Annotated in this window: 49 protein-coding genes, 2 tRNA genes and 2 pseudogenes; 28 read left to right on the plus strand and 25 right to left on the minus strand. The window is 67.1% G+C overall.

Annotated features, from left to right (window positions below; genetic code table 11):
- Positions 1-91: 91 nt before the first annotated feature.
- The 4 genes from ACFXN1_RS12765 to ACFXN1_RS12780 all read left to right on the plus strand — a co-directional run bounded on the left by ACFXN1_RS12765 (position 92) and on the right by ACFXN1_RS12780 (position 4,565).
- Entirely contained in the window at positions 92-1,585 is a 1,494-nt protein-coding gene (locus ACFXN1_RS12765; protein WP_379437560.1) for a DUF1214 domain-containing protein, read from the plus strand.
- Between the two features lie 39 nt (positions 1,586-1,624).
- Positions 1,625-3,136, plus strand: a complete 1,512-nt coding sequence (locus ACFXN1_RS12770; protein WP_379437562.1) for a DUF1254 domain-containing protein — start codon at positions 1,625-1,627, stop codon at positions 3,134-3,136.
- A gap of 303 nt (positions 3,137-3,439) precedes the next feature.
- Positions 3,440-4,135 carry a hypothetical protein gene (locus tag ACFXN1_RS12775; protein WP_379401788.1) on the plus strand — a complete coding sequence of 232 codons (696 nt, stop codon included), beginning with the start codon at positions 3,440-3,442 and terminating at the stop codon, positions 4,133-4,135.
- 175 nt (positions 4,136-4,310) lie between these two features.
- On the plus strand, positions 4,311-4,565 hold the full coding sequence (locus ACFXN1_RS12780) for a hypothetical protein (RefSeq protein ID WP_379437564.1): 255 nt from the start codon (positions 4,311-4,313) through the stop codon (positions 4,563-4,565).
- Positions 4,566-4,676: 111 nt separating this feature from the next.
- Here the strand turns inward: ACFXN1_RS12780 and ACFXN1_RS12785 are convergent, their stop codons facing one another.
- Entirely contained in the window at positions 4,677-5,693 is a 1,017-nt protein-coding gene (locus ACFXN1_RS12785) for a LacI family DNA-binding transcriptional regulator (protein ID WP_379437566.1), read from the minus strand.
- 157 nt (positions 5,694-5,850) lie between these two features.
- Here ACFXN1_RS12785 and ACFXN1_RS12790 point away from each other — a divergent pair, with 157 nt between their 5' ends.
- Together ACFXN1_RS12790 and ACFXN1_RS12795 are read left to right on the plus strand one after the other, a co-directional pair.
- Positions 5,851-7,836, plus strand: coding sequence for a sulfatase-like hydrolase/transferase (locus ACFXN1_RS12790; protein WP_379437568.1), 1,986 nt, complete (start codon positions 5,851-5,853; stop codon positions 7,834-7,836).
- Positions 7,772-8,071, plus strand: a pseudogene (locus ACFXN1_RS12795) (CoA transferase); the annotation flags it as partial. The gene ACFXN1_RS12790 and the pseudogene ACFXN1_RS12795, both read left to right, overlap by 65 nt.
- Before the next feature lie 535 nt (positions 8,072-8,606).
- On the opposite strand, the gene ACFXN1_RS12800 reads toward ACFXN1_RS12795, so the two are convergent.
- The 4 genes from ACFXN1_RS12800 to ACFXN1_RS12815 all read right to left on the minus strand — a co-directional run bounded on the left by ACFXN1_RS12800 (position 8,607) and on the right by ACFXN1_RS12815 (position 11,763).
- Entirely contained in the window at positions 8,607-9,854 is a 1,248-nt protein-coding gene (locus ACFXN1_RS12800) for an MFS transporter (RefSeq protein ID WP_379437570.1), read from the minus strand.
- A gap of 365 nt (positions 9,855-10,219) precedes the next feature.
- On the minus strand, positions 10,220-11,050 hold the full coding sequence (locus ACFXN1_RS12805; RefSeq protein ID WP_379437572.1) for an SDR family NAD(P)-dependent oxidoreductase: 831 nt from the start codon (positions 11,048-11,050) through the stop codon (positions 10,220-10,222).
- A gap of 55 nt (positions 11,051-11,105) precedes the next feature.
- Positions 11,106-11,246 carry a hypothetical protein gene (locus ACFXN1_RS12810; RefSeq protein WP_379437573.1) on the minus strand — a complete coding sequence of 47 codons (141 nt, stop codon included), beginning with the start codon at positions 11,244-11,246 and terminating at the stop codon, positions 11,106-11,108.
- A gap of 88 nt (positions 11,247-11,334) precedes the next feature.
- Entirely contained in the window at positions 11,335-11,763 is a 429-nt protein-coding gene (locus ACFXN1_RS12815) for a hypothetical protein (protein ID WP_379463571.1), read from the minus strand.
- 86 nt (positions 11,764-11,849) lie between these two features.
- Here ACFXN1_RS12815 and ACFXN1_RS12820 point away from each other — a divergent pair, with 86 nt between their 5' ends.
- Entirely contained in the window at positions 11,850-11,963 is a 114-nt protein-coding gene (locus tag ACFXN1_RS12820; protein ID WP_379463575.1) for a LuxR C-terminal-related transcriptional regulator, read from the plus strand.
- A gap of 75 nt (positions 11,964-12,038) precedes the next feature.
- The gene (locus tag ACFXN1_RS12825; protein ID WP_379463572.1) at positions 12,039-13,094 is read left to right on the plus strand and encodes an alpha/beta fold hydrolase; all 1,056 of its coding nucleotides are present in this window, start codon (positions 12,039-12,041) and stop codon (positions 13,092-13,094) included.
- 140 nt (positions 13,095-13,234) lie between these two features.
- Here ACFXN1_RS12825 and ACFXN1_RS12830 read toward each other — a convergent pair.
- Positions 13,235-13,813, minus strand: a pseudogene (locus ACFXN1_RS12830) (FAD-dependent oxidoreductase); the annotation flags it as partial.
- Positions 13,814-14,034: 221 nt separating this feature from the next.
- On the opposite strand from ACFXN1_RS12830, the gene ACFXN1_RS12835 reads away from it, so the two are divergent.
- The 5 genes from ACFXN1_RS12835 to ACFXN1_RS12855 all read left to right on the plus strand — a co-directional run bounded on the left by ACFXN1_RS12835 (position 14,035) and on the right by ACFXN1_RS12855 (position 16,728).
- Complete coding sequence (locus tag ACFXN1_RS12835) at positions 14,035-14,463, plus strand: hypothetical protein (protein ID WP_379463573.1); 429 nt, start codon at positions 14,035-14,037, stop codon at positions 14,461-14,463.
- Positions 14,464-14,669: 206 nt separating this feature from the next.
- Positions 14,670-15,263: a DUF308 domain-containing protein gene (locus ACFXN1_RS12840; protein WP_379444729.1), complete on the plus strand. Its 594-nt coding sequence runs from the start codon at positions 14,670-14,672 to the stop codon at positions 15,261-15,263.
- A gap of 71 nt (positions 15,264-15,334) precedes the next feature.
- On the plus strand, positions 15,335-15,562 hold the full coding sequence (locus ACFXN1_RS12845; protein WP_379444728.1) for a hypothetical protein: 228 nt from the start codon (positions 15,335-15,337) through the stop codon (positions 15,560-15,562).
- Positions 15,563-15,658: 96 nt separating this feature from the next.
- Complete coding sequence (locus tag ACFXN1_RS12850; protein WP_379444727.1) at positions 15,659-16,402, plus strand: MBL fold metallo-hydrolase; 744 nt, start codon at positions 15,659-15,661, stop codon at positions 16,400-16,402.
- 35 nt (positions 16,403-16,437) lie between these two features.
- Positions 16,438-16,728, plus strand: coding sequence for a hypothetical protein (locus ACFXN1_RS12855; protein WP_379444725.1), 291 nt, complete (start codon positions 16,438-16,440; stop codon positions 16,726-16,728).
- On the opposite strand, the gene ACFXN1_RS12860 is transcribed toward ACFXN1_RS12855, so the two are convergent.
- The 6 genes from ACFXN1_RS12860 to ACFXN1_RS12885 form a co-directional block, all read right to left on the minus strand.
- Positions 16,698-17,723, minus strand: coding sequence for a methyltransferase (locus ACFXN1_RS12860; protein ID WP_379444724.1), 1,026 nt, complete (start codon positions 17,721-17,723; stop codon positions 16,698-16,700). The two genes, ACFXN1_RS12855 and ACFXN1_RS12860, sit on opposite strands and share 31 nt — an antisense overlap.
- Positions 17,724-18,083: 360 nt before the next feature.
- The gene (locus ACFXN1_RS12865) at positions 18,084-18,599 is read right to left on the minus strand and encodes a DUF6130 family protein (protein ID WP_379444723.1); all 516 of its coding nucleotides are present in this window, start codon (positions 18,597-18,599) and stop codon (positions 18,084-18,086) included.
- 243 nt (positions 18,600-18,842) lie between these two features.
- Entirely contained in the window at positions 18,843-19,250 is a 408-nt protein-coding gene (locus ACFXN1_RS12870) for a cupin domain-containing protein (RefSeq protein ID WP_379444721.1), read from the minus strand.
- A gap of 436 nt (positions 19,251-19,686) precedes the next feature.
- A complete protein-coding gene (locus tag ACFXN1_RS12875) occupies positions 19,687-20,547 on the minus strand; it encodes an SDR family oxidoreductase (protein WP_379444720.1) in 861 nt (286 codons plus the stop codon).
- 221 nt (positions 20,548-20,768) lie between these two features.
- On the minus strand, positions 20,769-21,620 hold the full coding sequence (locus ACFXN1_RS12880) for an alpha/beta fold hydrolase (RefSeq protein WP_379444718.1): 852 nt from the start codon (positions 21,618-21,620) through the stop codon (positions 20,769-20,771).
- Positions 21,621-21,734: 114 nt separating this feature from the next.
- Complete coding sequence (locus ACFXN1_RS12885) at positions 21,735-22,619, minus strand: aldo/keto reductase (RefSeq protein WP_379444717.1); 885 nt, start codon at positions 22,617-22,619, stop codon at positions 21,735-21,737.
- Positions 22,620-22,835: 216 nt separating this feature from the next.
- On the opposite strand from ACFXN1_RS12885, the gene ACFXN1_RS12890 reads away from it, so the two are divergent.
- The 4 genes from ACFXN1_RS12890 (at position 22,836) to ACFXN1_RS12905 (ending at position 28,205) form a co-directional block, all read left to right on the plus strand.
- Entirely contained in the window at positions 22,836-23,690 is an 855-nt protein-coding gene (locus ACFXN1_RS12890) for an alpha/beta fold hydrolase (protein ID WP_379444716.1), read from the plus strand.
- Positions 23,691-23,915: 225 nt separating this feature from the next.
- Positions 23,916-24,458 (plus strand): FHA domain-containing protein, encoded by a 543-nt coding sequence (locus ACFXN1_RS12895; protein ID WP_379444715.1) that lies wholly within the window; start codon positions 23,916-23,918, stop codon positions 24,456-24,458.
- A gap of 205 nt (positions 24,459-24,663) precedes the next feature.
- Positions 24,664-25,392, plus strand: a complete 729-nt coding sequence (locus tag ACFXN1_RS12900) for an AAA family ATPase (RefSeq protein ID WP_379463574.1) — start codon at positions 24,664-24,666, stop codon at positions 25,390-25,392.
- A gap of 56 nt (positions 25,393-25,448) precedes the next feature.
- Positions 25,449-28,205 (plus strand): AAA family ATPase, encoded by a 2,757-nt coding sequence (locus ACFXN1_RS12905; RefSeq protein WP_379444712.1) that lies wholly within the window; start codon positions 25,449-25,451, stop codon positions 28,203-28,205.
- A 9-nt stretch (positions 28,206-28,214) separates the two neighbouring features.
- Here ACFXN1_RS12905 and ACFXN1_RS12910 read toward each other — a convergent pair whose 3' ends face one another.
- Entirely contained in the window at positions 28,215-28,964 is a 750-nt protein-coding gene (locus ACFXN1_RS12910) for an alpha/beta hydrolase (protein WP_379444711.1), read from the minus strand.
- Positions 28,965-29,271: 307 nt separating this feature from the next.
- Here ACFXN1_RS12910 and ACFXN1_RS12915 point away from each other — a divergent pair, with 307 nt between their 5' ends.
- Positions 29,272-31,983, plus strand: a complete 2,712-nt coding sequence (locus ACFXN1_RS12915; protein ID WP_379444710.1) for an AAA family ATPase — start codon at positions 29,272-29,274, stop codon at positions 31,981-31,983.
- A gap of 30 nt (positions 31,984-32,013) precedes the next feature.
- On the opposite strand, the gene ACFXN1_RS12920 is transcribed toward ACFXN1_RS12915, so the two are convergent.
- Positions 32,014-34,743 carry an AAA family ATPase gene (locus tag ACFXN1_RS12920; RefSeq protein WP_379444708.1) on the minus strand — a complete coding sequence of 910 codons (2,730 nt, stop codon included), beginning with the start codon at positions 34,741-34,743 and terminating at the stop codon, positions 32,014-32,016.
- Between the two features lie 106 nt (positions 34,744-34,849).
- Between ACFXN1_RS12920 and ACFXN1_RS12925 the strand changes: the two genes are divergently transcribed.
- Positions 34,850-35,014 carry a hypothetical protein gene (locus ACFXN1_RS12925; RefSeq protein ID WP_379444707.1) on the plus strand — a complete coding sequence of 55 codons (165 nt, stop codon included), beginning with the start codon at positions 34,850-34,852 and terminating at the stop codon, positions 35,012-35,014.
- A 57-nt stretch (positions 35,015-35,071) separates the two neighbouring features.
- Here the strand turns inward: ACFXN1_RS12925 and ACFXN1_RS12930 are convergent.
- The 3 genes from ACFXN1_RS12930 to ACFXN1_RS12940 form a co-directional block, all read right to left on the minus strand.
- A tRNA-Met gene (locus ACFXN1_RS12930) sits at positions 35,072-35,145 on the minus strand.
- Positions 35,146-35,209: 64 nt separating this feature from the next.
- On the minus strand, positions 35,210-37,207 hold the full coding sequence (locus ACFXN1_RS12935; protein ID WP_379444706.1) for a YhgE/Pip family protein: 1,998 nt from the start codon (positions 37,205-37,207) through the stop codon (positions 35,210-35,212).
- A 93-nt stretch (positions 37,208-37,300) separates the two neighbouring features.
- Positions 37,301-38,059 carry a PP2C family protein-serine/threonine phosphatase gene (locus tag ACFXN1_RS12940; RefSeq protein ID WP_379444705.1) on the minus strand — a complete coding sequence of 253 codons (759 nt, stop codon included), beginning with the start codon at positions 38,057-38,059 and terminating at the stop codon, positions 37,301-37,303.
- A gap of 147 nt (positions 38,060-38,206) precedes the next feature.
- Between ACFXN1_RS12940 and ACFXN1_RS12945 the strand changes: the two genes are divergently transcribed.
- Together ACFXN1_RS12945 and ACFXN1_RS12950 are read left to right on the plus strand one after the other, a co-directional pair.
- Positions 38,207-38,341 (plus strand): alpha/beta fold hydrolase, encoded by a 135-nt coding sequence (locus ACFXN1_RS12945; protein ID WP_379444703.1) that lies wholly within the window; start codon positions 38,207-38,209, stop codon positions 38,339-38,341.
- A complete protein-coding gene (locus ACFXN1_RS12950) occupies positions 38,341-38,778 on the plus strand; it encodes an alpha/beta fold hydrolase (protein WP_379444702.1) in 438 nt (145 codons plus the stop codon). Before ACFXN1_RS12945 ends, ACFXN1_RS12950 begins: the two co-directional genes overlap by 1 nt.
- A 164-nt stretch (positions 38,779-38,942) precedes the next feature.
- On the opposite strand, the gene ACFXN1_RS12955 is transcribed toward ACFXN1_RS12950, so the two are convergent.
- Positions 38,943-39,016, minus strand: a tRNA-Met gene (locus ACFXN1_RS12955).
- A gap of 533 nt (positions 39,017-39,549) precedes the next feature.
- Between ACFXN1_RS12955 and ACFXN1_RS12960 the strand changes: the two genes are divergently transcribed.
- Positions 39,550-40,089 (plus strand): transglycosylase family protein, encoded by a 540-nt coding sequence (locus tag ACFXN1_RS12960; RefSeq protein ID WP_379445614.1) that lies wholly within the window; start codon positions 39,550-39,552, stop codon positions 40,087-40,089.
- 88 nt (positions 40,090-40,177) lie between these two features.
- On the opposite strand, the gene ACFXN1_RS12965 is transcribed toward ACFXN1_RS12960, so the two are convergent.
- Positions 40,178-41,038 carry an NAD(P)H-binding protein gene (locus ACFXN1_RS12965; protein ID WP_379445613.1) on the minus strand — a complete coding sequence of 287 codons (861 nt, stop codon included), beginning with the start codon at positions 41,036-41,038 and terminating at the stop codon, positions 40,178-40,180.
- A 134-nt stretch (positions 41,039-41,172) separates the two neighbouring features.
- Between ACFXN1_RS12965 and ACFXN1_RS12970 the strand changes: the two genes are divergently transcribed.
- Positions 41,173-42,297, plus strand: a complete 1,125-nt coding sequence (locus ACFXN1_RS12970) for an Lrp/AsnC family transcriptional regulator (RefSeq protein WP_379445612.1) — start codon at positions 41,173-41,175, stop codon at positions 42,295-42,297.
- Positions 42,298-42,496: 199 nt separating this feature from the next.
- Here ACFXN1_RS12970 and ACFXN1_RS12975 read toward each other — a convergent pair whose 3' ends face one another.
- Positions 42,497-45,481 (minus strand): UPF0182 family protein, encoded by a 2,985-nt coding sequence (locus tag ACFXN1_RS12975; protein ID WP_379445611.1) that lies wholly within the window; start codon positions 45,479-45,481, stop codon positions 42,497-42,499.
- A gap of 179 nt (positions 45,482-45,660) precedes the next feature.
- On the opposite strand from ACFXN1_RS12975, the gene ACFXN1_RS12980 reads away from it, so the two are divergent.
- Positions 45,661-46,269 carry a PPA1309 family protein gene (locus tag ACFXN1_RS12980; protein WP_379401801.1) on the plus strand — a complete coding sequence of 203 codons (609 nt, stop codon included), beginning with the start codon at positions 45,661-45,663 and terminating at the stop codon, positions 46,267-46,269.
- Between the two features lie 6 nt (positions 46,270-46,275).
- Here the strand turns inward: ACFXN1_RS12980 and ACFXN1_RS12985 are convergent, their stop codons facing one another.
- A complete protein-coding gene (locus tag ACFXN1_RS12985) occupies positions 46,276-47,301 on the minus strand; it encodes a PDZ domain-containing protein (RefSeq protein ID WP_379445610.1) in 1,026 nt (341 codons plus the stop codon).
- A gap of 85 nt (positions 47,302-47,386) precedes the next feature.
- Between ACFXN1_RS12985 and ACFXN1_RS12990 the strand changes: the two genes are divergently transcribed.
- From ACFXN1_RS12990 to ACFXN1_RS13000, 3 genes are all read left to right on the plus strand, one after another.
- Complete coding sequence (locus tag ACFXN1_RS12990; protein WP_379445609.1) at positions 47,387-48,799, plus strand: zinc-dependent metalloprotease; 1,413 nt, start codon at positions 47,387-47,389, stop codon at positions 48,797-48,799.
- Between the two features lie 111 nt (positions 48,800-48,910).
- Positions 48,911-49,771, plus strand: a complete 861-nt coding sequence (locus ACFXN1_RS12995; RefSeq protein ID WP_379445608.1) for a TOMM precursor leader peptide-binding protein — start codon at positions 48,911-48,913, stop codon at positions 49,769-49,771.
- 44 nt (positions 49,772-49,815) lie between these two features.
- Entirely contained in the window at positions 49,816-51,204 is a 1,389-nt protein-coding gene (locus ACFXN1_RS13000) for an ABC1 kinase family protein (RefSeq protein ID WP_379445619.1), read from the plus strand.
- Positions 51,205-51,285: 81 nt separating this feature from the next.
- On the opposite strand, the gene ACFXN1_RS13005 is transcribed toward ACFXN1_RS13000, so the two are convergent.
- From ACFXN1_RS13005 to ACFXN1_RS13015, 3 genes are all read right to left on the minus strand, one after another.
- A complete protein-coding gene (locus tag ACFXN1_RS13005; protein ID WP_379379392.1) occupies positions 51,286-51,627 on the minus strand; it encodes a WhiB family transcriptional regulator in 342 nt (113 codons plus the stop codon).
- A gap of 112 nt (positions 51,628-51,739) precedes the next feature.
- Positions 51,740-52,102 carry a hypothetical protein gene (locus tag ACFXN1_RS13010; protein ID WP_379445607.1) on the minus strand — a complete coding sequence of 121 codons (363 nt, stop codon included), beginning with the start codon at positions 52,100-52,102 and terminating at the stop codon, positions 51,740-51,742.
- A 154-nt stretch (positions 52,103-52,256) separates the two neighbouring features.
- Complete coding sequence (locus tag ACFXN1_RS13015; RefSeq protein ID WP_379445618.1) at positions 52,257-54,413, minus strand: ATP-dependent DNA helicase UvrD2; 2,157 nt, start codon at positions 54,411-54,413, stop codon at positions 52,257-52,259.
- Positions 54,414-54,503: 90 nt separating this feature from the next.
- Between ACFXN1_RS13015 and ACFXN1_RS13020 the strand changes: the two genes are divergently transcribed.
- Positions 54,504-55,721: a low temperature requirement protein A gene (locus tag ACFXN1_RS13020; protein ID WP_379445606.1), complete on the plus strand. Its 1,218-nt coding sequence runs from the start codon at positions 54,504-54,506 to the stop codon at positions 55,719-55,721.
- Here the strand turns inward: ACFXN1_RS13020 and ACFXN1_RS13025 are convergent.
- A complete protein-coding gene (locus tag ACFXN1_RS13025; protein WP_379445617.1) occupies positions 55,684-56,145 on the minus strand; it encodes a MarR family winged helix-turn-helix transcriptional regulator in 462 nt (153 codons plus the stop codon). The two genes, ACFXN1_RS13020 and ACFXN1_RS13025, sit on opposite strands and share 38 nt — an antisense overlap.
- Between the last annotated feature and the right edge of the window lie 245 nt (positions 56,146-56,390).

The following is a 56,390-nucleotide window of genomic DNA, read 5'->3' on the forward strand; positions in this document are numbered from 1 at the left end:
AATACTAGACACACGATGATGAATATTTGTCATCCTGCCACACGGTCCACACCGAGGTGCGCGCGGCGGGTGACGACAAGGGAGTCGAACCATGAATCGCAGGGCACTATTGGCCTCGGCACTGGCCACGGGCGGACTCGCCACCGCCGTCGCGTGCACGAGAACCGAAGCACCGCAACGCCGGTCGAACGATCCCGGCGATCCGGTCTTCGAGCTCGAATCCACCGGCTACCCCAGCGCGGACACCGCGGCGGCGCTCTACGACGAAATGGACTATCAGCGTGCCGTACAGGGCTACATCTGGGCGCAGCCGCTGGTCGGCCTGGCCGCCATGGCCGAGGGTGCGCGACGACTGGGCATCGCGCCGCTGGAGCTGTTCATCTTCAACCAGCTCGAGCAGGTCAACCAGAAACTGCAGACCGGCAATGACGATGTCGTCTACTCCTTCGCCTACTTCGACCTCACCGCGACCGGCCCGCTGGTGATCGACATTCCGGGCGGCGGCCAGTACGGCGTACTGCTGGACGCCTGGCAGCGGCCGATCGAAGACGTGGGCGGCACCGGCCCAGATGCCGGGCGCGGCGGCCGCTACCTGGTGGTGCCGCCCGGGTACACCGGACCATTGCCCGAGACGGGATTCTTTGTCCGCCAATCGAAGACGAACACCGGCATGCTCTTCCTGCGCGCGGTCCGCAACCGCGGCGACAGTGTCGCCGACGCCGCGGCCCGGCTACAGCGGGCGAACCTCTTCGCCTACTCCGCCGTGACGAACCCGCCCGCCCCGCGGTTCCGGCTGATGAATTTCGACGACTACGACGGACTGACCCCACGCGGACTGGACTACTTCACCCTCATGGGGAAAGCCCTCGCGGTCGAGTATCCCGAAGAGCGCGACCGGATCATGCTCGGCATGCTCGCCCCGCTGGGTCTCGGCATCGGGCACACATTCCAGCCCGACGATCGCGTGAAGTCGATCCTGACCCGGGCCTCGGATACGGGTCGGAAAATGGTCGCCACGCTGGAAGCCGATCCACGGGTGGCGCGCCCGAGCATCTATCCGAAAACACATTGGTGCAGTCCGACCGGTCTGGTGTCCCATACCCAGGAGCGCGGTTCGATCACCGAGGTGGACGAGCGTGCGGCGCTGTTCCGGTTCGGCTTCGCCATGCAGAAATTCCTCGACCCGGACGCCAAACCTCCCATCGGCTCCGGCGCGGCCTACCTGACCAGCTTCCGCGACTCATCGGGCAATTTCCTCGACGGCTCGAAACACTATGTGCTCCGGGTGCCGCCGAAGGCCCCGATGCTGGCGTACTGGTCGGCCTCCGCCTATGACGCCGACGACTTCCATTTCGTCGTCACCGACACCCGCCGACCGTCGATTTCGTCGCTGAAGAACCCGACGGTCAACCCCGATGGCACGATCGATGCCCATTTCGGCCCGAGTCTGCCTGCCGGAACCAGCGAATCGAACTGGATCAAGACCGTTCCCGGGCGCGGTTTCCTCGTACTTTTCCGGCTTTACGCACCTACCGCGGACTACTACACCGGGAGCTGGCCGCTGCCCGATATCGCCGCCGCCTGACTCCCCGAATCCGCGAACAATACGAAGGACTGGTGGCTCTTGAAGACGACCCGACGACAATTACTGCGGGCCCGCACCGCGGCCGCCGCCGCGGTGACACTCATTCCGATGATCGCCGCGTGCGGCTCCCCCACCGCCGGCACCGGACAGATCGATAGTTCCCTGTCCGGCACCGAGATCTCGAATTTGACCGAGCAGGCTTTCGACTGGGGTCTCAATATCGCGGGATTCTACGAACTGCGCCACCTGTACACCCAGCAGGACAGTCCAGCCTTCCACGGACTCAACCACTTGCAACCGCAGCTGGAACTGTTCAATGCCAAGACCAGTCGCGTCGCTACCACGGTCAACGCCTCGACGCTGTACTCGGGCGGCATGTTCGACCTGTCGAATGATCCGGTCGTCATCGAAACACCGGCGGTGACCGACGGCCGGTACTGGAGTGTGCAGGCCGGTGACCAATACGCCGACTGGTTCTTCAAAGCCGGTTCCCAATTCACCGGCAATGCGCCACAACGGTATCTGATCATCGGCCCGAACTGGCACGACAAACTACCGGCCGGTTTCACCGGAACCCAGATCGTGCGTGCGCCCTCCGACTCCTTCGTGCTGTCGGCTCGCATCGCGGTCACCTCCCGCACCGACGCCGATATGGCCGCCGCACGAGCGGTCGTCCTCGGCATCGGCGCGGTTCCGCTCAGCCAGTGGACCACTGCGGGCGGCCATGTTCCCCCGCTCGATCAGCAGCCGAAGATCAAGGGCGACTATCGCGACTTTCCGCGTATGGATCAGATCACCGACATCGCCGAGTCGATGACCGCGCTCGACTATCTGCAGTTGCTGAGCTTGTCGCTCAACGACCCCACCCTGACCCGAAAGACCGACTCGGTCAAGGAAACTCGGACCCTGACCGATCTGGCCCGGCTGGGCCTGAAGCCGGGCACGATCTTCGACCCGACCAAGGTCGACTCGGCTCAGCGGGCCAAGATCGAAGAAGGCTTCACCCACGCCCGTACGAACGCGCGAAATGCCTTCACCGCCACACAGATCGACATGAACGGCTGGCGACTGCAATCGGATCTGTTCTCCGACCCCCTCGACTACCCGGCCAAAGCCGGTGCCGACGACGTCGCCTGGGGCACGCCTGTGCCGTACCAATCCCACACCATCGCCTACTTGTTCAAGGACAGTGAGGGGCGCGACCTCGACGGCAGCCACCGGTACACGCTCACCTTCGATATCGGCAATCTGCCGCCCACCACGGAATTCTGGGAGCTGCCGATGTACGACTCGGCGGGCTATTTCATCGACAACCCGATCAACCGGTACAGCGTGACCAGCGGCCAATTCGCCGCCGGTGCATACGCGGTCGCCGACGGCAAACTGACTTTCTACCTGCAACCCGACCCGCCCGCCGACCCGGACCAACGGCGCAACTGGCTACCGACGCCACCCAAGGACCGCTTCCAACTCGCCGCGCGCTTCTACGGCCCCACCTCGGGACTCTTGGACGGCACCTACCCCATGGCCAAAGCCACTCGAACAGATTGACAACGATCCTCCGCTAGCGCGGCGCCAACCACCGGCGATTGCCTTAAGGCAATCGACTTAAGGCGTTTGCCTTAAGAATCCGGAGGCATTCTCGCCACAAGCTGCACCGACCTTGATATAGACAGCGAAACACCAGTCGGCCGAGGCCGAATTCGTCCTACTCACCGGGACTCTAGTGACCGAGAACACGGGCGATTGTGACATGTTCCACATATCAATTTCTGGTGCATCACCGGTGATCGATCGCCGAGCAAATCCGGCTTCCCGCAACACCCGTGACGCTGAATTCGAGGAGAAATACCGATGAGGATCACCACCCTGGTCACCGCCGCCGCCCTGGCGACCGCGACGCTCACCGCCGCCACGGCGACCGCCTCCGCCGAACCGCAGGCCCCGTCGGCGACCGCTGCGGCGACACCCGAGACCGGCGTGAACTACGACGTCACCGCCACCGACACCGCCGCGACGATCTCCACGGACGCGGGCAGTCTGGTCACCGAGAACGGCAGGTTCGAGATCAAGGCCGCCAATGGCCAAGTGCTGGCGGGCATTCCGCTCAGCTTCAGCATCGATGGTGTCGACTACCCGATCGAGGCGGCCATCGACGGCCACACCGCCACCCTCACCCCCGTCGCCATGCCCTACCAGGACGAGGCGCCCTGGCGCACCCGCTACGAGCGCGAGCAGGCCGCCTTCCAGCGCGCCTCCCTGCAGATCACCACGTCCGCCGCGGGCGGCGCGGCGGTGGGCACCGCCATCGGCGGGGTGATCGGATGTGTCGGCGGGGCGGTGGTCGGCGGTGTCGTCACCGGCATCCTCGCCGCGCTCTTCGGCGCGGGCCCGCTGGCCGGATGCCTGGCGGGCATCGCCATCGGCGCGGGCATCGGCGCTTTCGCCGGAGCGCTACTGGTCACCGCGCCGGTCGCGGTCGCCTCCCTGATCCAGTACTTCACCACCGTCAACGAGCCCTTCACCCCGGCGACGCCCGCCGCCAAGTAGCCGACGCGACCCCGGCCGCGCCCATCCGGCGCGGCCACCATGTTCGCCGAGCGCGGCATCGACCCGATTCGTATTGTCCACGCCGGCAACACGACTCGATCGAACTTCCGATGCATACATCGCTGCCGCTGTTCGGGCTGGCCTATGCGATCGCCGGTGCGGTGCCGGCCTCGCGTTGGCAGCCTTGTCGACGGTCATCGTCGAGTCCAGTGCCGCGGACCGATCCGCCGGCACCGTCGCTGTCTACAACAACGTGTACACAATCGGCGGCAGCGTCGCCAGCGCCGGATTCGCTGCGCTACTCGGAGCCCTGATCCTTCCGCACACCGCGTTGCCCAGCGTGACGGCCTACCTCACGGTCTGGGGACTGTGCGCCGCCGGTGCCGTCATCGCCGCGGGACTCACCCTGACAGCACCCACCGACGCCTGAGTTCGATCACTCTCCGGAACCCTCCGCTGACACCGAACTCCACCCCATCGACAGAACGAGGACCACACAGGTGCACAGCAACGACCGCGACCCGGTCGATGCCGTTGCGGGTCAAGCGGATTCGCGCACGATGAGTTCGGGCTGCAGCAGCTGCCGGGGAGGTGCCTGGCCGTCCGAGTCCAGCGCCGCGTGGATGGTGGCCGCGAGGAGCGCGGGAAGGCGGTTGGCGGGAACGACAGTGGTGGTCAGACGGGGTCGCAGGACCGCGCCCATGGGGAAATTGCCCGAGCCGACGACCGCGACGTCTCGCGGTACGGCCAATCCGGCCTCGCGCAGGACTTCGATGAGCAGCAAGGCATGCTCGTCGTTGTAGGCGTAGATGCCATCGGGGCGGGTGCCCGGTTCGACGAGCCACCGCTCCACCACCGGCGTGAGACTCTGCTCGGTCAGCTCGCAGTCCACCCGCTCGACGGGTATGCCACCCTGCCCGGCCAGCTCGGACACGGCCTCGAACCGGGGCACGCTCAACACGGCCAGCGGACCGGTGGGCACCAGGCACGCCAGTCGCGTGCAACCCCGCCGGATCAGATATTCGGCGGCCGTGTGGGCGACCGCCGCGGGATTCAACGGAATCTGGATCGCAGTGGTCGCGCCGGGTTGGGTACCCAACAGCACCACCACGTCCACCCCGGCGCGGCGCAGGAATTCGACGCTCTCGGTGGGGCATTGCAACGGGTGGGCGATCACCGCAGCGGGACGGAGTTCGGCCCAGGCCCGCGCCGCCTCCAACCCCGGCCGCTGTCGGCCGCCGTGGACGAGCAGGCACAGATCTCGTTCGGCCAGTTCGCGGGCGAGGTGTTCGAGGAACGCGTCACTGGCGGGGCTGGCCGGGAGTTCGAGCATCGGGATCAGCACAGTGTTGCCGCGTCCGGCCCGCAGGGTGCGGGCGGTGGCATTGGGCGCGTAGCCCAGCTCGCTCGCCGCCGCGAGCACGCGATCGCGGGTCTGCTCACTGATCCGCGCGTCGGCGCGGCCGTTGAGCACATAGGACACCGTGGCTCGCGATACCCCCGCCCGTCGCGCGACATCGGCGCTGTTCGGCTTGTCGATCGGTGTCTCCGAGGTCACGGTCCTCCCTTTCCCCCCGAGTAGGGGGTGGACGCTCCAGCGCCCATGACAATAGCAGCTTACTCGTGTAACCTCTGCGGCTGATTACACGTGTAACTAAGTAGCTGACCGGCCGACAGTATTGCTCGCCGACAGATCGAGAGGGGCCGTTGCGGCCATGACTGCACCCATTCGACACACCGACGCCGTGCTCACACGCCGCACACTCCTGGGTAGCGCGGCAGCAATCGCGGCCGCCGCGCTCGTGCCCGCGCTCGCCCGAGCCGAGGATGGACCGCGGCCGAACATCCTATGCCTGGTGAGCGAGGACTGCGGCGCGCAGCACCTCGGGTGCTACGGCGGCGTCGCCCACACCCCGACGCTGGATCAGCTTGCCGCGGAAGGAATTCGGTGGCGCAACTGCTTCTCCGCGGCCCCTGTCTGCGCGCCGTCCCGGTTCGCGATGATCTCCGGAGTCGCACCGGAGAGCTGCGCCCCCGCCAACCACATGCGTGCCGCCGGAGCCCTGCCGCCGTTTCTCGATCACGCCGGATGGCCGCGACTGTTGCGGCAGGCGGGCTACTACTGCACCAATAACGCCAAGGAGGACTACAACACCGCCGACCTCGATGTCGGCTCGACTTGGAACGAGTCCTCGGCACGGGCGCACTGGCGCAATCGCCCGGCGGACGCGCCCTTCTTCGCGATCTTCAACCCGATGACCACGCATGAGATTTCGGTGTTCCTCAACGCGCCAGGGCTCGACCAACTGGACAGCAAGGTGTCCACGCCGTATCTACAGGAACTTCAATCCGTCCACTCCGCCCTCCCGACGCCGATCGTCGGCGGGCCCACCACGCCCGACCAGGTGCGCATCCCGCCGTACTATCCCGACACCCCGACCACCCGTTCGGACGCCGCACTGTACATGAACCAGATCAACCAGATGGACCAGGAAATGGCTTCTCGGTTGCGGGAATTGGACGAGGCAGGACTCGCCGACGACACCATCGTGCTCTATTACAGCGATCACGCCGGTGTACTGCCTCGCTCGAAACGCTTCTGCTACGACAGCGGCCTGCATATCCCGCTGATCGCCCGTTTCGGCCGCAATCTCGCCCATCTCGCCCCCGCCCCGCCGGGCACCGTGCTCGACGAGCCCGTCTGCAGCGGAACCGCGTTGCCGCCAACGATTCTCGACCTGGCCGGAGTCGGCGCACCCGCGTGGATGGGTGGTACCCCCTTCGCCGGTTCGCGCAGGTCCACGGCGGCCTACGCGTTCGGCATGCGCAATCGCATGGATGAGCGCTACGACATGGTCCGCACCGTGCGGGACGAACGTTTCCGCTATATCCGCAACTATCTACCCCATCTGCCCAACGGCCTGCACGTCCAGTTCATGTGGTTCCAGGCCGGATATCGCGAATGGGATCAACTCCACCATGACGGCCGCCTCGACGAGGTCACCGACCGGTTCTGGCAGCCACGCCCCGCCGAGGAGCTCTACGACACCCTCGCCGACCCCGACGAAATCCACAATCTCGCAACAGATCCCGCCTACGCGACCGATCTGCGACGGATGAGCGCGGCCCTGGACGAGCACATGCTGGCGGTGGTCGACGACGGTTTCATCCCCGAAAGCGAAGCCGCCGAAGGCTACACCACGAGCCGGGAACCTAGCGTCTACCCGCTGCGCGAAGTCATGGCGCTGGCAGCCACCGCCATCCGCCGCGACCCCGCCGCCATCCCCGAACTGGTGCGAAATCTGGCTTCGGGCAACGAGATCGTGCGCTACTGGGCGGCGACCGGCTGCTGCATGCTCGACACCGACGGGGCACCGGCCACCGACGACCTGCGCCGGACATTCGACACCGAACCGTCACCGCATGTGAAAGTCGCACTCGCGGAAGCCCTCGCTCGGACAGTCGGCGACCCGCGGGCCGTGGCCTACCTCGGCGACACTCTGGTCGGTCACCCCGACGGCTGGATCCGGCTGCAGGCCGCCAACGCACTCGACCACCTGGGCGAGGGCGCCCGCGCGGCACGCCCCCAACTCGTCACCGCGTCCAACGCGCCCGGCAAGTCCGACGCGGACGGCCATGTCCGTACCGCCGCCGCCCACACCGTGCGCGCATTGGACAACACCGCCGTCGGCATTCCCTGACAGTCGGCATCGGCGGCAGCCTTCGGACCGGATCCAGAACCAGCGGCAACTCTATGCGCTCGTGGCCGAGTGGGCCGCCGGCCGGTCGGCGGACGAAGCAGCGAAACTGTTGAGCGACAACGACATCCCCGCCGCACCACTCATGTCGATCGCCGACATAGCCGCCGACCCGCACTACCGCGACCGCGGCACCATCATCGATGTCGACGATCCCGATCACGGCCGCATCAGCATGGCCGCGCCCCTGCCACGCATGAGCGGCACCCCTGGCAGCATCCGCAGCCTCGGCCCCGCATGGGATCCAGCACCGACGACATCCTGGCAGAGCTGCTGGGCCTGGACACCGACACCCGGTCCGCGCTGCGCGCCGAAGGGATCATCTGAACATCCGACGCGTCCCGCAGACCAATGGACCCAAAGCGACGGTCTTGCGCGCCACGAACCCCGATATAGATTGAGGGCGGTCCCGAAACCTTCTGGTCAGGACCGCCCTCGTTTGTAGCGGGGACAGGATTTGAACTGCGACCTCTGGGTTATGAGCCAACGGAAAACAGTCCAGGACGTGGCATCGCGTATCGGTGCGTCCGGTCCGTGCAGGTCAGCGGAATATCAATCGTCCACGGTGTCCGCCCGATCCCACCCTGACCGATGGGTCCCGCCCTGTCGTGATGCCACATTTGATGCCAATCCCCGGCGATAACCAACGATAGGGAACTGGTCGCATCCCGCACTCCAATTGAATACACCTCCATATAGGGGCAAATAGGTTCTCAGAGGGCGCTCGCACCCACCTGGCGCGTACCTCGCATCGCGAGGACACCGATGACGCTGATCAAGCCGCCCGTCGTCAGGTACAGCGCGACGGGCCAGGAGTCTCCGCCGGACCAGTGCACGAGTGCGGTTCCGACCAACGGAACCAGGCCACCGCCGAGAACCGCCCCGATTTGGTAGCCCAGCGACAGGCCGCTATACCGCACGCGAACATCGAACGCCTCGGCGAACGCCGCCGCCAGCGGGCCCAGCATGGCCCCGGTACCCATCTGCGCGACGCAGATCGCAAGGGTGAGGAGCAGGGGTTGCCCGGTATCCAGCAGCCAGAACAGCGGGAACGCCACCAGAGTGTTGAAAACCGCGCCACCCAGCATGATTCGCAATGCACCGTAGCGGTCGCTCCAATGCCCGAACAGCAGCGCGGAGGGCAGCAGGAGGATCTGCGCGAGCAACGTCGCGTGCTGCAGTACCGGCTGCGCGATGTGCAGGGTGTTCAGCCCGTAGGACAGCACGAAGGTGATGAGAGTGAACGTCATCATCGTCAGCCCGGTATTCACGGCAGCCACGATCGCGATCCTCGGCCACGCCGATTGCCACACCTGCAGCCACGGTCGGCGCACCAGATCATATTTGTCCCTGTGGATTTCAAATTCCGGTGTCTCCGGCAGTCTCGTGCGCACCAGCAGCGTCACCACGGTCGGCACCGCGCTGAGCAGGAACGGCAAACGCCAGCCCCAGGTGATGAAGTCGGTGCCCGCCACCGTATGCGCCAGCAGGGAGACGAGGCTGGCCAGGACCGAACCAGCGACCAGCGCGGTGATGGTCCAGCTGCCGTACCAGCCACGACGACCGGGGGGCGCATGCTCGACGGCAAGCAGGATCCCGCCACCGACCTCGCCGCCGACGAAAAAGCCCTGCACAACCCGCAACAGCACCAGCATCAACGGTGCCAGCGCACCAACCGCGGCATACGTCGGAAGCACACCGATCGCGACCGTGGCAAGCCCACCGATACCCACCGACAGCAACAGTACGGGCTTGCGGCCCAACCGATCACCGAGGTTTCCCAATGCTGCCGCCCCGAACACCCGCGCGACGAAACCCGCACCGAAGGTCGCGAACGACAGCAGCACGCCGACCCACGGCGCGGCCGCCGGGAAGAACAGCTTCCCGAACACACTGGCCGCCGCGAGCCCGTAGCTCAGAAAGTCGTACAGCTCGATCACACCGCCGAGCGCACCGGCCAACGCGGCCCTCCGTCCGTCCGGCGAAATCGCAACCCGCCCTGTGTCCGTGTAAGTCCGATACATTTCGATCTCCTGTTGCACTATTTCGTCGAACTCGGCACGACTCCACCGAGCTCCCTATGGGTGAGACCCGCGTCTTCCCGTCGTCGGTCAGATTGCTTCCACGCCAAGGCCCGGTTTCCTCCTCGGCATCGACATCGGTTCTGTAGCAGCGGAACCGGACCCGCGTGGTATCGCAGGTTTGCTGGTTGAAGTCTGGATCGACCAAAGTGCCCGCGGCATAGGTCAACTGACGCTGACCGCGACTCGATCAATGCGACCAGCGATTCGATCTACCCCTTCGACCAGCCCGTTACGGCTGCCCTTCAGCCGGTGAAGCCGCCGCCGCAGATGAGGGTCTGCCCGCTGACATAGTTGGATTCGGGGGTGCAGAGCAAGTAGACGGCGCCGGCCGCTTCGCTCGGGGTGCCCCCGCGACCGAGCGGGATCACCTGCTCCATGGCGGACCACCACTTCGGGTCCGCGCCGACTTCGATCTTGCGGCCCTCGATGTCGATGGTGCCGTCACCGTCGGCCGCGGCTTCAGTGAGGCGGGTTTTGATGAGGCCGAATGCCACGGTGTTGACGGTGACGTTGTAGCGGCCCCACTCCCTGGCGATGGTCTTGGTCAGGCCGGTGATGCCCGCCTTGGCCGCGGAGTAATTGACCTGTCCCACATTGCCTGCAGTGCCGACCACCGAGGAGATGTTCACGACCTTGCGGCACGGGATCGGCTCCCCCACTTCCCTGGCCTGCTTCGCCTGCGCGGCGATCACCGGCTGAGCGGCGCGCAGAATCCGGAACGGCGCCTTGAGGTGCACCTCGAGGATGGCGTCCCACTGCTCGTCGGTCATCCGCTGGATCACCGAATCCCAGGTGTAGCCGGCGTTGTTGACGATGATGTCGAGCCCGCCGAAGGAGTCGAGGGCGGTGTGGACGAAGCGTTCGGCGAAGCCCTCCTCGGTGACGCTGCCCGCACATTCGACGGCCTTACCGCCCGCGGCCTCGATCGCGGCGACGGTGTCCTCGGCAGGTCCGGCGTCGAGATCATTGACCACGACGGATGCGCCTTCGGAAGCGAGTTTCAGGGCGATCTCACGGCCGATGCCGCGGCCGGATCCGGAAACGATGGCGACCTTGCCGTCAAGTGTTCCCATGGTGCGCAATACCTTTCAGAGTGCTCGGTATGAATGAACGAGAGCAGTGGGCTCGCTAGCCGATGAAATCCCGTACGGTGGGTCCCCGCCCGTGCAGCACCGCGAGCTCGGCCCAGATCCACAGCGCCACCGGGCCCGTGAAAACCTTTGCCGCACTGTCCTGCTCACTCCATCGGAACGCGCGAAACGGGGACATATCGATTACTCCTTGGGCGAGAAACCGAATTCCCGGACCGCGTGGTCGAAGCGCTCGGGTTCCGCCTGAATCGGGTTCGGTGCGGACATCACGCCGCTCGCAGCGGGCCGGCGAACGACTTGCGCAGCGAGGACGGGCCGACCAGGGGCAGGAGCGCCGCCAGCAGCTTGCCCTTGACCGCCTGCGGAGTCCTGGTCAGCTCGACATCGACTCGGCTGCAGTCGGATTCGGGTGTGATTCGGAAGGTCCAGCCGCCGCCTGCGCCGAAGAGTTTGGAGTCCAGGGTGGTGACGGTGACGGTGTCACCGCCGGGGGTCCATTCGTAGCGGGCGCGTTCCCAGGCGGCGGCGGTGCCTTCGGTGACCTCCGCCCAGTTCTCGCCGCGGTCGTGGACGACGAAATGCTCGGCGTCGATGCTCGGCCATACCTCGGGCCGGGTGGGCCCGAAGTCGGTGAGCACCCGCAAGACCTCGGCGGGACGGAGGGTGGACGAGAGATGAAAACGTACCGTAGTCATGGAAATAACTTCGCCGCGGCGGGCATGCCGCCGAATCAGTCAGTTGACGCTGGGGTGACGTAATCCTGTTTCGGTAGCGCTCGTACCTGTCGCACCGGACCGTCAGCACCCACCTGCACCGCATCTTCCCGAAGCTCGGCATCAGTTCGCGCGGTGACCTCGCGGCGCTGCTGCCACCGGAGGATGAGATGCCGCGATAGGCCGCACTTATCCGGCACGGATTACGTCATTCGACGCTCGCGACGGTATCCGGCCGATCCATAGCGTCTGGTGACATGAACATCAGCAGACGATTTTTCGGTGGTGCGCTCGCAGCGGGCGCGGCGAGCCTGGCCGCGGCCTCGCTGAGCGCCTGCGGCACGGATCCCGCTCCCGCCACCGCACCGACGACCACGACTCCGGTCGGCGCGGACCTGCGGAAGGGTTCTGGCGCGAATACGACGCTGGGACCGATCAAACAGATCGACGCCGGCGTCCTCAGCGTCGGCTACGCCGAATTCGGGCCCAGCACCGGGCAGCCCGTGATCCTGCTGCACGGCTGGCCCTACGACGCCTACAGCTACGCCGATGTCGGGCCGCTGCTGGCGGCGGCCGGATACCGGGTCCTCGTCCCGTTCCTGCGCGGCTACGGGCCGACCACCTTCCTGTCCGCGCAGACCGTCCGCAACGGTCAGCAGTCGGCGATCGCGCGCGACATCGTCGATTTCATGGACGCGCTGCACATCGACAAGGCTGTGCTCGGTGGATTCGATTGGGGCGCACGCACGGTCGACATCATCGCCGCGCTGTGGCCGCAACGGGTCAAGGCGATGGTCGCGGTGAGCGGGTACATCGTGACGCAGCAGGCGGCCCAGCAGCAGCCGCTGGCGCCCGAGGCCGAACTGGGGTGGTGGTACCAGTACTACTTCGCCACCGAGCGCGGCCGACTCGGTTACAGCCGAAATCGGCACGACTTCAACAAATTGATCTGGAAGCGTGCGTCTCCGGCGTGGAATTTCGACGACGCCACCTTCGACCGTTCCGCCACGGCCTTCGACAACCCCGACCACGTGGACATCGTCATTACCAATTACCGCTGGCGGCTGAGCCTGTCTCCCGGTGAACCCCAATACGACGCCTACGAACAGCAACTCGCCACCGGACCGGCCATCACCGTTCCCGCCATCACGATCGGCAGCGACTTCGACGGCGCGGCGAAAGATGGAAAGGCGTACGCCGCCAAGTACACCGGCAAGCACGAGCACCGCGTTCTCGACGGCATCGGGCACAACGTCCCGCAGGAAGCCCCGCACCCGTTCTCCCAGGCCATCATCGACGCCGACCACCTCTGACCTGCTCGACACCGCTGGTCCACGCTGGCGACCGCTGTGAGAATGCCCGCGGCCGCCTTCCCGTCCAGGAAGGCGGCCCCGGCGGCGACGACCGCCGCGACCACGCCGACGGCGCCGGGAATCGGCATGCGCTTGTCGGCGACCTCGTGAATGCGTCCGGTGGCGGCCGTCACCTCCCGGGCACTCGTGGCTTCGCGACTTGTCCACGGCCGCACGGCATCCAGGCCCGGTAGCGGGGGTAGCACCGCGGACGTACCGGTACACACCGCCACCGCGTGTGTGGCGGCCAGCCGCACGGTGTCGCCATCCGGCGTGTGGACCGTCACCCGACGGGGGCCGTCGAGCCGACCGTAACCGCGGACGAGTTCGACATCGACCGAGTCGAGCCAGGCGACCTGGTCCCGGTCATCCCAGTCGGCCACCATCCGGCCGCGGTGCTTCAGCACCACGGCCGCGTCGAGAGGTCCGGTGACCGCTTCCCCGACTCCGGGGAAGTGCGTGGCCTCACGATAGAGCAGGGCGGGGCGCAGCAGTGCCTTGCTGGGTTCACAAGCCCAGTAGGAACATTCGCCGCCGACCAGTTCGGATTCGATGATCACAGTGCTCAACCCGGCGGCGCGGGTGCGGTCGGCGACATTCTCACCGACCGGCCCAGCACCGATGACCACGACGTCGCAGGTGCAAATTTCGTTGTCGGACACGATGTTCCCTCCGATCACCAATCAGCGGCCGGGTGCGCGCTGAGTGACTTCCTGCAGGAACCAGTCGTTGCCGTCGGGATCGGTGAAGGCGGCGAACGATCCGGGCCAGCTCGGCGACAGCCTTGCGGCATCTTCTGGGCGCTGCCGCGACTCCGACTGCCGACGCGATACGGAAATACGTCACACCGAGCGTCACCTGACCGATTCGCCGCAGTGGCCGAGACGGCGATCGTAATTCCATGGCTACTATACGTTTTCGCCTGATCTCCACCCTCCGTCCCGCCGAGGTCTTGCGGGTGCTCACCGACTTCGGGCCCACCCGGCCCGAGGTATGGCCGAGCATCGACGCCGAGCATTTCGTCGTCCACGACCGCGGCGAGAACTGGGCGGAGGTCACCGAAGGCACCGCCGCCGCCTGGGAACGCGCCCGCTACGAATGGACCCCCGGCGGTGACACCGTCACCGTCACCACCCTGGACTCCAAACTCTTCGGCGCAGGCGGCGGCTGGACCTTCCGAATCACACCCGACCTACCCGGGTGCCTCGTCGACGTCGAGCTCACCCGAACCCCTCAGGCGCTCAAGGGCAAGATCCTGGCGGCATTGCTGCCGTTGGTCGGCCCGTCCTCGCTACGCAGGTCCCTCTCGGTTCCGCTGCAGGCGGCGTGATGAACCCGCACGAACCCGAACGACCACCGATCGCAGAGCTTTTCGTATGCGGGCCGATTGCGATGTTGATCTGGTCGGAGACCTCCGCGCTGCACAGTCGCCGGGCGCACAACCTACGTCGATCTCAGCGTCAGACGACGGATGCCCGAGGTGTGCGCACCGGGTGAGAGTGAAGTTCAGTCACCCCAATCGAATGGAAAGTTCACATGAATAACACTGCTACACAGTCTATTTCGAGAACCGAGCGTTCGTCACTCACCCGTCTGTATCTGGGTCGCGGTGTCCTCGCGATCGCCTGGGCCCTCGCCTTCGCCAAAGCCCACGACAACCTCGATGCCGTCGCGGTCGTACTGCTGGTCTGCTACCCGCTGATCGACGCCGTCTCGTCGCTGCTCGACTATCTCGCGGTTCCGGAAGGTCCCGAACGCCGCGTGACAGCCCTCAATGGCGCATTGAGCACGATGATCGCCGTCGCTCTGGGTATCGCCGCAACCGCCGGCGGCGCGGCCGCGGTATTGGGCGCATTCGGTGTCTGGGCAGCGCTTTCGGGCGCGGCACAGCTCGTGGTCGGCCTGCGGCGGCGTGGCCCCGTGCTGGGCAGGCAATGGCCGACGCTGATCTCCGGCGGCCTGTCCTTCCTGGTCGGCGCGACCTACATCTTCCAGGCCACCGGCGAGTCCCCCGCCTTGAATGTCCTGTCCGTCTACGCCACCGGCGGCGGCATCTTCTTCATCGCACAGGCCGCGCTCCTGGCTTGGAAGGCGCGCAGTACACATCACGCCGAGATCAGCGTCAGTTGACTGATGCCGGCCGCACCTTCACGGATTCAGACTTCACCCGATATCCACTTCGTCACAGAACAGGAATCAGAATGGCCAAGCTGACCATGGGTCGCGAGAACAGCGACATCATCGAGATCGACTACGAAGACCACGGCATCGGCCGATCGGTCGTACTCGTTCACGCGCACCCGCTCAACGGCGCCTGGTGGGAGAAGCAGCAGCGAGTCCTCCTCGAAGCCGGTTGGACCCACCTCGAGATCGTCAACCCCGCACTGCTCGACTGCCTCGCGAACGACGGCGACACGAGCGCACGCTGATCTGCTCCCGCAGCGGTATCCCGATGCCGTTGCGGCGTCGGGATTCACGCAAACCCAAACCGCTACAACACAACCGAGCACAAGCAAGGACGCGATATGAAGATCGAGCAGGTTTCCGACTCGGTACACGTGGTGTCGGGAACCAACGTCAACTGGGCGTTGGTCAGCGACGGTTCCGGCGTCACGGTCATCGACGCCGGCTACCCGGCCGACACGGCCGCGGTACTCGATTCCGTGCGTCAAATCGGTCATGAGGTCGGCGATATCGCCGCGGTCCTACTCACCCACGCCCACCTCGACCACATCGGCGCCATACCCGCGCTCGTCGAGCGAGCCGGAGCGGCAGTCTACACCGGCGAACAGGAAGTCCCGCACGCCAAACGCGAACACCTGCAACAGATCACCGCAACCGAGATGCTGCGGCAACTGACGACGCGACGCGGGGCCCGGTGGGTGATGCAGACAGCACGCGCGGTCGCCGGTCAGATCGGAATGCGGGTACCCACCGCCCAGGCGGCGGACCCGGCTGTCCTGGCGGCGCTGCCGGGCGGGTTCGTCGCAATTCCCACACCAGGGCACACCGACGGTCATACCGCCTACCTCATGCCCTCCGAAGGCGTGTTGTTCTCCGGAGACGCACTCGTCACCGGACACCCTCTACTACCAGGGACCGGCCCGCAACTACTGCCAAAAGTGTTCAACCACAATCAGACTCGAACACAGGCCAGCGTGCACGCGCTTGCCGTCGAACAAGCACACGTCCTGGTCCCAGGACACGGACCCGCGATACACCAGCACCTGCCGACCCTCATCGCCGAACTGCCCTACCGCCAAGCTTGATCGGCTGCATCGGTGAATCGTGGCGTCATTGATCGATGAGTCCTGACGGCATCGCGGATGACCGCAATGCCGCATCAGTGAAATCCGATGTCCTAGTTCTGCTCTGCATCCGACAGCTGGTGGCCGCGTTGTGCGCGGCCACCAGCATGATCAGTGCGGTCGGCGCCCTGGTGATCGGTACCGCATCAGCAGCCGATCAGGTGCGCGCCCTCGCGACCGGCGGGATCGACGCCGAATTCGACTGTGCGGGATACGAATTCCTCGAGGACGCGATCGACGGGTCGTTCGGAATGTCTCAACGCAGCGTGGCTTCCAGAATCGAGTAAGGGCTCGGCGTGGCCACGACCTGGTCGAGCGTGAATCCAGCACCGTCGAGCAGTTCACGGTATTCCTGCTCGCTGCGTTCCTTTCCGGTGAGCATTCCCAGCATTGTCAGGTCGATCGCCTTGGTCAGGTGAGGCGCGTCACCGGCCGGCACCATTCCCTCGATGACGAGAACCCGCGCTCCCGGTGCTGCCGCAGCGGCGATGGAGGCCAGGATGCGCCGACTCGATACGTCGTCCCAGTCATGCAGGATATAGCCGAGGACGTAGATGTCGGCGGTCGGTACTGCAGCGAAAAAGTCTCCCGCGACGACGTCTACACGCTCGGCCAGGCCCGCGGCTGCGATGGTCTTCTCGGCTTCGGGCGTGATGTTGGGCTGATCGAACACGATCCCCTGGCGGTTGGGTTCGCTGCGGGTCAGCAGTTCGACGAGCACGCTGCCGTCACCGCCGCCGATATCGGCCACTGTCCTGCCCGCCGGAAGCCGATAGCCGTCGAACATGCCGGTGCGCAAGCTCGACGTCACCTCAGCCATGGCCCGGGCGAATTGTGCCGCCCGCTCCGGGTCGGCGGCCAACCAGGTCAAAATCGGTTGTCCGTAGTATTTCTCGGCCGCGGGCCGGCCGGTGCGCACACCGTACAGCAGCTCACTGAATGGCAGGTAGTGGGTCTCCATCCACATACACGCCATGTCGTAGAGCGACTGTGCGTGCGTCTCCGACAGGGTTGCCCCCAACGGCGTGATGCTGACGCGGTCGTCGTCGGTGGCGAACAACCCCAGCGGCGCGAGCGTCCGGATCAGGCGGCGCAGCGCATCGGGCTGCGCTCCCGTACGCTCGGCGAGTTCAGCGACCGGCTTCGAGCCTTCCTGCTCGAGGATCGTGGCAATTCCCAGCTTCGCCACCACATAGGCTGCCTGGGACGTCTGGAATCCGCCCAGGATCTGCATCATCACCGCGGTAGGCGGCAGCTCTGGAACGGTCGTAGTTTCGGGCATGACAGATCACTCCGTATCAAGCCGGGCAAGGCCCGGCGTCTCGACGATGGACCCGCGATTGGCACGTCGCGGCTCAGCGGGTCGTTTACTTTGCAGGACAGGTCTTTTCCCGCACCTCGGCGTATCCGTCCCAGGTCTGTCACCAACGTTGTTGGCATGGACGGTCATACGTGGCAGCCGGTCGGGTCACTTCTCGATTAGGTCCGATGTCGCACGGTATTCGGCATGTACGTGGGTTCGACCGACCTCGGATAGACACGGGCAGTTGATCTTCCGTCGCACCGCGCTCGCCGGATCGGTCAGCGTGCCGCCCCCACTGCCTCCTGGCGTACCCTCGCACACTGATAATGCCTGTGCGGTTCAGTGCGGATGGCTTGCTCCTTCTGGGATGACGAAGTTGACGGTCTTGCTATCCAGGATGTGGTGGGTGGGATCGGCGAGACCGATCCAAACCTTGTGCGGTCCGGCTGGCAGGCTTTGAATGATCAGTGGCTCGCCGCTACCGTCCGCCCAATGCCAGGGCGCGTCGTCGACGACGACGTGGATGTGGCCGATGCGTGGCGAAACGCTCAGTGCGCCAGGCCCGTACACGGGGACGATGCGCAGGTTTTCCGCACGGTAGCGGATGACTGCCAAGCCCATGGCCAGCTGGTCCGGCAATGGCTCGTCGACGTCGAGTGCGGGAGCGGGCTGCGAGGCGAGCGGAACGACCGGAGCCGGTGACCAACTCGGCTCTCCCGGTGCTAGCGCGGCGGTAGTCGGGGAGACCTGTTGGGGCGGAGGAGCACTCGCTGAACAGGCCGCGATCACGGCAGTCAGCAGGACGGTCACTGCGGTGGCGCCGAACGCGCGGATCGAGGGGCGATGGCTGAACATACGGGTAAGTTATGGCCGAGAAGCCGGTCGTCGCGTCCGTCAAATGACGCCATCGTTGTACTTAACCCTCATCGACGACTTGCGCCCTGCCTCGACAACTGCAGCCGCAATCGAGATTCGGCTGGTGGCTTGTTGATGACCTGCTGCAGCGGGGGGATTTCGACCTCTCGAATCGGATTGCCCAGGAGTCGTACGTGCTGAACCGCGAAGGTGCTGTAGTCCTCCCGGGCGCAGCGACTTACCTTATCGGTCGCATTCGGGGGCAGGTTCATCCTCCGACAGCGGGCTGTGAGACGGCAGGACGTAGAGCACGTCCAGCACCAGTGGCTCGGAACCCAGATTGCGGCCGATGTGAACGTAACTAGAGCTGGGGGTTTCGACCAAGGAGTCGCCCGCATGGTAGACGCCGTCGAGTGTGCAGTCGGAGTGGTAGTGGGACAGGACGCCGCTACGTACCGTGCCGTAGACGGGCCCGTCGTGGTAGTGCCAGCCCGTGGATCCACCAGGTGCGATGGTGATTTCGCGGAGAATGTAGTCGGTGCCGCCGATGCTGGTCTGGCCGAGAATCGTGCCGGTAACACCACCGGCGGGGGTTGCGGCGGCCGGATTCGCCATTGCGGTGGTCACGGCGATGGCCGCCAGTCCTGTCATCGCTGCACGTAGCCCATATCGGGGCGAGTTCCGCGTGGCCCGAGTCGATTTCATATGTTTCTCCTAGTTCTCAGTAGCGGTGCAAGACGACGGGGCGATCGGTGCGATCGCCTGAATGGAAAGTGATCGGCGGGAATGCCCGCAGCATCCGTCGACCGACGCTGTTGTTGCGCAACGCATCGCGGTGACCTGCGCCGGCTGCTTTCGTCGTCCGGACCCGAGTGCGGCTGCCGTGGGGCGCAGCAATGCGGAGATCGAGACCCTGAACTGGGCGGCGATAAGCCTTCCCGCACTGGGGCTTTGGTTGCTGTCGCGTCCTACAGGGCGAGAGTTGCGTTGCGGGCGGATCGAGCTGGCCAGTGGGTCAGTCCAGATATCTCGACAGACCCAGGTGGGAAGTCTGCCCGCGGCCGGGGCCGCGGGTCTCGCAACAGGTTCAGCTGTGGTTCTCGGACTTCGGGCGGGGCATCAGTGTCTGCCATAGCGGGCTGGCTTCCTGGCGATTGCTGGCATTGTGTTCGTCGAGGTACCAGTCCTGGCCCAGGAGTTGCTTGACGCGGGGAATCGCCTCACCGTCGGGGCCGCTGTAGTAGTGCACTTTCCGGGAGTCGCCGTCGGTGACCATGCGCCACATCGCCTCCACGGTCAGCGCCGGGTCGGAACGGACCACGTTGGCGGAGAAGAACCGGTCCATTGGCTCCTGGTAGGCGGCAGGCATGTCGGCGGGCAGGTCGACCTTGTTGAAGATCGCTGTGTCCATATTGCCCGGGTGCAGAGCTTTGACCGTGACGCCGAACTCGGCGAGTTCGGCATGCAGGCCTTCGGTCAACGCCGCGACCGCGGCTTTGGAGGCCTGATACACCGAGGTGTAAGGGTAGCCCGCGTCGGCGCTGATCGAGCTGACATTCACGATCACCCCGGAACGCTGCTCGCGCAGAATCGGAATGAACGCCTTGTTCAGTGCGATCAGGCCGAAGACATTGGTCTGGAACTGGCGGTGCACCTGGTCCATGGTGCTGGCCTCCAGCGGCCCGGACTGGAGGTAACCGGCATTGTTGATCAGGGCGTCGACCCTGCCGAACTGAGCGCGGGCGATTTCGCCGAATTCCAGGTCGGCGTGCTCGTCGTTCACGTCGAGTAGCAACGTTTTCACATTCGATAGCCCGACATGGGCATCAAGGTCGGCCTCCTTACGGACCGTGGCGACGACGTTCCATCCCGCTTCGCTGAATCGACGCACGGTCAGGCGTCCGAATCCACTCGAGGTGCCGGTGATGACGATGGTTCTCGCAGACATGCGTCTGTCCTTCCGTTCTGCCGCGAAGCTGCACTCCGCGGCTATAACTGATAATCAATTTCGTTGCGACTCTTCAGAATTCGGCGCAACCGACATTCGAGATCAGTTGGTGAAGCCGCCGCCGCAGATGAGGGTCTGCCCGCTGGCGGTGACGTTGCCCGCGCATTCGACGGCCTTTGTTCCCATGGAACTCAATACCTTTCAGAATGCGACGATGACGATCAGTGGGCCGAGTTCGAGGCGGCCCGCTCGATCACCGCGGCCACCTGATCGGGATGCGATACGGCGACCGAATGCGAGGCAGCGATCTCGGTGACCTGTGCATGCGCCCGCTCGGCCATGAACCGCTGTGCGGCGACCGGGATATTGAGGTCCTCGGTGGTGACCACGTCCCAGCTGGGCTTGTCGGTCCACGCGGCGACGGTCGCCTTCTCCTCGAGGGCGGACTGCAGGATCGGACGCTGAGCGGCGGCCGCCAGCGCCGCCTTGTCGGCGGTGACGTCGGCGGCGAACTGGTCGTGGAACTTGTCCTGCTTGATGTACAGATCCTTGCCGGCGCTGCCGTCGGGGTTGGTGAACGGCACCGGGTCGAGCGTGCCCGGCAGGGTAGATCCGGGGAACTTATTCGTCAGCTCCAGCGCGGACTCGCCCACGGCGGGCAGGAACGCCGCCACGTACACCAGGGCTTTCACCTGATCACTGCCCGCTGCGGCGGTGCTGATGACCGATCCACCGTAGGAGTGCCCGACCAGCACGACGGGACCACTGATATGGCTGATCAATCCTCGTAGCGTGGTGGCGTCCGAGGCGGGTCCGCGCAGCGGATTCGCCGCCGCGACAACGGGATACCCGTCCTTGCGCAGCTTGTCGACGACGTCGTTCCAGCTCGACCCGTCGGCGAAGGCCCCGTGCACCAGCACAACGGTCGGCTTGGGTGCGTCCTCGGTCGGCCCGGCATGGGTGGTGGTGCTCGCGGTGCACGCCACGGCGAGGCTGCCGGCCACCACCGCGGCCGTGACCGCGGCGATGGCCCGGCCCACGCGGCGAAGAGGGGGACGTCGAATGTCGTTCATGTGATTGTCCTTTCGGGGAATTGGGCGGCAAGTTGCGCGGAGTCCACTCTGGGTCGCGCGACGCCGCCGCCACATCGGTCAGCTGACGGCGACCATGACGTAGTCGCCGCGTGGTCACCCAGCGACAGTGGGGGCCGCGACGCTCGAGAGCCGCTCGAACTGCGCGTCGGACAGCCGTATCCGGGCTGCGGCAATGTTCTGTTCGAGGTGAGCCCGGGAAGTCGTGCCCGGAATAGGCAGCATCGTGGGTGACCGGTGCAGCAGCCACGCCAACGACACCTGCACCGGGGTCGCGTCGACTTCGGCGGCGATCTCGGCCAGGACGCCGGTCTCGGTGGCATGCGCGCCCGACCACAGTGGGAACCACGGGAGGAACGCGATGCCCTGCGCGGCCGTGTATTCCACGACGTCCTCGGCCTCGCGGTGGGTGAGGTTGTAGAGGTTCTGCACGCTGGCGATGGGCGCGATCGCCGCGGCTGCCCGGATCTCCTCGATGCTGACCTCGGACAGGCCGATGTGACGGACCTTGCCCTCGTCGATGAGCTGACGGAGCGCGCCGACCTGGTCGGCAAGCGGGTAGGCCGGGTCTATGCGATGCAGTTGCAGCAGGTCGATGCGGTCCGTTCGCAGCCGCCGCAGCGACAGTTCGGCCTGTTGACGCAGATAGGCCGGGTGCCCCAGCGGAATCCATTCGGTCGGAGTCGGGTGGACGGCACCCACTTTCGTCGCGACGACGACATCATCACGGTATGGCGCCAAGGCTAAGGCGATCAATTCCTCGGTCTCGCCGAGCGCGTAGGCATCGGCGGTGTCGATGAGGTTCACCCCCGATTCGATCGCATGTCGCAGCAGTGCGAGCGCGGCCTGCCGGTCGGCGGGCGCTCGCCACACATGCAGCATCGCCTCGTCGAAACCGGGTTCCTGTGCGCCCAATCGCATGGTGCCGTAGCCGATTCGGTTGACAGTGAACTCGCCGCCGAGCTGAAATTCGGTCGTCATTCCGGAGTTCCTTTCGTGCTTGTGGAGTCAGCACCAAACTAGGAATCCGCGACCAGACACCGCGACAGTCGAATGACGTAATCACTGATGACAGCGGCGCTTTGGGTATCCACCGGGAGTTACGTCGACATCAGCGTCACTTGACCGATGCCGTCGGCACCTTCTCGGATTCAGACTTCAAACCAACATCCACTTCGACACCGAACAGGAACCACAATGGCCAAGCTGACAGTCGGTCGTGAGAACAGCGACACCATCGAGATCTACTACGAAGACCACGGCAACGGCCGACCGGTCGTGCTCATCCACGGGTACCCGCTCAACGGCGCCTCGTGGGAGAAGCAGCAGCGAGACCTTCTCGCGGCCGGTTACCGGGTGATCACCTACGATCGCCGCGGTTTCGGCAACTCCAGCCGCCCGACCGTCGGCTACGACTACGACACCTTCACCGCCGATCTGCACGCCCTCGTCGAACATCTGGACCTGACCGACGCCGTCCTGGTCGGCTTCTCCATGGGCAGCGGCGAAGTCACCCGGTACTTCAGCCGATACGGGTCGGCGCGCATCGCGAAAGCCGTTCTGATGGGCGCGATTCCGCCGTATCTGCGCAAGACCGAGGACAACCCGGGCGGTGTGGATCAGGCCGTGTTCGACGGCATCAAGGCCGCGGTCCTCGCCGACCGGCCCGCCTACTTCAAAGACTTCCTCGACAACTTCTACAACGTCGACGTTCTCGGCGGCACCCGCATCAGCGAACAGGCCTGGCAGAACAGCTTCAACGTCGCACTCTCGGCCTCGACCCATGCCGCCTACGCATGTGTCGACACCTGGCTGACCGACTTCCGCGATGATCTGCCCGCCATCGACGTGCCCGTGCTGTTGATCCACGGTGACGAGGACCGGATCCTGCCCTACTCCGCTACCGCGGCCCGGCTGCCCGGTCTGATCAAGGATCTGACCGTGGTCACCGTCGAGGGAGGCCCGCACAACATCGCCTGGACCCACCCCGAGATCGTCAACCCCGCACTGCTGGACTTCCTCGCGAACGACGGCGACACGGGAGCACGCTGACCTCCTCCCCCGCGGATACACCCCGCTGGAATTGCCACGGCCGCCATCGATCTCGCCTACGACGCCCCCTGGGGCGTCCTGCGAATCGATGGCGGCCTTTCACGGCTCATCCCGAGCACGAGCAAGGAGTCGATACTGGGGACCGATCACGACGGCCCGTTCATGAGGGTCTACGACAACGAAGGCCGACACCGCGAGCTGTCGTTGTCGCCCAGGCAATCACGGATGACGATCGGTCGTTCCCCGCGGGCGGATGTATCGCTGTTCTGGGACGAGGAGGTGTCGCGCCTGCATGCCATCGCCGAATATCTGGGTGAGCAGTGGACGCTGCTCGACGGCGGCCTCTCGCTCAACGGCACGTTCGTCAACGGCGACCGGTTGACCGGTCGTCACACGCTACGACCCGGCGATGTCATGCGTATGGGCAGTTCCCGCATCACTTTTCACGACTTCACCGAGGGCGTCGGGGGCGATCGGACAAAAGCCGCCCGCGATGGTCTGCCGACCCCGAGCTCGCTGACCGCGTCGCAACGCTCGGTCCTGATCGCGCTGTGTCGCCCCCGGGTCACCGGCGCCGACGGATTCGCTCTACCCGCCACCAATCAGCAGATCGCCGACGAGCTGTTCTTCTCCGTCGACACCGTCAAGGCTCATCTGCGCACCCTGTTCAACAAATTCGGCGTAGAAGACCTCCCCCAGAACCAGAAGCGCGCCCGGCTGGCCAACCTGGCGATCAAGTACGGCATCGTCTCCGAACGAGATATCTGAACTCCGTTCGGCCGGCACCGGTCCCCCGGTCACCACCCTGGCGTAGGACCCGGGTACCAACCAGGGTTCATCCCTGGGGCGATCGGACGTTCCCCGGGGTGATCGTGGACGACGGATGCCGAGCGGCATCCTTCGGTACGAAGGAGCTCGAAGTAGTGGACATCAAGAACGAGGTCGCGGTCCTGGCGGTCTCGGATGCGGACCGATGAGTCGCCCTTCGCTGCCCACACTCCATGGTCGCGTCCACGAACAGGAAGTGCTCGATCGGCTGTTGGCCGATGTGCGTTGCGGACACAGTCGCACGCTCTTGCTGCGCGGGGAGTCGGGTGTCGGCAAGACCGCCCTGCTCGCCTACCTCGTCGGCCGGCTCGAGGAGGGCCGAATTGTCGGTGCGGTCGGGGTCGAGAGCGAATCCGAGATCGCATACTTGGCCCTCCAGCAGATATGCACACCGCTGCTGGACTATCTGGGCCAGTTGCCTGCTGTTCAGAGGGCAGCCTTGGCGACGGCATTGGGGATCGGTGCCGGTGAATCGCCGGGGCAACTGCCGACCGGGCTCGCCGTGCTGGGCCTGCTCGCGGAGGCCGCGGTCGAGGAACCGCTGATCTGTGTCGTGGACGACGTGCAATGGATCGATCGGCAGTCCGCGGCCATCCTGACGTTCGTCGCCCGCAGGCTGGGCGCCGAGTCGGTGGCTCTGGTTTTCGCCGTGTCCGATCCGGCCTCCGAACTCGTACCCGCCGAGGCCGGACTTCTCTCCGGCCTGCCGGAGCTAAGGGTGAAGGGGCTCGGTGCCGACGACGCCCGAGCGCTATTGGACGAGGTGCTGGCTGGGGCCATACCTCCCCGTGTGCGGGACAGGATCGTCGCCGAAGCACGCGGCAACCCATTGGCGCTGTTGGAGCTGGCGCGTGGTGAAAACACTGTCCCTTGACGGGCAGACCAGCCGAGAAGCAAGTTCGCAGCAATCGTGGAAGAGGACCGACTGGCATGGAATCTACCGACACGACGATGGTGGGCAGAGCGGCCGAGCAGGCGGAGCTGCTGGCGTTCACCATGTCCACCACGGGCCAGGCTCTCGTTTTGCGTGGCGACGCCGGGGTCGGCAAGACTTCGCTGTTGAACCATGCTGTCGCACTCGCTGAGCAAGCGGGTTGCACCGTTGTCCGGGCCGCCGGGGTCGAAGCGGAGTCGAACCTTCCTTACGCCGGGCTGCATCAGTTCCTTCATCCGCTGCTTGCGGATGTCGAAGGGCTGGATGACGGGAGCCGAGCGGCATTCGAGGCGGTATTCGGCGGGGTGCGAAGCGATCCACCGTCGGTCATGACGCTGGGCATCGCGGTTCTCACCCTCCTGTCACGCGCCGCCGCACAGCGGCCGCTGGTGCTGGTCCTCGACGACGGGCAGTGGCTGGACGACTCCAGCGCCGACGTCTGCGGTTTCGTCGGCCGGCGTTTGACCGGCAGCTCGGTGAAGCTGCTGGTCGCGATCCGCACCGACATCACCTCGCGCTTCGACACCGCGGCACTGCCCGAGCTGCCTATCGCCGCCCTTCCCGACGAGGACGCGGGACGCCTGCTCGACCGGCATTACCCGAATCTGGGCAAGGACGTCCGCCGTACGGTCTTGGAGCAGGCGCAGGGCAACCCACTGGCACTGCTGGAGATGCCCGCCCACCTTGCCGGACAGTCAGGCGACACGCCACTGGAAGACTTCGGTCCGCAAGGTGTGTCGCTGACCCGGCGGTTGCAGCGTCTGTTCGGCACGCGCATCGAATCCCTGGATGCGGGTGTGCGGGCTGAACTTCTGATGGGTGCCCTCGACGGCACCGGGTCACGGTCCGACTCCGACACAGTCCACGGTGTGCGCTACCGCATGCGCGACGCCGACCAGGCGGTGGCAGCCGGGCTGCTGGACGTTGATCCGTCCACCGGCGACTTCACGTTCCGGCATCCGCTCGTGCGTTCCACAATCGTGCAGATGGCTACCCCGAACCAGCGCCGCGCCGCGCACCGAACATTGGCACAGGTCCATCGGGAGAATCTCGAACGCCGGGCGACGCATCTGGCGGCGGCGACCGTCGATCCCGATGAAGAGGTGGCCGATGTCCTGGAAGCCGCGGCCGAGTCGGCGACCCGTCGCGGCGGTGCCTTGGCGGCCGTGGCCTGGTTGACCCGCGCCGCGGAGCTGAGCACGAACCGCGACGAGCGTTCCCGGCGATTGGCCGACGCGGCGTTCGTCGCCGGTCACGCAGCCCGCCTCGGACAGGCCGATCGACTCGTCCGCGCCGACCTGGTACCGGGTACGACAGAGTCGCCGGTCTCAGCCCTGACCTACGCGTACCAGGCGCTCTACCAGGATGGGGACGTCCGTTCCACCCACCGGCAGGTCGCCGCGGCAATCGTGAAGCTGCGCGACGGCGGAACGGGCGGCTCCGACGAGGTCCGAACCCGGCTGGTGACCCTGTTGTTGGTGATCGGTCAGTACGCCGGGGACCGCGCGACCTGGGAGCACACCCATGAACTCCTGGCCTCGATGAGCGAAATGGTTACCGAACGCGAGCGGTTGTACAGCGCGGTCTGGAGCGATGTGACCCGTCACGGCGCCGACTGGGCCATGACTGTGGGGCTGGCCACCGCGAACCTGCCGGACCTGGAGCCCTGGGATGTCTCGCGCCTGGCCGTGGCGGCGTATCACCTCGATGTGCTGAGCCAGTACCGGCCCTACCTGCAGCACATCGTGAACCGCGAGTTGACGACGGGCGCCGTGACCAGCGGCATGGTCATGCTGCACCTGATCATGCTCGACCAGATGGCGGTCGGTGAGTGGAACGAGGCCGAGGAAACCGGGCGGCGGGTCCTGACGATTGCGACAGAGCACGAATACGGCCTGTTCGCCACCCAGAGTCGCGCGTATCTGGCCCAACTCGCGGCGCTTCGTGGACAATACGGGCGGGCGCGAGATCTGCAAGCCGAGGTCGACGCGTGGGCTCGCCCCCGCGGACTCGGGTTCCTCACCCAGGTTGCCGACGCCGCGGGCGCGATCGCTGCGTTGAGCGCCGGCGACTACGAGGCCGCTTACCTCTATGCCATCGGCATTACCTCTCCGGGGACGTTCCGCGCCTACACCTATCAGGCCTCTCGTACTCTGCTGGACCTTGTCGAGGCCGCTCACCAGACCGGCCGGGCCGACCAAGCCCGCGCTCATGCTCTCGCCGCCCGCGATGCTGGACTGCCGGACGTATCGCCACGTCTGGCGCTGATCACTTACGGTGCGCTCGCGATGACCGCTGAAAGCGAACAAGAAGCCGCCGAGATGTTCGCACGGGCCGAATCACACCCGGATGCCGAACGTTTTCCGTTCGAGCTGGCCCGGATCCGGCTCACCCACGGGATACGGGTGCGGCACGTCCAGGGGCGGGCGGCAGCCCGGCAATACCTGGTTTCCGCGGCCGAGGCGTTCGAGCGGCTCGGCGCGGAAGGTTGGGCGGAGCGGGCACGAGTCGAGGTTCACGCCACCGGTGCCGGGTCCCGCGCCTCGACGCTGATGAACCTGACCTCGTTGACCTTGCAGGAACGCCGCATCGCCGATTTGGCCGCCGCCGGCCTGACGAACAAGGAAATAGGTCAGCGGATGCACCTGTCGCCGCGCACGGTCAGCTCGCACCTGTACCGCATCTTTCCGAAGCTGGGCGTCGCGAGCCGGGCCGCGCTTCGAGATGCGTTGAGCCGGACGGCAGCAGGCTGATCCGACCGGTCAGTCTTCTGCCGTCATGGCCGCTATGCCGTTGGCGGCCAGCCAGGTCAGGACGTGATCGGCGACCGAGCGCCACCCACTGTCGAATACGAGCGAGTGGCCCCGATCGGCGAACTGCTTGAGATCGGTCACCGCGGGTGAGTCGCCGTACAACTTGTACACCGAACGGGTGACGGCATCCGAGACCATCCGATCCTCCTGCCCGGAGATCAGCAGCAGCGGACCCCGTGCAGGGTTGGCCATGTTCACGACGGTGTCGGCCGACCCGATGGCGAGGCAATCGAGCCCGAGGTCCGCCAGCAGCCTGCGTGGGGCCGGAACCGCGTACCGTTCGAAAAGCTGCACGGCCTCCGCCTCACCGACCGCATTGGCGACGATGTGCCGGAAGAGCGTCAGAGGCAGCCGTCCGGAATCCAGACGCCACCCGCCGGGCTGACACGAGGCATTGCTCAGCGGTATGCCATCGCCCGGCAACGGGGCGACGGCAATCGCCGCACGGCCGAGACCCGCGCCGAGGAGTTGCTGTGCGATGAGTCCGCCGGCCGAGTGCCCGATGAGAACCGGCGGGTTGTCGTATGAGCGAACGATCTTCTCGTAATGGGTGGTGAGCGCTGCGAGCCCAAGGTCCTCCAACGGCCAGGCCGGGATGCGCACCGCGAACCCGTATGAGGTGAACCGCTGCGCCCAGCCTTGCAAGGACGACCTGTGGAACCACGCACCGTGGATGAGGACTACATGGGTTTGTTTCACGAACTGGCCTTCCGGTTACGCCCGGCGATCTGCCGCCGGCACAGAGGTTTCCCTCGAGGATCACCGACTGGAAGCCCGGCGGAAACCGTCAAATGACTCAAGGAGACGACTCGGCAGAACCGATTGATGCCGGGGCGAAGGCTCGACTCGGCTTGCGGACCACGTCGGCGTCGGCGTCGCTGATCTCTCGAATGAGTAGGGGAAACAGACCGTTTGGTCCCCCAGGGTCAGCGGCTCGAATCCGAGGTGAAACCCTGGAAGGGCAGGAGCTGGGGCAGACGCGCGTATCCACCGCAGAGAGATCACGATGTTGTTTGGACGAAGCACCGAGTGCGCGAGACTGGACGCCCTACTGAAGGCGGCGCGGGATGGACGTAGCGACGCGCTCGTCATGCTGGGTGAGGCAGGCGTCGGGAAGACCGCGTTGCTCGACTACGCCCGGCAAACCGGCGCGGAGGTCCGAATCTTGCGAGTCGCCGGCGTCGAGTCCGAAATGGAACTGCCCTACGCCGCCTTGCATCAGCTATGCCTGCCGCTCTTGGACGGAGTCGATCAGCTGCCGGCGCCCCAGTCCGAGGCGCTGGCAACCACTTTCGGCTTGCGAGCCGGCGAGACACCTACCCCGTTCCTCGTCGGGCTCGGCGTGCTCAACCTGCTCGCCGAGTCGGCACGGGAACAGCCGCTGCTGTGCGTAGTCGACGACGCGCATTGGCTCGACGACGCATCGGCACAAGTGGTCGCCTTCGTGGCACGTCGGCTGCGGGCCGAGTCGACCCTCATGCTGATCGCAAGCCGAGAGCCGATTCCGAGCATGCGCGGCTTGACCGAACTGACGGTCCGGGGCCTCGGCGCGGATGCCGCTCTGCAACTGTTGAATTCGGCGCTGCGCTGGCCGCTCGACGGCGGCGCTCGCACCGCGATCCTCGCCGAGGCCCGGGGTAATCCACTGGCACTGCGCGAGCTCGCGCTCGCCTCGCCCGACCGACTCGCAGGCGGTTTCGGCCTGTTCGCCGCTTCCGCGCTGTCGGGACGGATCGAAGAGAGCTTCCAGAATCGGATCGCCGAGCTGCCCGCCGACTCTCGGGAGCTGCTCCTGCTCGCGGCTGCCGACTCGACGGGCGATCCGGTGCTGATTTGGCGAGCGGCGGCAGTCCTCGGGCTGAGCCCCCGGGCGGGGGACGCCGCCGAAGAAGCAGAGCTGCTCACTGTCGGAGTCCGGATCACGTTTCGCCATCCGCTGGTGCGCTCCGCCGTTTATCACGTCGCCGCCGCGGATGCCAGGCGCCGGATCCACCGGGCCCTCGCCGAGGCGACGTCACGGGAGGCCGATCCGGACCGCCGGGCATGGCATCTCGCCCATGCTGCCGAGAACCCCGACGAGACGGTGGCCGCGGAGTTGGAGGCCTCGGCGGACCGTGCACAGGCCCGCGGCGGATTGGCCGCCGCGGCGGCGTTTCGCGAGCACGCGGCCGCATTGACGGCGGACCCGGCACTCCGTGCGCAGCGTGAACTCGCCGCGGCCAGGGACAAGTACCAGGCCGGTGCCCCGCAGGAGGCCCGAATCCTGCTCGACAAGGCGGAGTCCGGCCCGCATGACGAACTGCGCTCAGCCCTTATCGGTCAATTGCGGGGGTATCTGGCATTCGCCGCCGGAGACTCCACCCGTGCCCCGGCACTGCTGCTGGAAACGGCACAGCGCTTCGAACGGCTCGACCCGGTCCTATCCCGCGAGACTTACCTGGAGACCTTCAGCTACGCACTGTTGGCCGGGCGGTACGCCGACAACGTGACAGTGGCGCACGTGGCCGCCGCAGCGGCAACCGCGCCTCGGCCGTCCGGACCGTCGGATGCACAAGACCTTCTGCTCGACGCGTACGCCGTGCTGTTCACCGAAGGCCATGCCAAGGGGACCCCGCTGGTACGGCAGGCTCTGGACGCATTTCGCCGCGATGACCTACCGGGCGAAAAGGCGACGCGCTGGCTCATCATCGCCGCGCACGGCTCGTACGAGATCTGGGATGACGCGGCCTGGGAGGCCATCACCGAGCGGAACGTCCAGCACACCCGGGAGACAGGCGCGCTGACGATGTTGCCGGTTGTGATGACGCAGCGGATCGCAGCACATCTGCATGCCGGCGAGTTTCAGGCGGCGGCCGACCTGCTCGCGGAGTCCAGGATCGTCGCTGAGGCGACCGGAATCGCCCGTCCGGCCTACGACATCGCGGCGGTGGCCGCCTGGCGCGGCCACCCATCCGCCCGCGATCTGATCGAGGCTGCCGCGGTTACCGCGGCCGAACGAGGTGAGGGCCTCGGATTCACCCTGATCAATTACACGAAGGCTGTCCTGCACAACGGTTTCGGCCGTTTTGCCGAGGCCAGGAACGCCGCCGCGCTGGCGGCCGCGCACCCCGGGGAGACCGCGTTCGCGGCCTGGGCCTCGAGTGAGCTGGTCGAGGCGGCGATCCGCTGCGGTGATCGGGCATCGGCCGAGCAGGCTATGGATCGACTCGTCCGAACCACCGCGCCCAGCGCGACCGAGTGGGGGCTGGGCGTCGAGGTGTGCTCACGTGCCCTGCTGAGCGAAGGTTCCACGGCCGACGAGCTCTACCGTGAGGCGATCGACCGGCTCGGCCGCAGCCGGGGCGCTGTCGCGCTGGCCCGGGCGCATTTGCTCTACGGCGAATGGCTGCGCGGACAGGACCGATTGGTGGAAGCCCGTGGACAATTGAGCACGGCGCACTCGATGTTGGTTCAGATCGGCACCGAAGCATTCGCTGAACGTGCGCGCCTCGAACTCGCCGCGTGCGGCGTTTCGGTACCGCAAAAGTCCGCTCCGTCGACGGGTGAGTTGACCGAGCAGGAACGCCGGATTGCCGAGCGCGCGCGGGATGGGCGTTCGAACGCGGAGATCGGGGCAGAGCTCTTCCTCAGTGGCAGGACGATCGAGTGGCACCTGCGCAAGGTGTTCGCCAAGCTCGGCATCGGCTCGCGCCGAGAGCTGCATACGGTTCTTTTCTAGTCCTGCTCCGAAGATCCCTGGTCGTCGGTGTCATCGATCGGGAAGGGCACCGTCGAGCTCGCGACGGGAGGAGACCCCCAGCTTGGTGAAGACCTTGCGCAAATGCCATTCGACTGTCCGAGGACTGAGGAACAACTCGGCGCCGATCTCGGCGTTCGGGCGTCCTGCGGCCGCGAGCCGGGCGATCTGCGCCTCCTGAGGAGTCAGCAGCGGCGTTCCGACGGTCCGCTTGCGGACCGTCTCACCGGTGGCGAACAGCTCTCGCCGGGCTCGTTCCGCATAGGCCCCCATGTCCATTTTCACGAACCCGTCATATGCGGCGCGCAGCTCGACGCGGGCGTGTGCCCGCCGGTTCCGGCGGCGCAGCCATTCTCCCAGAAGCAGCCGGGCTCGGGCCTCGAGCACACCGAGCCCGCCCTGGCCGAAGTGGTCGATGGCCTCGCGGTAGCGGTCCTCGGTCTGCCCAGCCGATCCGGCTGCCTCGGTGAGCGCTTCGGCCAAGGCGTGCGCGCCATGGGCCCAGGGTGTGCCCGTCCGAGCCCAGTCGGCCAGTCGCTCGCGTGCCTCGGCCGCGAGGGTCTGCTCTCCAGTGCGAGCCGCCGCCTCGACGAGTTCGCACACCGCCCAGTGGTGCAGGGCGAAGTCCCGATACTCCAGGGCAGAACGAGCGGCTTCCAGTGCGCCCGAATAGTTTCCGAGACCGTTGTGGAGCACCGCCCGCGCGCAGCCCGCGACGCCCAGCAGTCGGCCCAGGCCGCGCTGTTCACCGTCACGCGCCAGGATCTCGATGGCGGCCAACGCCTGTCGTTCGTTTCCTCGGTAGGCGGCGAGCATGGCCGGGGCAATCGTGGACGGGTTCAGGCGCATGGATTCCTCGGCGGCGGCGATCTCGGTGAGCAGATCCCGCGTCTCGGCGAATCGCCCGGCGTGGATCAGGGCGATCGTGCGGTAGGTCAATGCGGTCGGGATGAGCGACAACGTGCCGGTGGCCCGCGCGGTAGCGGCCACGCGCTCCGTGATGCTCAGGCAGGTGTGGAGGTCGCCCAACTCCACCGCGGCGGCCACCGCCAGCCACAGCACCCCCGGGTCGCCGTCGGTGACGTAGTCACCAAGTGCCTTCTGCAGGAAGGGAACCGCCGCGCCGGGACCATCGACGAACAGAGTGACGAACGCGCGCAGGAAGACTCCCGCCATGTCGTCGCCGGGCGGCAGGCCGTGGGCCGTCTCGGCGGTCCGCCGCAGCCCGTCGGGTTCGATTCGGCCCGCCCACATGGCCGCACCGAGCGCCGACAGGCAGGTCGCGCGAGCGGCTACGGGGTCTAGATCCCGGAGCTGGTTCGTGGCCGCGAGCAGCGGCTCGACCGCACCGAACCCTGGCTTGGCCAGGTACGACGCCATGGCTCGCAGCCGGGTGACCTCCGCTTGCTGCCGACGGTTCAGCGGCCCCAGCTCGGCGGCGGCGAGCAAGTCGGGTACCCGGGTCGGCGCGCCCGCCGCGAGGTACGTCCCGGCCGCCGCCAGCACCCGCCGCGCCCGCTCCTCCCAGTCGGGAGTGAGCGCGCCGGCCCGTTCGAGAAAGGACGCCGCCGCTGCTCGGCCACCGCGCGCCAGGGCTCGATCAGCCGAGCGTTCCAGCGCGGCGGCGATCTGCTCGTCCGGCCCCGCCGCGGCGTGGGCCCGATGCCAGGCCCGCCGGTCAGGGTCGCGCTCGGCGTCGGTGGCCTCGGCGAGCGCCCGGTGCGCCGCACGCAGGGCGGCGGCATCGGCACCGCGCCAGAGCGCCGAGCGCACCAATGGATGCCGGAACCGCACCGCAGTTCCCAGGGTGATCAGGTTTGCGGCCTCGGCCGGTGCGGCGGCTTCGAGCCCTATGCCGAGTACGCGGAGGGCACGCCCGAGCAGCGGGCCGTCCCCGACGGGCTCGACTGCCGCGACCAGCAACAGGATGCGGGTGTCGTCCGGCAGCGAATCGATGCGTCGACGGAAGGTGTCTTCGAGCCGGGTCTCCATCGGCGCGCCGCCGGGACCGCCGAAGCCGAAGGCCAACTCGGTCGACGACAGACTGCGAGGGAGCTCCAGTAGAGCAAGCGGATTCCCACCGGTCTCCGCCACGATCCGGTCCCGCACGCGGGCGTCGACCGGCCCCGGCAACACACTGTCGAGGAGCGCCCGGGCGTCCGCGTCGGCGAGCCCGTGCACAGGAAGGTCCGGCAGACCGGAAAGCTCTTCCGCACACCTCCCATCGGTGGCGCGCTCGGCGAAGACCATGGCCACCGACTCGGCCTCCAGCCGCCGCCCGACGAACGCCAGGATCCGCTGCGACATCAGGTCCAGCCATTGCGCGTCGTCGATCAGGCACAACAGCGGAGTCTCGGCCGCTGTCTCGGCGAACAAACCCAGAACCGCCATCCCGACCAGCAGCATCTCGGGGGGATGTCCCGCGCACAGGCCGAACGCGACCCGCAGCGCGTCCTGCTGCACCTGCGGCAGTCGGTCGAGCTGTGAGAGCAGGGGGGCGCAGAGTCGTTGCAGCGCTGAATACGCGAAATCGGACTCCGCTTCGACGCCGACCGTGCGCACGATCCGCATGCCCGTCACCTGTTCGGCCAGCTGATCGAGAAGCGCCGATTTGCCGACCCCGGCCTCACCCCGCAGCACCAGAACCCCGCTGCGCCCGTCGCGCACCTCGCGAAGCAGGCGGTCCAGCGCCTCCAGCTCCCGATACCGCCCGACGAGCGGGCGTTTCGCGCCCCGCAGCATGCCACCTCCGGCTAGACGTTCCTCCCGGAGGAGCTTTACCCATCCTACGAACTGACCGAATCGCACGGATCGACCGTGCGCAAGTGCCGACCGCTACTCGTGGTCGATGCTGGGTAATGTCGCGGCGATGGCGGCAGTGTGGATGCTGGCCTGGCCGGGCGTGGTACGGGCCTGGCAGCACACCAGCCCGGGCAAACCGTCGACGGCCACGGATCCGACTTCAAATGGTCAGGACACGCCGAAGACGACCACCGGACGCTGGAGAACGTGATGCCAAATCAACGCGAAAACGGCCCGGAACCTACTGGTTCCGGGCCGTTTCCCCTAGTAGCGGGGACAGGATTTGAACCTGCGACCTCTGGGTTATGAGCCCAGCGAGCTACCGAGCTGCTCCACCCCGCGTCGGTGAATACAACATTACACACGAGTAGGGAAGGGAACCTAATCGACTGGTCAGAGCCGTTTTTCAGGGTCGGGAGGGAATCGGGTGCAGGGGTTCGGGGGTGCGGTCGGCGGGGGCCGGATCGGGTACGGAGGCGGCGAGGTAGCGGGCGGCGATCATGATCGCCAGGGCGGCGGCGAGGATGAGGAGCAGGGCCGTGATGGAGATCCAGAACATCCGGTCGTAGAGGGCGATGTCGGTGCGGATGATGGCTCGGCGGGCGAAGGTCATGGGGGCGATGTCTTTGAAGGGGCGGAACAGGAGTGGGGTGGTGCCGGCGGGGAAGACGCCGCCGAAGGCGAAGATTTGGAACATATAGAAGGAGAAGGCCGCGATGGAACCGGCGACGCGGCCGAAGAGCACGACGAACAGTTGCGCCGTCACCGCTGCCACCAGGCCGACCAGGGCGATGACGGCGACCATGGCGGGCCACTGTTGCGGGGACCAGCCGAGCCAGCTGCCGTAACCGGCGGCGAGGGCGGACAGGGCGATGACGCACGCCGCGCCGACCGCGGTGCCGCGCAGGACGGGGCCCGCGGCGCGCCGCCAGGGTGAGCGGCTGCGGGCGGCTCCGCGCAAGGGGCGCACCAGCATCCACAGGACGATGGCCGCGAGGAAGGAGCCCATCACGACGAGCACGGGGCCTGCACCGCGGGCGATCTCCTTGTGGCTACGGTCGCCGTCGCGGACGAGCTGGCTGGGTTCCTGATTGCGGATGTCCATGGTGACGGGCTGGGCCATGACGTCGGCCGAGGCGTTGGGGTCGGCGATGTGGGGTGCGGCGGCCGCACCGTCGCGCAGGCCGTTGTCGAGCTGGGTTGCGCCGTCGCCCAATTGGGTGACGCCCGCCCGGAGGTCGCGGCCGCCGGCGACCAGCTGGTCCAGGCCCGTGGACAGATCGTTCGCGCCGCTGCCGAGTTGTGCTGTGCCGTCACGCAATTGGGCGCTGCCGTCGGCGAGGGCCAGCACGCCGGAGCGGTAGTCGGCCTTGGGATCGGTGAGCTGCCGGGCCAATTCCTTTGTGCCGTCGCGCAACTGGGCCAGCTGGCCGACGAGGGAATCGGGGTCGTCCGGCCGGACCTGGCCGATGAGGCTCTTCAGCTGAGTGACCGCGTCGGCCACCCCGGGGTCCGGGTTCCTGCTCAACTGGTCGAGCAGCGGATCGAGCTGCGCCGCGAACCGTCCGGCAGGTTGGAGGGCATCCAGCAGCGGCGTGACGACCTGGTCCACGCCGTCACGGATCTGCCGTGCTCCGGAGCCGAGTTGATCGGTGCCGGTGACCAATTGGCTCGCGCCGTCGGCGAGCTGGACCGCGCCGGTATGGAGCTGGCCCGTACCGGTCGCCAGTTGCGCCGCGCCGGTGGCGGCCTGATCGAGTCCGGCGGTCAGCTGGTCGGAGCCGTCGGCGAGCTGCGTGGTGCCCTGGGCCAACTGGGTCGCGCCCTCGGCGGCGTCGCCGAGGCCGGAGCCGAGACTGTTCACGCCGACCAGAATCTGACCGGCGTAACCGCGCCCGATGGTGGCCGCGATCTGGTTCTGCGCCTCGGTGACAACGCTATTGGCCACGGCCGGTCCCAGCGTGCCGTTGAAGTCGTTGTACCAGACCATGATCCGGGCATGCTGCGGCGCGGGATCGGTCACGCTCAGCACGTTCCGGGTGAAGTCGGCGGGAATGACGACCGAGAAGGCGTACCGGCTCTCCCGCAGCCCGCGTACCGCTTCCGCGCTGCTGACCCGGTGGAACTGGAGTTCACCGCTGGACACCAGATTGTCGAGAATCTCGGTGCCCATGTTCTGGGCCTTGCCGTCGGTGATGCCGCCGGCATCGTCGCTGGCGACGGCGACCGGAATCTGCTTCAGGTACAGCTCCGGATCCCACATGATCCACATGTAGACCGCCGAGACCAGTGTCGGCACCACCAGGAGCAGCACGATCGAGGCGCGTGCGAATGTGGATCCCCACGGTTTGCGCCGGAGCAGACCGCCGAGGCGACTGCGGATGGATGTCGATCTGTCTGCCACGGCGAACCCCGATACTGCGCACTGCCAAAGTCGGGCCCAAGCTACCTGGTCACCCGTCCAGAATGTGTGAATTCGAGGAAATACCCGCCCGGCTCAGCGGCTCGCGTCCACCACCAGTGCGGTGGTGTTGTCGGTGCCGCCGCGACCGAGGGCCGTCCCCACCAGCGCCTCCGCCGCCTGACCCGCCGAAGTCCCGTGGGACAGAATCGACTTGATGATCGGCATGTTGAGCTTTTTACCCACCCCATCGGTGCACAGCAGCAGCCTGCCCGCGCTCGATCCGGTGGCCGCGCGCCCGATGTCGCCCGGCTGCACGGTCCGCACCGAGGTCGTGACCAGATGCCGCATACCCGGCAGCGGGTCGTGCCCGCGCGCCCGGAAGTACTCGGCGACGGTGTGATCGGTGGTCGTGCGGTGCAGCACGCGGCCGTTCCACCGGTAGGCCCGGCAGTCACCCACCCAGGCGATATCGCAGGGGCCGTCCAGCTGACCACTGCTCGGCAGCACCGCGACCACCAGCACGCTGTCGGCGCTCGACTCGGGTAGCTCACGCAGCAATTCCCGCTGCGCCGCCAGGATTCCGGCCTGCGCGCCGTCCCCGACCGCCGCCCGCGCCGCGGTCTGCGCCACCAGCCGCGCCGCCCGGGCCGCCGCCAGATGATCCCCCACCCCGTCGGCCACCACGAAAGCGCTTCGCCCGAGCCGGGCATCGGTGAACGTGGCGAACGCGTCCGCATTGATCGTGCGCCGCCCCAGCCGACTCACCCCCGCCCCGGCCACCAGGCCGAGCCGCGCCTGCGCATCGGCGTCGACAGCGGCGACATCTCCCACCTCGATGGCTTCGGTGTGCACGACCGGACCTCCTGGGACTCCGTCTCACGGGGTGCTGTCCTGCAGCACTACCCCATTCAACGGCCGAAACCCAAGCTCCGCTCCCGAAATGTCTGTGTGCTTGCTGAGGAATTCGAGAGGTTCACGAATGATGTAGCGGACTACAGCATGACCGCGTACGTGGACGATGTCGTGGGCCTGCTGGATGTGCTCGGTGCGCCGACCGCGATCCTGGTCGGCCACGACTGGGGCATGCGAACCGCTTGGGCTGCGGCGCCGATGTCGCGCGAACCATGCGCCTGATGCTGTACGGCCTCTCCGGCGACGCGGGTGAGCTGGGTGTGCGCCTGTTGACGACCCTCCCCCGAAACGCGGCGCTGCTCAACGAGATCCCGGAACCACCCGCCCCACTCCCCTGGCTCACCGACGCGGATCTCTCCTACTACATAACCGAGTACCGGCGAACCGGATTCACCGGCGGCCTCAACCGCTCCCGCAACGCCGACCGCGACTGGCACCGACGCCCCACCCTCGGCACCACCGTCCTCCCCCAGCCGATCCTCTTCGCCGGAGGCGCGCTCGACACCGCTGTCCGCTTCAGCGACCTGTCGGTCATGCGCACACTCATCCCGAACCTGCTCGAGCCTCTCGTCATGCCGGGTTGCGGCCACTGGATCCAGCAGGAGCGCCCGGACGAGATCAACGCCGCCAGCCTGGCCTTCCTCGACAAGGTCGGCTGACACAAATTCCGCGCGACTCCCCGCCCGCCCCTGATACCCCGGTGGTGAACCCCGGCCTGGCCTCCTAAGGCGACACACCAGGTTGACTGCTCGCCGGCATGAACGGAGAGACTCGAATATGCGAAAGGGCCCGGAACCTGATGGTTCCGGGCCCTTTCGCTTAGTAGCGGGGACAGGATTTGAACCTGCGACCTCTGGGTTATGAGCCCAGCGAGCTACCGAGCTGCTCCACCCCGCGTCGGTGAACACAACATTACACACGGGCTAGGAGATGCACCAAATCGGCTGGTCAAGCCAGGTTCTGAGGCGGAAGACAGCCGGGTGAGCGAGGGCGGCGGACCGAATCAGACCGGACGGTTGCCCTCAAAGCGGAGTAATCAGGGTGAAAATCTTCCATTTGAGAGTCTCGCGCGCATGTTTGGTCGTTCATTTGGGCATGAAACGTGACCGGAGTCACAAATTCCTGGTGAGTTGAATCACATCACGACCAGATAACAGACCGCTCGGGATTGGCATTTGCAGCATAGCCAACCTGCATCAACACCGTTTTTCGGGTCATTCGCTTCATGCAATTCTGAAGTTATCAAGACGTGATCTGTCGAGATTTACTCGTTATCGTCAGTTGCGGCCCGGATCAAACCTGAGATGGGCTCCGACCCGAACCGCTGCACTCCGGAAACCCTGTCCCGCGGTCGGGCACCCCGACTCCTGGGGACAGGGACACGGCGGAGCATTTGCGCCGGGCCGGTCGGCACAGGGAGGGAAAACACCATGAAACAGAACCGGAAGATCAACACTCGCGTCCTCGGCTTCGCCGCCGTCACCGGCGCACTTGTTGCCGTCCCGTTCGGCTTCACCGCAACCGCCTCCGCCGCCCCGACCCACGACTGGGACGGCGTCGCCCAGTGCGAGAGCGGCGGCAACTGGGGTATCAACACCGGCAACGGCTACTACGGCGGTCTGCAGTTCTCGCAGAGCACCTGGGCCGCCAACGGCGGCGCCGGCCTCGCTTCCAGCGCCAGCAAGACCGAGCAGATCCGCGTGGCCGAGAACGTGCTGTCCACCCAGGGTGCCGGCGCCTGGCCGGTGTGCGGCCAGTACCTGCGCGCGGGCGTCACCGAACCCGAGCCCCAGGCCGCCCCGGAGCCCGCAGCCCCGGCTCCCGTCCCCGCCCTCCCGACCGATCGCCAGGCCGTCATCGACCAGGCCAAGAGCGTTGCCGGCGGCCTCGCCCAGCAGTTCGGCGTGCAGGACCAGTACAACCAGGTCCTCCAGTCCAACGCCGCCCTCATCGAATCCTGGGGCAAATAACCCGAATCTCCTTCCCATACCGGAAGAAATGGAAAGGTGCTGCGTCAATGGCGACGCAGCACCTTTCGCTATTCGGAGGCAACAATTCTTATTGTGCGCCAGTAAATTCCGCACGATTATCGAGAGCCCATTCCTGAAAGGTTCGCGGTGACCGGCCCGTGACCTCCGCGACCGTCGGATGCACCACCGAGGTGAAGGACTCCAGTGCCGTGGCGCGCAGGGCCATGATGGCCGTGGCCAGCTCCGGCTCCACCCCGAAGCGCAGCAGATCCGCCCGCGCCCGGTCGGCCGAGATCTCTTCGAATCGCAGTGGGCGGCCGAGGATTTCGGCGAGGGTCTCGGTCTGCTCGCCCGGGGAGAGCGCCTGCGGACCGGTGACCGTGTAGACCTGACCGGCATGGCGCGCCGGGTCGGCGAGCGCCGCGACAGCGACGGCGGCGATATCGCGCGGATCCACCACCGCGATGCGGCCCTGGCCGAAAGGCGCACGGACGGTGTCGGATTCGCGGATCGAGGGCGCCCAGTGCAGCACGTTGGACATGAATCCCATGGGGCGCACGATGGTCCACTCGACCCCGCTCGCGCGCACCGCGTCCTCGCCGGCGCGATGCCAGGCGGGGATCGGGTCGGTCGCGGCCGCGTCACCGGCTCGCCCCGAGGACAGCTTGACGATGTGCTCAGCCCCCGCAGCCACCGCAGCCCGGGCGAGATTCGCATCGTGTGTGGGGATCTCGGGGCCCGCGCTCGACAGGAAGACGCCGCGGACACCGGTCAGCGCGGCGGGCAGGCTGTCCGCGTCGCCGAGATCGGCGCGCACGACCTCCACACCGGCGGGCAGGCCGGCAGCCTCGGGGCGGCGGGTGACGGCCCGCACCGGCAGACCGTCGGCCAGCAGCCGATCGACCACCGCGCGGCCGACGGTGCCGGTGGCTCCGGTCACGAGAAACATGGGTACTCCGTTCGTCGGTAGGGGCGGGTGTGTCCCGCTCCTTCATCCTGCGAAAGGCGCGGAACAGCGGCTATCCAGTGCCATCAGATTGCGGATATTTTCCGTATCAGCCTGGATCTGCGAGGATTTCTTCCATGCTGGACGAGGTGGATCGCGGCGTTGTCCACGCCCTGCACATCGATGGACGCGCGCCCTTCAACCGCATCGGCGAAGTGCTCGGTGTCTCGACCCAGACCGTCGCCCGCCGCTACCGCCGCCTGCGGGCGGAGTTCGGGCTGCGGGTGGTCGGGCTGCCGGACCCGGGGCGCACCAGCACCACCCAGTGGCTGGTCCGGCTCACCTGCACCCCGACGGCCGCGCGAAAATTGGCGCACGTCTTGGCGAAACGCGGCGACACCAGCTGGGTGATGCTCACCTCCGGCGGCACCGAAATCTTCCTCATTGTCGACGGCCCCGGTCCCGACGCACCCGCGCTGCTGCTCGACGACCTTCCCCGAACCTCGGCGATCACCGGAATTTCCGCGCACTACGTACTGCACACCTACCTCGGCGGCCCGACCGCCTGGCCCGGTCGACTCACCACGCTGGACGCCGAACAACGTCGGAAACTACTGCCACACAACATTTTCAGCCCTGATTCGCCGTCTGCCCCGGCCGCAGCGATCTCTTCCGCCGACAACGGCCACCCGATTGCGACGACCGAGACGCACGGATCAACCGGGCGCGCCGAGATGCACGGCTCAGACTCGTCCGGCGCCGGCCGGCAGCCGAGTTCCCGGGCCGGCGTTCACAAGCCGGTCGCCCCCACCGACGCGCCACTGTTCTCCGCATTGCGTGCCGACGGCCGCGCGACCTTGGCGGACCTGGCTGCCGCCACCGGCTGGTCACAGTCCACGGTGGCGCGGCGCATCGCCGACCTGCGTGCTGCCGGCGCGCTCTATCTGGATGTCGACATCGACGATCGCGTCTTCGGCGTCACCACCCGTGCCCTGCTGTGGGCGACCGTCGCTCCGGGTCAGCTCGATGCGGTCGCCGAATCCCTCTCCCAGCACGAGGAATTGGCGTTCGTCGCCGCCACGACCGGCCGCACCAACCTGATCGCCGAGGCCCTCTGCCCCGACCCGGCCGCACTGCACCGCTATCTGACTCGCCGTCTGGGATCCTTCGACGCCATCCACGCGCTCGAGACCACCCCGGTCCTCTACACGGTCAAGTCGACCGCGCCTCCCACTGCGCTTACCTCTCGGCCGGGTCACTGAAATCTGAAGCGCCCCAGCCACACCGCTGCCTCGGCACGCAACCCGAGCCGGAAGGATGCGCGATACACCCCCGCCCGCAAGGTCGCCGAGGCGCGCGCGGACAACCCCGCGGTCCGCGACCGCACCGCGAGTCATCGAGCCCAGGAATGCGAAAGGCGCTGTCACCCACAGGTGACAGCGCCTCGCGCTGACGGGTCAGTTACCCACCCGTCTTCTCGTAGTTGTTCACGGCGGTCTGCAATTGCTCCAGCGCCTTGCCCAGTTGGCCCAGGTCGCCGGACTTCTGCGCGTCCTGAACCGCCTTCAAGGCGTCGTCGAGTTGCTTGACCGCCGCATCCCTACCGGCGGACCCGGTGACCGGGGGTGTCGCCGGTGTGGTCGGCGGCGTCGCGCCCTGGGCCGGCGGGGTGGCCGCCTGTCCCGGCTGATCGGTTGCGGCGCTGCCGGTTCCGGGCAGCACCTGGTCGAGCGCTTCCTTGACCGTCGATCCGTAGCCGACCTTGTCGCGGTAGCTGGCCAGCACCTTCACCAGCTGCGGGAAGGACGGCGCGTTGGGCCCGCCGGTATTGCGTTCCAGGTACCAGGGTTCGACGTACAGGATGCCGCCGTCACCGACCGGCAGGGTCAGCAGATTGCCGTATTTGATCTTGTTGACATTGCCACCGGTCAGCAGGTTCCGGTCTCGGGACACTTGATCGGCCGTCGTCATGGACGTCTGCGTCTGGCCCGGGCCCGGCGTCTGTGAATCCGCGGGCAGCTTCAAAACGGTGATCTTGCCGTAATTGTCGGGATCCGAATGCGCCTGGATGTAGGCGGACAGGAAGTTCCGCTTGTAACCCACCATCACGCTGGTCAGGTTGAACTGCGACTTACCGGTCTTCGTATCACCGAGCAGGACGTAGTACGGCGGTTGATGCGCCCCGCTGGCCGCGCCCTCCTGGGTCGGATCATTGGGCACCGACCAGAAGGCGTTGTTGGTGAAGAACTCTCGCGGATCGTCCACGTGGTACTTCGCCAGCATCTCGCGCTGCACCTTGAACAGGTCCTCCGGGTAGCGGAAGTGCGCGCGCAGCTCGTCGGAGATGGCGCTCTCCGGCTTCACCGCGTTCGGGAACACACCCATCCACGCCTTCAGCACCGGATCGGTCTTGTCCACCTCGTACAGGCTGACGGTGCCGTCGTACGCATCGACGGTGGCCTTCACCGAGTTCCGGATGTAGGAGACCTCCTTGCGGGGTAGTAGACGCCCCGTGGTCTGGTCGATGGAGTCCTCGACGACGCCGTCCAGCGAGGTCTTCTGCGCGTACGGGAAGTTGTCGAGGGTGGTGTAGGCGTCCACGATCCAGACGATGCGGCCCTTCACCACGGCCGGGTACACATCCCCGTCGGCGGTCAGCCACGGCGCCACCTGGGTGACGCGGTCGCGCGGATTGCGATTGAAGATGATCTTCGAATCCGGTCCGATGGCGCCCGAGAACAGGATGTTGCGCTCGGCGTACTTGGCCGCGAAGGCCAGCCGGTTGAACCAGTTGCCGAGCGGCACGCCGCCCGCGCCGTCGTAGGTGAACTGGTCGGTGGGGGTGTCGTATTCGCGCTTGGGCTGGTTGTTGCTGCCCACGATCGCGTAGTCGGCATCCGACTTGGAGATCAGCTCGCCGTAGTAGATGCGCGGCTGATCGACCGGGATGGCCTCCTTGGCCTTGTCGGTGAACAGGTCGCTGACCGTGGACAGGTCGCCGACATTGAACACCGGATAGCCGTAGCCGCCACCGGAATCGCTGCCCGCGGACTGCCCGGCCTGCTGGGATTCCTTGGGCGGGGCCGCGTTCACCTTGTTGGCGGGCGAGGCCACGAAGCCGTTGCCGTGCGTGTACACGGTGTGCTTGTTGATCCAGTCGGTCTGGTTACCGGACAGGTTCTGCGGCTGCAGCTCGCGCGCGGCGACGATGTAATCGCCCATCTCACCATTGATGGTGTAGCGGTCGATGTCCAGCGGGTCCGGGAAGCCGTAGAAGTTCTGCAGCTGCAGGTTGCGCTGAATGAAGGTCTGGGTCAGCAGGTTCGGGTCCAGCAGCCGGATGTTCTTGATGGTCTGCTGGTCGGCGGGCACCGCGACCGGGTCCTTGGTCGCCTCACCCTTGTAGTTGACGTACTCGACCTTGTCGGAGGTGAGCCCGTAGGCCTCGCGGGTGGCCTCGATATTGCGCTCGATGTAGGCCTGTTCCTTGGTGGCCGCGTTCGGGCGCACCGAGAACTGCTCCACCAGCAGCGGCCACACCGCGCCCACCAGCACCGAGGACAGCACCAGCAGCGCCGCCGCCATGGCCGGAATCCGCAGGTCGCGCAGCACGACTCCGGCGAAGAAGGCGATGGCGCAGATGACCGCGATGGACAGCAGGATCAGCTTGGCCGGCAGCACCGCGTTGATATCGGTGTAGGAGCCACCGGTGAAGGTCGGCTCCTTGCGGGTGCTCGACAGCAGCGCGTAGCGGTCCAGCCAGTACGCGACCGCCTTGAGCAGCACGAAGAGTCCGGCCAGGATGGCCAGCTGCACGCGCGCCGAGGTGCTCAGCGTGCCCTCACGGCCGGACAGCCGCAGCCCGCCGAAGACGTAGTGCGCCACCAGGTTCGCGAAGAAGGCGATCACCACGGAGACGAACAGCCAGTTCAGCACCATCCGATAGAACGGCAGATCGAAGGCGTAGAAGCCGACGTCCAGATGGAACTGCGGATCCTTGACCCCGAAGGAGCTGCCGTGCAGGAACAGCTGCACCGTCACCCAGCTCGACTGCGCCACCAGACCCGACAGCACGCCGATGAGCACCGGGATGCCGATACCGAACAGACGCAGCCGGCTCATCACCGTGGTCCGGTAGCGGGCGATCGGATCGGCGGGTCCGTTCGCCGGCACGAAGACCGGACGCGACCGGTACGCCAGCAGTAGCGCCAGCCAGATGATGACGGCCACGACCACCGCGACCACCAGGAACAACAGGATCCGGGTGAACAGCACGGTGGTGTAGACGTTGCGGAATCCCACCTCCCCGAACCACAACCAGTTGGTGTAGGCGTCGGTGAGCCGGGGCCCGACCAGTAACAGGGCGGCCAGCACCAGCGCAGTGACGAGCAGAATGCGGCTGCGTCGCGACAGCGAAGGTAAGCCGGTCGGGGGGCGCATGCCCACGATGCCACTCTCCCAGGTCCGGCGACGCCCCGGCCGGGATACCGGCACGCAGCGTCGCAGTCCGATGATGCGAGTTGGTCCCAGGGGACCGTTCGCGCCCCACTCTACGTAAAACGCCCGCCGCGCGGCCCAACACCTGCCGCGTACGCCGGACACGAGCGGGATGCGAGGATTGCCGGGTGAATCCTGAGCAGTGGGCGGCCTCGGCCCTGTACCGGTGTATCCGGGAAGTCGCGGAATATGTCGACGGCGAGGGCTGGGACCGCCCTCCGCAGATGTTCGCCCTGGTACCGACCGCGGATCTGGCCGCCGCCGAACCCGGACTGCTGGATCAGCTGGACGAGCAGGACGCCCTGACTCCCATTGCGCAGGAACCCTTCCCCGAGGACATCGCGGGCGAGGCCGACGCCATGGCGCTCGACGAGTTCCTCGCCACCACCAGCTGGCCGCCGTCGGTCGCGGGCTGTGTGCTCGTACAGCAGATCGTGGTGCTGCCGCCGGCCGCCGAGCAGACCCTCGACGATGCCATCGCTCCCCTGCTCGCCGACCGCGACGCCGCCGACCAGGCCGCCCGCCGCGCGGCCATGACCCACGCCGAGCGCCGCGACGCCCGCCTGTTCGTCGGCGTCCTGCGCGACGGCACCTCGCTGTCGCTGCTGCAGGTCCGCCCCAGCGATGAGGACGAGGATCCCTTCGCCGACCTCGATCTGCGCACCGCCCCCAACCTCGCACCGAATCTCGTCGAAGCCCTGCGCCACACGCTGGAGAACGATCCCGACGACTTCTGAACGAGGTCAGCCGCAGCTGGTGACTTCCTTGCCCGCGTTGATGTCCTCGAGCGATTGGACTGCGCCGGACAGGTTTTCGACCTTGACCAGGCGCAGGCCCGCGGGCGTGCGCTGAGCGGCCTCGTTGCAGTTGGCGGCGGGGACCATGAAGGTCTCGGCGCCGGCTTCGCGGGCGGCGATCATCTTGTACTGGATGCCGCCGATCGGGCCGACCTTGCCGTCGGGGTCGATGGTGCCGGTGCCCGCGACGAACTTGCCGCCGGACAGGTCACCGGTGGTGAGCTTGTCGATGAGGGCCAGGGTGAACATGAGGCCCGCCGACGGGCCGCCGATCTCGCCGAGGTTGAAGTCGACCTTGATCGGGCCCTTGTTGATCTCGTCGGGAGTGATGCCGAGGTAGCCCTTGCCGGAATCGTCGGGGCGCGCGCCCAGGGTGATCTCGGCGGTCTGCTCGACGCCGTCGCGGCGGACCACCACGGGGACGGTGGTGCCGGGCTTGGCCGAGGAGACCGCGGTCACAACGTCTTTGGTGGTGGCGATCGGCTTACCGTCGATGCTGACGATCTCGTCGCCTTTCTTCAGCATGTCCTTGGCCGGGCCGTCGTCGGCGACATTCGCCAGCCGCACCGCGGTCGGCAGCTTCAAATAGTTGAGGGCCGCCAATTCCGCGGAGTCCTCGGAATCCTTGAACTGCTGCTGATTGGATTTGTCGACATCATCACGCGACTGTCCCGGCGGGTAGACCTCCGCGCGCGGCACCAAACCGTGCTGGCCGTCGATCCACAAGCCGATCGCCTCGAAAATATTCAGCCGATCGCGAACGGAGACGGTCGTCATATTGAGATTGCCGGACACCGGTTTCACCGCCGCGCCCTGCACGTCGACCACCTGTTTTCCGTCGACTTCGCCCAGCGTATTGAAGGTCGGCCCTGGTCCGAGCGCCACGAACGGAACGGTGACGACACTGCCCAGTATGCCCAGCGCCAGAATCGGGATCAGAGCGGCGAGCAGGGTGAATATCCGACGGTTCACGCGGCCAAGGGTACTGGTCATCGAGGCCATTGCCGCGCTCCGCTCGGCGGTTCGCGTGATCCGCGGCTCCAGTACCGTAGTGGGTATGAGTGATTTTCCGTTCGGATTCTCGAATCGCGACGACGATCCGGAGCGCAAGCCCGGGGACGAGTCCAGCGATTCTGGTGCGAACAACCCGTTCGGATTCGCCATGGGCGGTCCGGGCGGCGGCGGATTCGATCCCTCGCAACTCGGTCAGATGCTGACGCAGCTGGGTGCCATGTTCTCGAGCATGGGACAGCCGGGCGCACAGACCGGTCCGGTCAATTACGACATCGCCAAGCGGCTGGCCCGCCAGCAGCTCGGGTCCAGTGTCCCGCCCGTCTCGGCCGGCGCGCAGCGCGCGGTCGCCGACGCGGCGCACCTGGCGGAGCTGTGGCTCGACGCCGCCACCACCTTCCCCGCGGGCGCGACCAAGACCGTCGCGTGGACCGCCAACGACTGGATCGAGGAGACGCTGCCCACCTGGAAGCGGCTGTGTGATCCGGTGGCCGAACAGGTTTCGGGCATGTGGACCGCCACACTCCCGGCCGAGGCCAAGGAATTCGCGGCGCCGATGTTCGGAATGCTCGGCCAGATGGGCGGACTCGCATTCGGTTCGCAGCTGGGCCAGGCTCTGGGCCAGCTCGCCAAGGAGGTACTGACCTCCACCGACATCGGCCTGCCGCTGGGTCCCGACGGCACCGCGGCGCTGCTGCCCGCGGCCATCTCGGAATTCAGCGCCGGGCTCGAGCAGCCGGAGAGCGAGATCCTGGTCTACCTGGCCGCCCGCGAGGCCGCGCACCAGCGGCTGTTCGCGCACGTGCCGTGGCTGCGCCAGCAGGTGCTGGGCGCGGTCGAGGACTATGCGCGCGGCATCAAGATGGACTTCTCGGCCATCGAGCAGGCCGCCCAGAACCTGGATCCCATGGCGCTGGCGCAGGATCCGTCGAAGCTGGAAGAGCTGCTGTCGCAGGGCACGTTCGAACCGCAGACCACCCCCGAGCAGAAGGCCGCGCTGGAGCGACTGGAGACGCTGCTGGCCTTGATCGAGGGCTGGGTGGAGACCGTGGTCACCGACGCCGTGGGCGATCGGCTGCCCGGTGCGGGCGCGCTGGCCGAGACGCTGCGCCGTCGTCGCGCCACCGGCGGGCCGGCCGAGCAGACCTTCGCCACTCTCGTCGGCCTGGAGCTGCGGCCGCGCAAGGTGCGCGAGGCCGCGGCGCTGTGGCGGCGGCTGACCACCGACGCCGGGCTGGAGAAGCGCGACGGCGTGTGGGCGCACCCGGACCTGCTGCCCGACTCCTCCGACCTGGACGCCCCGGCGGGCTTCATCGATTCGGTGCTGGGCGGCGGCGCGGCGGTGTTCGACGATCCGCTGGCGCAGCTGGCCGAGACGGAGGCGCGGGAGCGCGCCGAAAAGGAAGGCAAGGGCGAGGATGCTACCGGCGACAAGCCCGAGGGCGACGCCACCGCCTGACCTGTGGATGGGTGCAAGACCCTGACCCGAGTTGTGGACAACCCGTGAAAGCGCTGATGAACAAGCGTTTTCGCGGGTTTCGGCATTTCCGGGAGCATGCACGCTGATGGCATGACGACTGTGCTGCCGACCCGTGGACCGATGCTCCATCCCCGAATCACCGTGCTGGTGCGCCCGAATGGCGCGGTCCAGCTCGGCTGGGATCCCGAGCACGCGGTCATCCTGCAACCGCCGGGGCCGATCGAGGCGGTGCCCGCGCTGCTGCGGCTACTGGACGGGTCCCGCACCGAGGCCGAGATTCTCCGGCAGGCCCGGGAATTGGGATTCGGGACCGGTATCGCGCAGTCGCTGCTCGAGCAGATGGCGGCCGCGGAGCTACTGGCCGCGGATGAGCCGCGGGCACGATTGCGGAAGGTGCGGGTCCACGGCCGCGGGCCGCTGGCGGACGCACTGCTGGACGGCCTGCGCCGAATCGGCTTGCGGGCCAAGCACTCCCACGCGCGCTGCGGAGAGCCGGGCATCGAGAGTCTGGAGGCGGATCGGCCGGATCTGCTCGTGCTGTCCGACACCCTGGTCCCGGATCCGGCCCTGGTGGCCGCGCTCATGCGCCGCCGCATTCCCCATCTGCAGGTCCGGATCCGCGATGGGCGCGGGATCGTCGGCCCGCTGGTGCTGCCGGGCGAAACCGGTTGCCTGCGTTGCGCGGACATATATCGCGCCGAGTCCGAACCGGCGTGGCCGCAACTGGCGGCGCAGTTGCTGGGGCGGGTCGGGTACGCATCCCCGGCGGGGGTGGCCATGACCGCGGCGCTGGCGCTGAAGGAGATCGAGACCGTGTCCTTCGGCCGGGCGGAGCGGCCACCGGCCACGCTGCATGCCACGCTCGAATTGGATCCGGAGATTCCGCACCTGGATCGGCGTCCGTGGCCCGTCCATCCGAACTGCGGTTGCCATGAAAGCGCGGTGGTGTGATGGAAACCACTATCGCCGCCAACCCGGAAGAACACCCCAATCCCATGGCGGACCGTCTGGGACATCGGCATGATGGGAACGTGTCAGAGATTGTGAGCAAGCGCTCTTCCCGCAATGCCAAGCTGGCCAAGATTCCACTCGGCATCGCAGGGCGGGCGGCCGTGGGTTTCGGCCGCAAACTTGCCGGGGGAGACAAGCAGGAGATCAACGCCGAGCTGAATCAGAAGGCCGCCGAACAGCTCTTCGCCGTGCTCGGTGAGCTCAAGGGCGGCGCCATGAAGTTCGGTCAGGCGCTGTCGGTGATGGAGGCCGCCGTCCCGGAGGAGTTCGGCGAGCACTATCGCGAGGCGCTCACCAAGCTGCAGGCCGCCGCGCCGCCCATGCCGGCCGCGGCCGTGCACCGGCAACTGGACCAGCAGCTGGGAACCGGCTGGCGGCAACGCTTCCGGGAATTCGACGACGCGCCCACCGCCTCGGCCAGCATCGGCCAGGTGCACAAGGCGATCTGGTCCGACGGCCGGGTGGTCGCGGTGAAGGTGCAGTACCCGGGCGCCGACGAGGCGCTGCGGGCCGATCTCAAGACGCTCAACCGGATGGCGGGCATGATGAGCGCGCTCATTCCGGGCGCGGACATCAAGCCGATCCTCGCCGAGATCAGTGAGCGCACCGAGGAGGAGCTGGACTACCGGATCGAGGCCGGGCATCAGCGCCAGTTCGCCCGGGCCTACGAGGGGCACCCGCGCTTCCTGGTGCCGAAGGTGGTGGCCAGCGCACCGAAGGTGATCGTCACCGAGTGGCTGGACGATGCCACCCCGGTCTCGAAGATCATTCAGCGCGGCATGGCGGACCCGGCCGGCACGGTCGACCTGCGCAATCGGACGGCCTCGCTGATGGGCGAATTCCATTTCAGCTCACCGTCGATCGCGGGCCTGCTGCACGCCGATCCGCATCCGGGCAACTTCATGGTGCTCGAGGACGGCCGCCTCGCGGTCATCGACTACGGTGCCTGCGCTCCCCTGCCCAATGGCTTCCCCAAGATCCTGGGCCAGATGGTGGCGCTCGAGGTCCAGCAGCGTTACGACGAACTGACGGCGCTGCTGCACGACAACGGCTGGGTCATCCCGGGCAAGACCGTGAGCATCCAGGAGATCCAGGATTACCTGCGACCCTTCACCGACCCCATCAAAACCGAAACCTTCCACTTCACCCGCCGGTGGATGCAGCGCGTGGCGGGCAAGGCCACCGACATCTCCAACGCCGACATGATGAAAACCGCTCGCTCCCTGCAACTCCCGGCGGAACACGTGATGATCTTCCGAGTCCTCGGCGGCTCGGTAGGGATCTGCGCCCAGCTCGACGCCGAAATCCCCTTCATGAAGCTCATGAACGACTGGGTCCCCGGCTACGTCGAGACCCTCCGCGCCGCGAGCTGAATTCCCCTGCGACGCAAAACGACCCGCCTACCGTCTGGTAAGCGGGTCGTATGCGTTCTACTCCCCCGGAAGCCGGGGCGGTCATGCCACCGCGACCTTGCGCGGGCGGCCACGCGGGCGCTTGCGGGCGATCACGACACCCTGGTCGAAGATCTCACCGCCCCAGACACCCCAGGGCTCACCGCGATCCAGTGCGGCCGACAGGCAGCCCTGGCGGATCGGGCAGGACGCGCACAGCGCCTTCGCCTCTTCCAGCTGGGCGGGGGCCTCGGCGAACCAGAGGTCCGGGTTGCCGACTCGGCAGGGCAGGGTGATGGTGACTCCCCGGCGGGTGCGGGTCGTCGTGTTGGCCACGGTGTTGCGGCATGTCACTCGTTCACGGATGACCGTGGTGGACACGTCGGGCTCCTTCAGCTCGTGCATCGGTCGTTCGGTGTTTCGCGAAACCGGTGCCGGTGGCTGCAGGGCCGATAAAACTTTGGCCACGGTTTCGCGGGGTTCGCGATCCGTGGCCAGGAGGTCTGGGAGTGATTCCCTACCTGAGTCGACTTCGGTGTCGACTCCTGATCACGGTCGCTGGGTCGGTAGTGCGGGGACGGGCTGCCAGCAGATGCACCGGACGCTCGGTTCCGGTTGCGACTGCGAGGGTTTCGACGGCCGCGTACACGGCGGCCGGGTGCCAGTCACCCTTGGGCTTGTCCTGCTTGATCACGATCTGCTGATCCGCTTGGGCTTTGCTTGCAAAGACCTGAAGACCAAGATCGCCATTCACGCCGGACATACGAATCCCCTTGGGCGCGAGGGCCCCCCGGGAGACGGACACGACGGACATGACGCATGCCGTCGCCGGACGGCCGGCGATGCTGCCGGTCGAAACGAAGCTCGAAATGTTGTTCATCGGTCTGCCTCCCTCCTTCACTCGTATGCGATCAGTGCTTGGAACACGCGGGTTCTTCCCCGGTGCGTGAGAACCACACTAGGTATCTATACGGATGCACACAACCTATTTTTGACCTGCGGTTTTAGGGGCTTGCGCACATTCTTCGCACGGACTAGGAAGAGTCCCGCAGCCGCGATCGGACGATCGCGAGGACATCCGCGCCGTATGTCTGCAGTTTTTTGGCCCCGATGCCGGGGATCGCCACCAGGGCTCGGTCGTCGGCCGGGCGCTGTTCGGCGATGGCGGTCAGGGTCGTATCGCTGAACACCACAAAATGTGGCAGTGACAGTTCCTCGGCCTTCTCGCGCCGCCATTCCTTCAGTGCCTCGAGCAGTTCCGGGTCGATGTCGGCGGGGCAGCGGGAGCAGCGGCCGAGCATGGTGGCCTGCGTATTCAGCAGCGGCCGACCGCAAATGCGGCAGGTCGGGTGGACGCGCTTGGGACCGTTGCGGCGTTCGGTGGTGTGGGCGGCGATGCGCGAGGCCGGGGAGTCGTCGGGGACCAGGCCGATGAGGAAACGGGAGCGGCGGCGCACCTTGCGGCCGCCCGCGGAACGGGCCAGGGCCCAGGACAATTGGAGGTGTTCCCGGGCGCGGGTGACGCCGACGTAGAGCAGGCGGCGCTCCTCCTCGAGGGCGGCCTCGTCGGAAACCGTTGCGTCCGGGCCGAGTACGTGCTGGATGGGCAGGGTGCCGTCGGCCAGGCCGACCAGGAAGACGGCGTCCCACTCCAGACCCTTGGCAGCGTGCAGCGAGGCCAGGGTGATGCCCTGCACGGTCGGTGGGTGCCGGGCCTCGGCGCGGGCGGCCAGCTCACGCAGCAGGCCGGTCAGTTCCAGGTCCGGATCCTGTTCGGCGAGTTCCTCGGTGAGCTGGACCAGCGCCATCAGCGAGGACCAGCGTTCGCGGGCCTGGGCGCCGACCGGCTCCTCCCTGGTGAGCCCGACCTGGGCCAGCGCCGCGCGCACCAGGGTGACCAGCTTCTCGCCGCGGGCATCGGGCAGGTCGTCGCGATTGGCGGCCGTGCGCAACGCCGACACCGCCTGCCGCACCTCTGGCCGGTGGAAGAAGCCCTCGCCGCCGCGCACCTGATACGGGATGCCCGCCTCGGTGAGCGCCTGCTCGTAGACCTCCGATTGCGCGTTGATGCGGTAGAGGATCGCGATTTCCGCTGCGGGAACACCGTTTCCGAGCAGTTTGGCGACCGCCTTGGCGACGGCGGCGGCCTCGGCGGGCTCGTCGTCGAATTCGGCGAAGGTTGGTTCCGGACCGTCGGCGCGCTGGCCGATGAGCTGCAGCCGGGTGCCCGCGATGCGGCCGCGGGCCGCACCGATCACCCGGTTGGCCAGCGACACCACCTGCGGGGTGGAGCGATAGTCGCGTTCCAGGCGGACGACGGTGGCGTCGGGGAAGCGGCGGGAGAAGTCGAGCAGATAGGCCGGGCTGGCCCCGGTGAAGGAGTAGATGGTCTGGTTGGCGTCGCCGACCACGGTCAGGTCGTCGCGATCGCCGAGCCAGGCGTCGAGCACCCGCTGCTGCAGCGGGGTGACGTCCTGGTACTCGTCCACCACGAAACACCGGTAGCGGCCGCGGAACTCCTCGGCCACCGACGAATACTCCTCGAGCGCGGCCGCGGTGTGCAGCAGCAGATCGTCGAAATCGAGCAGCAGCCCGTCGGGGGTGTTCTTCAGGGCCTCGTAGTAGGTGTAGACCGCCGAGACCTTCTTCGCCTCGTAGGGCACATCGCGGTGGCGGCGGGCCGCCTCACCCGCATAGTCCTCGGGCGCGACGAGCGAGCCCTTGGCCCATTCGATCTCACTGATCAGATCACGCAGGCTGTCGGTGTCGGTGGGCAGCCCGGCCCGGCCGGCGGCCTGGGCCACGATGGGAAACTTGCCGTCGATCAGCCGCCACGGCACATCGCCGACCACCTGGGGCCAGAAGTATTTGAGCTGCCGCAGCGCGGCGGCGTGGAAGGTCCGCGCCTGCACCTGCCCGGCCTCACCGCTCAAACCCAGTGCCCGCAGCCGATTCCGCAGCTCCCCCGCCGCGCGGGCGGTGAAGGTCACCGACAGCACCTGGTCGGCGCGCACATGCCCGGCCGAGACCAGGTGCGCAATGCGATGGGTGATGGTGCGCGTCTTGCCGGTGCCCGCGCCCGCCAGCACACAGACCGGTCCCCGGGGTGCGCGCACGGCCGCGGCCTGCTCGGCATCGAGGTCGTCGAGCCGGAGCTGGGCCTGGGTGGTCGCGGCAGTCACGCGCTCCATCATGACAGTGCCCTCCGACAGGTGTGGTGGCCCTCGGCGTGGTGGCACGGAAACTGGACGGTTGAGAAAAAGTCCGGTTAGCGTGCGGACGTGGTCGACGAGACGCGGGAGACGCATGAGACGCACGAACGTCATGCGAGTTGGATGGAATTGTTCTTCGACCTGGTGGCGGTCGCCGGGATCGGCCAGCTGACGCACCTGCTGCACCGCGGTCCGTCACTCGGCGACTTCGGGCTGTACGTGGTGCTCTACCTGGCGTTCTGGATGGTCTGGGCGTGCATCACGCTGTACGGCAATATCGCTCGGGACCAGGCGCGGGTGGTACTGATGCTGTCGGCCATGCTGGGCCTGGGGCTGATGGCCGCGGCCGTCCCAGGCATTCCCGACCGGCACGCCACCACCTTCGCGGCGGTCTACGTACTGGTGCGGCTCGGGTCCGAACATCTGTGGGGTCGCGGCAAGATCGTGGTCGACTGGCCGACGGTGCAGCTCACCATCGGCGTGTACCCGTGGATCATCTCGCTGTGGGTGGGCGAACCGGCGAAGTACTGGCTGTGGGCCGCGGGCCTGGCGCTGGATCTGTGGATCATGTTCGCGGTCAGCGGCGAGCAGATGCTGGCCGAGGCCCGCAAGCGGCTGCGCGCCCGATTGCAGCGGGCCGAGCGCAGCCCGCGCTTCGATCCCGATCGAGTGCCGGAAATGGAAGCGGTGCACGCGGATCCGGCGCACCTGGGTGAGCGGCTCGGGCTGTTCGTGATCATCGTGCTCGGCGAGGGTGTCATCGGCATCATCACCGCGCTGGGTGGACAACTGTGGACCGCCGCAGTGCTGGGCCTGGCCTTCGCCGCGTTCGTGATCCTGGCCGGGCTGTGGGCGCTGACCCTCCTGTTCGGTTTCGTGCCGCGCCTGATGACCGAGTCGGTCGCCGCGGCCGACGAACCGTGGCAGCGCATCATGCTCACGCACTGCGGCATCACCGGCGGCCTGGCCGCCCTCGCCGCCGGCCTGGGTCTGGCGATGGATCACCCCCACGGACATCTGAGCACCGGTGTCGGCTGGGCGTTGTGCGGCAGTGCCGCATGCTATTTCGCGGTCGTCGGCCTGAGCGGCGTGCGCAGTGGCGCGGGTTGGCGGTGGACCCTGGCCTGGCCGCTGCCCTGCACGCTGCTCGCCGTGCTCCTCGGCCTGTTCGCCTCACATCTGACGGCCCTGCCCCTGGTCTGCGCGGTGGCGGTGCTGGTGCTCTGGCCGCTGCTGTGGGAGACCTGGACTAGCCGCGGTCGCGGAGTTGGCGTAATGCCGCGGTGAAGCGGGGGGTGCGGTCGCCGAGGGGGGCGAAGAAGTCGCGGTCACAGGTTTCGACGGCGCCGATGGCCCGATTGACCAGGGCCGCACCGGATTCGGTGGGAACGAGGGATTTGGCGCGGCGGTCGGTGGGGTGATCGCGCCGTTCCAGCAGGCCCTTCTGTTCCAGGGTGCGCAGCACCTGGGAGGTCATCATGGGGTCGGTGGCGGCGTGGTCGGCGAGGTCGCGCTGGGTGACGGGATCGCCGCCCGACCGGCTGGTGAGCCAGGTCAGGGAGGCGAGCAGGACGAATTGGACGTGGGTCAGGTCGAAGGGGGCCAGTGCCGCGCGTTGCGCGGCCTGCCAGCGGTTGGTCACCTGCCAGAGCAAGAGACCGGGGCTTTCGTCGGCGTGCTCGAATTCGGTGCGCAGTCCGTCATTCGCCATCACTGCCCGACCATAGCGCGGGAGATGAGGTCGAAATCGTGGGCGGTGAGCTCGACCAGGCCGCGGCGCAGCACGATCCCCCAGTTGGGGACGCTGGTCAGGTCGAGCTCGGTGCGCAGGTCGTCGATGGGGACCTGGCGGGCCGGGGGGGTGTGGGCGGACGCAGGGCGTCAGAGGGGGGAGGAGGAGCACCGTTTTTTTTCCCTTCCGGTCGGGGCTGCGGTTGGAGGTTCGATTGGGGTGGG

It is taken from the genome of Nocardia sp. NPDC059154, from assembly GCF_042755705.1.
GTDB lineage: Bacteria > Actinomycetota > Actinomycetes > Mycobacteriales > Mycobacteriaceae > Nocardia.

What these genes read in the sequence shown, in the direction of transcription:
- ACFXN1_RS13015 (WP_379445618.1), bottom strand. Translation starts at nt 54,413, where the DNA reads ATGGAGCGCGTGACTGCCGCGACCACCCAGGCCCAGCTCCGGCTCGAC.
- ACFXN1_RS12855 (WP_379444725.1), top strand. Translation starts at nt 16,438, where the DNA reads ATGAGTCCTGACGGCATCGCGGATGACCGCAATGCCGCATCAGTGAAA.
- ACFXN1_RS12950 (WP_379444702.1), top strand. Translation starts at nt 38,341, where the DNA reads ATGCTGTACGGCCTCTCCGGCGACGCGGGTGAGCTGGGTGTGCGCCTG.
- ACFXN1_RS13010 (WP_379445607.1), bottom strand. Translation starts at nt 52,102, where the DNA reads ATGAACAACATTTCGAGCTTCGTTTCGACCGGCAGCATCGCCGGCCGT.
- ACFXN1_RS12880 (WP_379444718.1), bottom strand. Translation starts at nt 21,620, where the DNA reads ATGAACGACATTCGACGTCCCCCTCTTCGCCGCGTGGGCCGGGCCATC.
- ACFXN1_RS12990 (WP_379445609.1), top strand. Translation starts at nt 47,387, where the DNA reads ATGAGTGATTTTCCGTTCGGATTCTCGAATCGCGACGACGATCCGGAG.
- ACFXN1_RS12805 (WP_379437572.1), bottom strand. Translation starts at nt 11,050, where the DNA reads ATGGGAACACTTGACGGCAAGGTCGCCATCGTTTCCGGATCCGGCCGC.
- ACFXN1_RS12870 (WP_379444721.1), bottom strand. Translation starts at nt 19,250, where the DNA reads ATGACAGGACTGGCGGCCATCGCCGTGACCACCGCAATGGCGAATCCG.
- ACFXN1_RS13000 (WP_379445619.1), top strand. Translation starts at nt 49,816, where the DNA reads ATGGCGGACCGTCTGGGACATCGGCATGATGGGAACGTGTCAGAGATT.
- ACFXN1_RS12900 (WP_379463574.1), top strand. Translation starts at nt 24,664, where the DNA reads ATGAGTCGCCCTTCGCTGCCCACACTCCATGGTCGCGTCCACGAACAG.
- ACFXN1_RS12845 (WP_379444728.1), top strand. Translation starts at nt 15,335, where the DNA reads ATGGCCAAGCTGACCATGGGTCGCGAGAACAGCGACATCATCGAGATC.
- ACFXN1_RS12815 (WP_379463571.1), bottom strand. Translation starts at nt 11,763, where the DNA reads ATGACTACGGTACGTTTTCATCTCTCGTCCACCCTCCGTCCCGCCGAG.
- ACFXN1_RS13005 (WP_379379392.1), bottom strand. Translation starts at nt 51,627, where the DNA reads ATGCACGAGCTGAAGGAGCCCGACGTGTCCACCACGGTCATCCGTGAA.
- ACFXN1_RS12840 (WP_379444729.1), top strand. Translation starts at nt 14,670, where the DNA reads ATGAATAACACTGCTACACAGTCTATTTCGAGAACCGAGCGTTCGTCA.
- ACFXN1_RS12945 (WP_379444703.1), top strand. Translation starts at nt 38,207, where the DNA reads ATGACCGCGTACGTGGACGATGTCGTGGGCCTGCTGGATGTGCTCGGT.
- ACFXN1_RS13025 (WP_379445617.1), bottom strand. Translation starts at nt 56,145, where the DNA reads ATGGCGAATGACGGACTGCGCACCGAATTCGAGCACGCCGACGAAAGC.
- ACFXN1_RS12895 (WP_379444715.1), top strand. Translation starts at nt 23,916, where the DNA reads ATGACGATCGGTCGTTCCCCGCGGGCGGATGTATCGCTGTTCTGGGAC.
- ACFXN1_RS12970 (WP_379445612.1), top strand. Translation starts at nt 41,173, where the DNA reads ATGCTGGACGAGGTGGATCGCGGCGTTGTCCACGCCCTGCACATCGAT.
- ACFXN1_RS12890 (WP_379444716.1), top strand. Translation starts at nt 22,836, where the DNA reads ATGGCCAAGCTGACAGTCGGTCGTGAGAACAGCGACACCATCGAGATC.
- ACFXN1_RS12875 (WP_379444720.1), bottom strand. Translation starts at nt 20,547, where the DNA reads ATGTCTGCGAGAACCATCGTCATCACCGGCACCTCGAGTGGATTCGGA.
- ACFXN1_RS12915 (WP_379444710.1), top strand. Translation starts at nt 29,272, where the DNA reads ATGTTGTTTGGACGAAGCACCGAGTGCGCGAGACTGGACGCCCTACTG.
- ACFXN1_RS12920 (WP_379444708.1), bottom strand. Translation starts at nt 34,743, where the DNA reads ATGCTGCGGGGCGCGAAACGCCCGCTCGTCGGGCGGTATCGGGAGCTG.
- ACFXN1_RS12960 (WP_379445614.1), top strand. Translation starts at nt 39,550, where the DNA reads ATGAAACAGAACCGGAAGATCAACACTCGCGTCCTCGGCTTCGCCGCC.
- ACFXN1_RS12925 (WP_379444707.1), top strand. Translation starts at nt 34,850, where the DNA reads ATGCTGGGTAATGTCGCGGCGATGGCGGCAGTGTGGATGCTGGCCTGG.
- ACFXN1_RS12860 (WP_379444724.1), bottom strand. Translation starts at nt 17,723, where the DNA reads ATGCCCGAAACTACGACCGTTCCAGAGCTGCCGCCTACCGCGGTGATG.
- ACFXN1_RS12865 (WP_379444723.1), bottom strand. Translation starts at nt 18,599, where the DNA reads ATGTTCAGCCATCGCCCCTCGATCCGCGCGTTCGGCGCCACCGCAGTG.
- ACFXN1_RS12810 (WP_379437573.1), bottom strand. Translation starts at nt 11,246, where the DNA reads ATGTCCCCGTTTCGCGCGTTCCGATGGAGTGAGCAGGACAGTGCGGCA.
- ACFXN1_RS12835 (WP_379463573.1), top strand. Translation starts at nt 14,035, where the DNA reads ATGGCTACTATACGTTTTCGCCTGATCTCCACCCTCCGTCCCGCCGAG.
- ACFXN1_RS12885 (WP_379444717.1), bottom strand. Translation starts at nt 22,619, where the DNA reads ATGACGACCGAATTTCAGCTCGGCGGCGAGTTCACTGTCAACCGAATC.
- ACFXN1_RS12765 (WP_379437560.1), top strand. Translation starts at nt 92, where the DNA reads ATGAATCGCAGGGCACTATTGGCCTCGGCACTGGCCACGGGCGGACTC.
- ACFXN1_RS12995 (WP_379445608.1), top strand. Translation starts at nt 48,911, where the DNA reads ATGACGACTGTGCTGCCGACCCGTGGACCGATGCTCCATCCCCGAATC.
- ACFXN1_RS12825 (WP_379463572.1), top strand. Translation starts at nt 12,039, where the DNA reads ATGAACATCAGCAGACGATTTTTCGGTGGTGCGCTCGCAGCGGGCGCG.
- ACFXN1_RS12775 (WP_379401788.1), top strand. Translation starts at nt 3,440, where the DNA reads ATGAGGATCACCACCCTGGTCACCGCCGCCGCCCTGGCGACCGCGACG.
- ACFXN1_RS12850 (WP_379444727.1), top strand. Translation starts at nt 15,659, where the DNA reads ATGAAGATCGAGCAGGTTTCCGACTCGGTACACGTGGTGTCGGGAACC.
- ACFXN1_RS12790 (WP_379437568.1), top strand. Translation starts at nt 5,851, where the DNA reads ATGACTGCACCCATTCGACACACCGACGCCGTGCTCACACGCCGCACA.
- ACFXN1_RS12965 (WP_379445613.1), bottom strand. Translation starts at nt 41,038, where the DNA reads ATGTTTCTCGTGACCGGAGCCACCGGCACCGTCGGCCGCGCGGTGGTC.
- ACFXN1_RS12905 (WP_379444712.1), top strand. Translation starts at nt 25,449, where the DNA reads ATGGAATCTACCGACACGACGATGGTGGGCAGAGCGGCCGAGCAGGCG.